The sequence below is a fragment of the Anaerobiospirillum sp. NML120449 genome, from assembly GCF_023051105.1.
In the GTDB taxonomy this organism is placed as follows: Bacteria; Pseudomonadota; Gammaproteobacteria; order Enterobacterales; family Succinivibrionaceae; genus Anaerobiospirillum.
Genome location: NZ_JALKIL010000010.1, coordinates 57,672 through 115,342, shown reverse-complemented (window position 1 = coordinate 115,342; position 57,671 = coordinate 57,672). Strand labels below are relative to the sequence as shown.

The following is a 57,671-nucleotide window of genomic DNA, read 5'->3' as shown; positions in this document are numbered from 1 at the left end:
AAAAACCCGCGTAAAGCGGGTTTTTCATTATGGCAAAGCAGATTTTTACATCCACAGCGGTCCGACACCAGTCCTTAAGCCAGAAAGCCCTGGACCTTGCCATCAGGGCCTGACAGGCATCAGCCCTTAAGCCAGAAGCCCATGGACTCTCTCATCACGGCCCGACAGGCATCAGTCCTTAAGCCAGAAAGCCCTGGACTTTTCCACAGTAACTTCCATGCCTGTCCTGAAGGCATTGTAGTCCTTGGCAATATGGCCAATATCAAGAGCTCTGTGACCGGCCTTGTGCAGGTCATAAGCCATGACGGTAGCTGTCTGTCCCATAATCAGATACTTGGTCTTTGCCTTGTCGGTTGCCAGAGCCTTGCTCATCAGCTCATCATATTGGTCGAAGGCGCTCTCAGGCGGACCGTAGATGTACTCGATTGATCGTGCCGTAGCGAAGATATTGTGCTCAATTTTGTCGAACACAGTTCGGCCGCAAATAATCACAATATCTTTGTCATTCCACAGCTGCTGGAACTTCTCATAATAAGGTGCACAGTCAAAGTTTCTGTAGTTGACATAAGGCGCAGTAAAACTGGTGTCACCATAAACACGCCCTGGCTTCATGTACTTGAGAAATTCCTTTCTGAACTTTTTTCCGTCGTGAAGGTAAAAGTAGAAGCTGTCGTCTCTCAGGCCCGATGGGAAGTTAAAGTAGTAATAAGAGCTCGCAATCAGAACACCGTCTTCTGTGGACGAAAGGATTTCGACCAGCCTTTTAGCCAGTTTGTCATCAAAACGCTGAAACCATGCCTGCCCCGAGGATGTCATTACGGCTATCTCACCATCCCCGAATCTGCACATACTGACATTGTTATTAAGCAGGTAGTCAAGAGTGCTGCTGGCATCCATAACCTCAGGAAAACCGTCTCGTCGACTGATCTCGTAAAGGTTTTCCAGTATGAGCGGATGGTTCTCTTCGGCTACTTTTTTCAGCCCGTTTACACTTGTGTTTATCTCTTTGAGGTTATAGCGAAACAGGTATCTGATGTTGCTGAAGAATTTAGTAAGGCTCATCAATCTGATCTCAAAATCTTCCCATATTCAATGGCATACGCACCTGCAGCGGCATAACAGAACCGAAGCATCAGGACACTGGCCATGGCAGCCTCAGGGCATATCATTGCAAATAAGCATGTAAGCCTATGCTACCACAATACCGGCCTGCCTCGGCCCAAGGGCTGCATGCTGCCACCTGATAACTTTGATTGTTATGGATGGAATGGGGTTTGGGGGCGAAATAAGTGATAATATTTATCACTTATTTTTGCCATTGAGAAAAGCAAGGCAGGCGTGCAGGAAGCCTTTTTTAACGGGCGCTATTCCATTTAAGTGCGGAAAGATATAGAATATCGCGCTTGTGCACCTGCCAACTTTTTATTGATTTTTTGATATCAATCACATAGAATGCGCAGATCACAGCCTCCCTTAAGTTTCATTAAGATTGCGCTTGCACAGCAAGTTCAGCCTTAATGGCAGCCTTCAAACCTCCCCTTTTTACTTATGTAAAGCAGGCAGGTTAAGCCTGATACTTTCGTTGTGCCTGAAGCACGGCTGATTATCAGATTAAGGAAGCTGAAGAATTTTTTGCCAAAGTGCACTATTAGAGGTTGTCGCGTATCCTGACGGGCTTTGCGACAGCTAATTATCAACCGACCTTTATCCAGGAGATCAATAGTGGCCCGTATCGCTGGCATCAATGTGCCTGATCACAAGATCGCCGTGATTGCACTGCAGTCCATCTACGGCATCGGCCCTACCCGCGCCCGTGACATCTGTCAGGCTGTGGGAGTTGCTGAGTTAACCAAGTTCAAGGAACTCGACGAAGCTACTTTAGACAAGATTCGTGCTGAGGTAGGCAAGTACACCGTTGAGGGTGACCTGCGCCGTGAAGTTTCCATGAACATCAAGCGCCTTATGGATCTTGGCGCTTACCGTGGTTTACGCCACCGTCGTGGCTTACCAGTTCGCGGTCAGCGTACCAAGACTAATGCACGTACCCGCAAGGGCCCACGTAAGAGCATTAAGAAGTAAGGAGGCACATGATGGCTGAAGAAATCCAACAGGCTGCAAACGCAGCAACCCCTGCAGCTGCTGCCGCAGCTCCAGCTACCAAGACTGCCTCTGCTCCACGTTCCCGTGGCGGCAAGCGCGGTAAGAAGCAGATTGCTGACGGTGTAGCTCACATCCACGCATCTTTCAACAATACCATCGTTACCATCTCTGACCGTCAGGGCAACACCCTTTCATGGGCTACTGCCGGTGGTTCAGGTTTCCGTGGTTCCCGTAAGTCCACTCCTTATGCAGCCCAGGTTGCTGCTGAGCGTGCTGGCGAGGCTGCCAAGGAATACGGTGTAAAGAACCTTGAAGTCTTAGTCAAGGGTCCAGGTCCAGGTCGCGAATCCTCAATTCGTGCCTTAAATGCGATCGGTTACAAGATCACCAACATCACTGATGTTACCCCGATCCCTCACAACGGTTGCCGCCCGCCAAAGAAGCGTCGCGTCTAATCTGGTATCTGTTTTTTTATTGGAGAAAGATAAATGGCAAAATATACAGGACCAGCTCTAAAATTAAGCCGTCGCGAGGGCGTGGATTTATTTTTAAAGTCTGGTGTACGTGCAATTGACACCAAGTGCAAGTTAGACACTGCTCCAGGTCAGCACGGTGCCAACAAGGCTCGCTTATCTGACTACGGCTCACAGTTACGTGAGAAGCAGAAGGTTCGTCGTATTTACGGCGTTCTCGAGCGTCAGTTCAACAACTACTACAAGAAGGCTTCCAACATGCCAGGTAACACCGGTGAGAACCTGTTACAGCTGTTAGAAGGCCGTCTGGACAACGTAGTTTACCGCATGGGCTTCGGCTCCACCCGTATGGAGTCCCGTCAGCTCGTAAGCCACAAGGCTATCACTGTTAATGGCCGTGTCATTAACATCCCATCCTATCAGGTTCAGCCATCTGATGAGATTGCTGTACGCGAGAAGGCCAAGAAGCAGTCCCGTATCAAGACCGCTATCGATCTGGCCGGCCAGCGTGCTGTCAAGCCAACTTGGATCGACGTAGACCACAGCGCCATGAAGGGTACTTACAAGAACAAGCCTGAGCGTTCTGAGCTTCCATCCGATATCAAGGAACAGCTCATCGTCGAGTTCTACTCTAAGTAATAGACAGGCAACCTGCCAGCTCTCCTTTTAAATTGTGGGGTAATAACAGTGTCAGTTTGTGATTTACTCAAGCCTAAGCCAGTCGGATTTACCGAGCTTGGTCCTAATCGAGTACGCATCGTAATTGAGCCATTGGAGCGCGGTTTTGGCAACACCATCGGTATTGCCTTAAACGACGTCCTGCTCAAGACTCTTCCTGGTTATGCCTTTGACGCTCTTCAGATTGAAGGTGTTAAGAGCCTGACCTCTGTAAAGGACGATGTGGCTGAGTCACTGATCGAATTAGTAATGAACCTCAAGAACGTTGCTATTTCATCAGCTCACCCGATTCAGGGTCCAGTCTGGTTCTCCCTGACCAGACAGGGCGAAGGTGAAGTTCGCGCCGGTGACATAACCTGCCCTGAGGGTATGAGCATTGAAAATCCTGATGCCCATATCTGTACTTTAACAGGAGCCAAGGCATCGTTGTCGATGAATCTCCGCGTCGTTCACGGTCGCGGCTATGTAACAGCATCTGATCCGAAGCACCTTCCTGCCAAGGAAGAGAATGAGATTCTCATCGATGCTGCTTTCTGCCCAGTTGCAAGATATGTCTACGAGGTTGAGTCTGCCCGTGTTGAGCAGCGTACCGACCTTGACAGACTGGTCATCGAGCTTGAGACCAATGGCACCATCTCCCCTGATGAGGCCTTAAAGCATGCCGCCGAACTGCTGTGCGGCCACATGACCAATCTTGTTGACAAGGAAGACATTCCTGAGCGCTCCAGCACTCCGGCTGCTCCTCCTTTACCGGATCCGGTTTTAATGCAGCCAGTTGAGGATCTGGAACTGACCGTACGCTCTGCCAACTGTCTCAAGGCAGAGGAGATTTTCTATATTGGCGATTTAGTCCAACGCACTGAGGTCGAGCTGCTCAAGACTCCAAATCTGGGTAAGAAGTCTCTTACCGAGATCAAGGACGTTCTGGCTACCCGCAACCTGTCTCTGGGCATGCGCATCCAGAACTGGCCGCCTCAGAACTTACAGCGTTCGAGTAAGTAAAATTACTGTCAATTTCAGGAAGAAATTACAATGCGTCATCGTTTAGCCGGTCGTCACCTCGGCCGTACTTCTGCACACCGTGCAGCGCTGTATCGCAATCTCGCTAATGCTCTCATCGAGCATGAGATGATTAAGACCACCTTACCAAAGGCCAAAGAGTTACGTCGCTTCGTAGAGCCATTAATCACTCTGGCCAAGGTTGACTCCGTAGCCAACCGTCGTCTGGCTTTCGCCCGTCTGCGCGACCAGGCCGTTGTTGCCAAGCTCTTCAACGAGGTTTCCAAGGCTGCTGCCAACCGTCCAGGTGGCTACACCCGTATCTTAAAGTGCGGCTTCCGTCCTGGCGACCAGGCTCCTATGGCTTACATCATGCTGGTTGATCGCACCGACGGTGAGTCCCAGGAGTAAGCCTCCTCACCTGATAACAGGTGATGAACCCTCAGGCTCAGACTCCGTGCTGAGCCGGGTAAGCTTTTCGAGCATCTGTACGGCAGTGCCATGTACAGATGCTTAAAGAACACTTGGACTGGACAACTTCGGCTGTCGTGTTTGAGTGTTCTTTCACATAAAGGCACAAAGAATTTTCCTTCCCAAAGCGCTGAGCTTTGCAAGTACAGAAACCTGCGCATCTTTCCCATACGTCAGATGGCTTTGTTTCTGTTCAGGTCTGGCGCACTCCCCTGACTTGAATCTACAACTATTTTGAGGGCTGGAACCTTGGATCAGATTGATTTTCAAAGACCAAATATTAAGGAAGTCGTAACAGTCGCACGTAACAAGACACGTGTAACTCTCGAGCCTTTTGAGCCAGACTACGCCCAGATCTATGGTACTGCCCTGCGCCGTATCATGCTCTCCTCAATCCCAGGCTATGCCATTACCGAGGTTGAGATTGCCGGCGCTGTTCATGAATACAGTGCAATTGAAGGTGTACAGGAAGACGTTCTGTTAATCCTGTTAAACCTCAAGGAAGTTGCTGTTCAGTGTGACAGTGCAACTACCATCAATCCTATTCTGCACATCAACAAGACCGGCGTAGGTCCTGTTACCGCTGCTGACATCCAGTGCCCGGCCAATGTAGAGATCAAGAATCCTGATCTGGTTCTGTGCCACATCACTGATCCTGAGAAGGAACTGAACATGACCCTGCACGTAAGCCGTGGTCGTGGTTATGTTCAGGCTCAGAGCCAGCCTTTTGTTGAAAATGGCGACAACCGTTTCATCGGCCGTCTGCTCATCGACGTTTCCTACTGCCCAGTGCTCAACGTTGCTGTTCACACCAATGAGCTGGCCAGCGGCATGGAATCACTGGATCTGACCATTGAGACCAATGGCACCATCCAGCCTGAGGCTGCCATCGCCATGGCTGCCACCATTTTTGCCGAGCAGCTTGGCACCTTCATCAACATCAAGGACTCTGTAGAGCCTGCTGATGACACCACCTTCCGTCCGCTGATCGATCCTAAGCTCATCTGCCCTGTTGAGGACCTCGAGCTGACTGTACGTTCTGCCAACTGCTTAAAGACCGAAGGCATCAAGTACATTGGTGACCTGGTACAGCGTACCGAAGTTGAACTGCTCAAGACCCCAAATCTGGGCAAGAAGTCCCTGACCGAGATCAAGGACGTTCTGGCCGAGCGTGGTCTGTCCCTGGGCATGCGCCTGGAGCACTGGCCACCATCAGATCTCGATGTAGGTCACTGATAAATTCAGCCGCCTGAAGCGGCGCCGGCCGGTAGCCATACCGGCCACACGATGGAAAAGGGCTGCCGCTGTCAGGGCAGCCCTTTTTCTTTTGTTCCGCACTCACCGCCTCCCGCCCCTCCGCTCAGTACTCGTAATGCCCAGCCTTACAGGTCCTGGCCGGGGGCTGGGCGCGGCTGCAGTGCAGTTCCACTTTTTCAGGAGCTGATATGAGCGACCAGAACCTCGCCCTCCAGCCTGATGTAGACAGCATCAGCGAAAGTGATTTTGACTTCCTGTGCGACAGTGCCTTGAATCTGGCTCTGGAGACCAGCGAGCTTACCAGTGCCGATGAGGTCACCTTAAATAAGATCCGTGACCACCTGCACTCAGACAAGTACAGCCTCTCCCTTGAGGTCAATGGTGTAACCACCTCATGGTGGGACGACGAAGAGCTGCCATCCCTGCTGGACGAAGACAGCGATGACGCCGTCGCTGCTGAGGCAGCCGCCGATGCCACCGCTGAGGCTGCCTCCAGTGCTGCTGACGCATCCTCAACAGATGCCTGTGCCCAGGACAGCTGTGGGTGCGGTGCCGATGACATTACCCTTGAGGTCAATATCATCTCTACTGTCGATGCCGGTTCGCACGCAGGAGAGCGTGTAGTCGTAGCCTCAGTACACTTTGATGTACCAGCATCCCTGACTGATATTCAGGACCGCCCGTTGAAAAATATCGCCATCAAGTGGCTCCCTGAGCTCGACAACTAAGCCGCTGTCCGGCAGCCCAGGACATGCGCCATGGCACATGGCCTTGCCAGGCCAGCATGGCTCTGCGGACCTGCCAGAACATGCAAGCCCATTAACAGACAGGCCCCACTGTCACAGAGGTGATGGCGGGGCCTGTTTGCTTTGGGCGGGGCTGGGCGCGGTTATCGCGATGCCAGCTGCTGGTCAATAAATGCGGCGGCCGGCTCTAGCAGGGCACGTTCAGGTAGAGTTCCCAGGGCCTGGTCGAACTTGATGCACTGGGCATTGTGACTGAGCGGCTGCCAGCGGCATGACTCAAGGCCGGCATTGTCATAAAAGCAGATTTGCGCAATGTTGCAGCTGCAGGCCAGATGTACTGTTGCGGTATCAACACTGATCATGCCATCGAGCAGAGCTGTAAGCGCAGCAAGGTCACTAACTGAGGTGTTCTCAGGCATGGTAAGCAGACGGGTGCCGTGCAGGGCTGCAGTAACAGGAGGCATCAGAGCCATGACAGCACGGATAAACTCACGGCTGGATGCCGGGCACATCAGCAGCACACGGGTGCTCTCAGAGCGGCCCAGAATGTCCTTGATGATGGAGGCACATACCTCAGGGCTCATGCGGCGTGACTTTGGGGCGGCCATGGGGTTGATACCAAAGAGCGGCGTTGAAGCAGCTGCTGCACGGGCCCTGGCAGCAAGCTCAGCAACTGGCATCTGATCGGACGGCTCGTTAAAGACTGCAGAGGGGTTGAGTATGCTCATGGCCCTGCTCAGGTGCTCAGCCTTAAACAGCGGGGTATAGCGCACACTGTCTGAGGTATCGACACCGCCACGGTTGAGCAGCTCGGTAAAGGCACGGCTTACCGGATGGTTATAGGTGGCCGGATGGAAGATGTGAAGATTGATGGAGGCTACAGTGTAGTCGCAGCCGGCAATGAAGTCCGGCCTCAGGGTCCAGTTGAAGATAAAGTCACGGGGACGGTAGGCAGGCTCAGTTGAAAGTACCAGATCTACCTTGCCCTGATGGCCGGCGCCCTGAGAGGCGGCCACGATCTGCTGACACAGAGAATTGATTTCGCCCGCGCCTGGCTTGCGAGATGAGACCAGCACCTGGTCAAAGCCAAGAATATCGTAGTAGACGGAGGCCAGGTTTTCAGGGCAGACAACGCTCAGAAGAGGTCGCTGAGGGAGTGCCTTGAGGCGGCGGTAAAAATCGCTCATTACCTGGGTATCGCCCAGTTTGCCATCAAGCTTGAGAATGACTATATGGTTCAGGTTCTCCCATTTAAAGTCCTGAACATTACCCGCAGGCATATAGCCGTATTTTTTCTGCGCCCAGATAAATCGCACGCGATCGCGAAGCGCAAAATAAGCCTGTTTAAGTCCCATCAACAACAAATCTCTATTTCACCTGAAATGAGGACGGTCATGTCCGCGTCTCACATCAATAAGGTCGCGGACCACAGCAGCACATTATGACCGTCCTGCCGGAATAACTCAGGGCCTGAGTCCAGGTTGCGGCACAGCAGGCCAGGCCTGCTTACCCGTTTCAGCCAGCTCAGTCTGTTTAGCATGCTCACACCAGTTTGGCCAGCTTACCCAGCTCAGCCTGCTCACCCAGCTCAGCAAGATCAGGCTAATCAGCCTGCCTCCAGACCGGCCTTGTGACCCAGCATGGACACTGACATCAGGGTCTACAGGAAGACTGCACAGCGTTCAATGCTGGAGGGCAACAGCCACTTAAAGTCACCCTGTACCCGGCATCCAAAATTTCTGTGGCTATTATAGCGGAAAGAATGACCTCAGCCCCGATCAGCTGCAGCTGCAGTGAAAGTAACATGCATAAATACCAGGCATACCTGCCCAGCATAAATACCCTGCATATCCACCCGGCATAACCACAGTCACAACGCAAGGATCAGCTACGCTGCCATGGCATACGCCATGACCTTCCTTTCTGCACAGCGCGCCAGCAGGCGGCGCTGTGCGCCGGCCTGCCCGGCTCTGGCGGTTAAGGGTTAATCTCTATAGGGGTGCCCGGGTCTACCAGGGAAATGAACTCGTCCATCTCAGGGTTGAGTACGGCAATGCAGCCATTGGTCCAGTTGGAGCGCTGTACAGTCTCATGGAACTCACCTCCTGACGGTGGCTGGCCGTGGACCATAATCATGCCGCCTGGACGCACGCCACGGCGACGGGCACTCTCAATGTCATGAACATTAGGATAGGAGATGTGGAAAGCGCGGTAGTAATAGGAGTTTTCCTTGACGTAATCAAGGATGTAGGTGCCCTCAGGAGTGCGGCGGTCCCCCTCCTGCATCTTGTGACCCTGCGGACGGTCTGAAAGAGCAATCCAGTAGCGTCTTACCACTCTGTCACCCTTGTACAGGATCATCTGGTAATGGCTCTTGTGTACCACTACCTTGTCTACCAGATTCCTGGGAGCACGGTACCCGCGTGGAAACATTGGCAGTCCGGAAATACGGCCCAGGCGGTTGTAGTCGTACTCGTAATCTTCAATGACGCTGTCAATGACAGCGCTGTTGTACAGTGTGGCCGGAAGATTGGCTGTATCAGCGCCTGTTATGGCTGTGTTATAGGAGTCGGCATAGGCCTGGCTGCTGCAGGCAAGGACAGCAAACAGGGAACACACGACAGCGTAAAAGGACTTTTTAAGGGAAAGTAAGCTCATAACAGACGGGCTCCTGGCCGCAGGTCCTGACAGCTTGTGCGCAGGCGGACCGGCCAGATTTACAAGTAATAAAACCATTGTGGACATAGTGCACTGCCAGCCGGCGGCCACGATGCCATGCAAGGCATCGCGTCGCTGCGCGGCGGCTGCAGGCTGTGCAAGGGGCAGCGCCACACACTGCAGCTGCCCAGGCTCCATGACGCACACTATGTGCCGCACAGACACTGATGCGCAGGCGGGCGGCGCTGCCGCAGGCGCTGCAGGCGGCGCAGGCGACGCTGCCTGCTGCATCTACCGGTCCCTGTAATGCTGCACAGCAAGGACCTTTGCACAGGAAGTCTATTATATATGGGCTGTGCCCCTGATAAAAAGACGACTCCAGATTTGAGACTGGCAGGTGCATGGCCGCTTGCTGCCCGGGCCGGGCATGGCCCGGTAAACCATACCTCAGCCACCGGCTGAGGGCATGACTCGTGGTGATTTTTTGGGGGCCGGGGTTGCAGATAAGGACAGCAATATTGTGCAAAAGATTGAAAATGCAGTTTTTTCCTCTATATTATGCTTGCTTTGCCCCCCAGATGCCCTGTGCTCTGTCCGGGCAATGAAAAGACAGCAACTGATGCAGGCCCCATGCTGCCGGCAGTACAGTTTTGTCATTGTTGTTGAGCCTTTTGTCAGCCAGGTATTTTTCAATGAGTACTAATAACAAAAGCGAAATGAGCTTGGAGGGCGTAGAGCGTCTTCCTTTGCAGAACTTTGCTCAGGACGCCTATCTGAACTACTCCATGAGCGTCATCAGAGACCGTGCTCTGCCATCAGTAAGCGATGGCATGAAGCCGGTTCAGCGCCGCATCATTTACGCCATGGCCAAACTGGGCATCAACTTCAAGGCCAAGCATGTCAAGTCAGCCCGCACCGTAGGTGAGGTGCTCGGTAAGTACCACCCTCATGGCGACTCTGCCTGCTATGAAGCCATGGTGCTCATGGCCCAGCCGTTCAGCTACCGCTACCCTCTCATTGACGGTCAGGGTAACTGGGGTGACGTTGAGGATCCCAAGTCCTTTGCGGCCATGCGTTATACCGAAGCCCGTCTGTCAGCTCAGGCTGAGCTGCTGCTTGAGGATCTCAATCAGGGCTGCGTCGAGTGGATGCCAAACTTCGACGGATCAGCTGAAGAGCCAAAGGCTCTGCCTGCCCGTGTGCCTAATATTCTGCTCAATGGCACCATGGGTATTGCTGTTGGTATGGCCACTGACATCCCTCCTCACAACCTCAATGAGCTGGTAAAAGCTGCAATTTACCTGCTTGACCACCCTGAGGCCAAAGTTAAGGATCTGCTCAAGTACGTAAAGGGTCCTGACTACCCTTGTGGTGCTGACATCATCACCCCTCCTGCCGAGCTGCAGAAGATTTATGAAACCGGCAAGGGCACCATACGCTCACGCGCTGTTTATGAAGAGACCCGCGAGGGAATTGTGATTACCGCTCTGCCATATCAGGTAGGTGTAGGTCAGGTAGAAAAAGAAATTGCCGATCTCATGGTCAAAAAGAAACTGCCATGGGTAGGCGATCTCATCAATGCCAGTGACCACGAGCATCCTTGCCGCCTCATCATTGTGCCGCGCTCCAACCGTGTGGATACAGAAAGCCTGATGAGCCATCTGTTTGCCACTACCGATCTTGAGTGCACCTACCGCGTCAATCTCAATATTCTGGGTCTGGACGGCCGTCCTCAGGTCAAGGATCTGGCCACCATTTTAAGTGAGTGGCTCACCTACCGTACCGAAACTGTTACCCGCCGTTTCAACCACCGTCTGAGCGCAGTCAACAAGCGCCTGCACCTGCTTGACGGTCTGATGGCCATTTTCCTCAACCTCGATGAGGTCATTGAGATCATCCGTCATGATGATGATCCCAAGGCTACTCTCATCAAGCGCTTCAAGCTCTCTGAGCAGCAGGTTGAGTACATTCTCGATACCAGACTGCGTCAGCTGGCCCGTCTTGAAGAAGAGAAGATTCGCGCCGAAATCGACAAGCTCAAGGAAGAAAAGGAAGATCTCGAAGATCACCTGGCCCATCCTGAAAAGCTGCGTTCTTTCATCAAGGGCGAGCTCACTGCTGATGCCAAAAAGTATGGTGACAAGCGCCGCTGCCAGGTAGTTGAGCGTGCCGAGGCCAAAGAAATGGATGCTGTTGCTGCTGCTCCGGCTCAGACCATGACTGTGGTTATCTCCCGCATGGGCTGGGTACGAGCAGCCCAGGGCGCCAACATCGATGCTGTTGCTCTTTCTTACAAGAGTGGTGACAGCTACCTTGCCAAGGCTGTAGGCAAGAGCAATCAGTATGCTGTCTTTATTTCCAATATGGGCCGTACCTTCTCTATCCTGATTAAGGATCTGCCATCAGCACGTGGTCAGGGTGAACCAATCTCCACCAAGGTATCGCTCCAGCCTAATGAGGTGATTACCACTGTCATTACCGGCGCCATTGAGGATCACTTCCTGATGGCCAGCGACCGTGGCTTTGGCTTTATCTGCCGTCTTGCAGATATGATTACCAGCAAGAAGGCCGGCAAGTCTCTAGTCACCCTTGATGAGGGTGCCATGCTGATGCGACCAATCAGGCTTGATGACATTGAAAATGACATCATTGCCGTAGTCAGCAAGCGCCGCCGCCTGCTCTTCTACCGCGCCTCTGAGCTGACAGTACTGCCACGTGGCAAGGGCCTCAAGCTTATCCGTATTGCTGCTGCCCACCTCAAGGATGGCAGTGACGGTGTAACAGATATCTGTGTGCTCAAGGACGGTGACGGCCTGCGCGTGAACTCAGGCAAGCGCCATATTGATCTTAAGAGCAAGATGGTAGCCGAGCGCATCTCCGTACGCGACCGCACCGGTGAAGCCCTGCCATCATCCTTTACCAAGGTTGACTACATTGAGGTTATCCCGGGCGCCAATGCCCTGCTCAACACCCCGGCCGGTGCCGATGGTATCACTCCATCAGGTCAGGAACTGCCAGGCTTTGAGCAGCCGTAAAGCACAGCTGACGACAGGCATTCCAGGCATGACAGGACGGCCCGCCTGACCGATCGGCCGCATGCCCGGCATGCCCGGGCGGCCGCATGCCCGGGCGGCCCGCCTGACCGTCCTTTGGCAGCCCTGACCTCCGCCTGACAGGTCCGGCAACGTGCCGTAGCAGCTAAAAGGCCAGCCTCATAAGGGGCTGGCCTTTTAGTTTGCAGGCAGAGGCTGCAGGCCACTGAGCGAAATAAAACTTTCTAATTCGGTCTAATTGTTCATATTGCTGCTACGATCCGCACTTATTGGGCTATTATGCTCATTTTCCGGTTGAAGCCAGCTCCGGTGATGCCATTTGACTATGACATCCGGGCCCGACTGCAGGTTAACTCATGCGCTATTTAATCATGACAGTGCGAATCGTTATTCTCCTTGCCATGGCCTTGTTCTGGCTGGCAGCAGGCACTCTTATCTGTGTGCTGCGCCCCATGCACAGAAACAATGTCCATGCACTGACCAGCATGCTGGTCTGGGCCCAGAGAGTGATAGGCGTAAAGGTCATCTGTCACTTTGAGCCCGCCCGGATAAGGGAGAACATGCCCGCTGTTATGGTAGGCCTGCATCAGGGCGACTGGGATGTTATTACCATGGCAGGTCTTCCCCAGCCTGGTATGGTGTGCGTAGGCAAGAAAAGCCTGATCTTCACCCCCATATTTGGCCTGCTCTTTGTCCTGTCAGGCAATATCCTTATCGACAGGGACAACAGAAACAGAGCTGCTGAGACCATGCTCAAGGTCGTAGAGCGCATCAAAAAACGCAGACTGTCTGTATGGATGTTCCCCGAGGGCACACGCTCAGGCTACGGCCCGGTAGGCCGCTTTAAAAGCGGCGCCCTGCACATGGCCATGCTTGCACAGGTACCGGTCATACCCTTTGTCACCTCCACCTACTCCCGCCAGATAGACCTTGGACGCCTTGATAATGGCGAGGTCCATATCAAAATGCTGTCCGTCATTGAGCCCTCTTCATTAAGCCGCCATGACATTGCCCGCACAACAGCAGAGCTGCGCGACCAGATGATTACCGCCATGCGTGAGCTTGATATTGAGGTACGCCGCCCGCCAGGCTACCGCCTGCCGGCACTGCGCTGACCATGCCAGGCCAGGCCATGCCCTTAAGCCGGGGCCAATGCCCAGGCTCTGGCCATACTACCGCCTGCCGGCACAGGAGCCGCTTTGTCCCTGCAAAGCGGCTCTTTTACTTTGCACGGGTGGGCACGCCTGTGAACTGGCAGGCGGGAAGGGCCTGCACTGCAGTCCATGCGGGTCTGATGGGCGCGGCTGTCAGAGTACTTTTTGCTTTGCAAAAGGCCGGGCAGAGAAATATAAAAATATTCCTTTGTCCCGTGCGGATAAAGGTATAATTCAGGATCAGGCTTTAATAAATCCCGGGGCTGGATAAGACCTCCCTGCATGCAGCTGCTGCAGGATGGTGCCCCAGTTGCTTACCGAAAATACCTGGCAGGTATATGCTGGTAATGCCTTAATTGAGTCGGATTTTCAGCCGTATGCATCAACAGGGCTTCGGGCTTTCAGGCACGGACGCCTGATTCCTGAAAGGATCTGTGAGCACTGCGGCATCAAAGCGGCCTGACGGCCTGCTCATGGTCAGCCGGGACTTACTGAACCGGCCCGTATCGTCTGCAGGGCGATACCACAGCAAGTCCTGAGTCTGCCCATATTCCTTCATGGCGGCGTCAGATCACTTCCACTTGTGAACAGACAAGAGTTTTCGCATGTACATGACAACCGACGAGATACGTTCCACGTTTCTCAATTACTTCAAGGATCATAATCACGAGATTGTTCGTTCCAGTTCTCTCGTTCCTTACAACGATCCTACCCTTCTGTTTACCAATGCCGGTATGAACCAGTTCAAGGATATTTACCTTGGCAAGGACAGAAGACCATACATCAACGCTACCACTGCACAGAAGTGTGTACGTGCCGGCGGCAAGCAGAATGATCTGGACAATGTAGGCTACACAGCCCGTCACCACACCTTCTTTGAGATGATGGGTAACTTCAGCTTCGGCGGCTACTTCAAGAAAGAAGCCATTACCTACGCCTGGGAGCTGTTAACCGAGGGTTACAAGTTACCAAAAGAGTCCTTAATGGTAACCGTATATGCCGAGGACGACGAAGCCTACAACATCTGGCACGACATTGTCGGTCTGCCAGCTGAGAAGATCGTACGTATCGGTGACAACAAGGGCGGCCGCTATAACTCTGACAACTTCTGGCAGATGGGCGATACCGGTCCTTGCGGCCCATGCTCCGAGGTTTTCTACGACCACGGTGAAGGCATCTGGGGCGGCCCTCCAGGCTCACCTGAGGAAGACGGTGACCGCTTCATCGAAATCTGGAACATCGTGTTCATGCAGTACAACCGTCAGGCCGACGGTACCTTTGAGCCACTGGGCAAGCCAATGATCGACAACGGTCTGGGCCTTGAGCGTATTGCTGCCGTGCTCCAGGGCGTACACTCCAATTACGACATTGACCTGTTCCGTGGCCTGATTGATTCAGCTGCCGAGATCCTTGGTGTTTCTGACAAGTCCTCCAAGTCCCTGCGCGTAATCTCCGACCACATCCGCTCCTGCTCCTTCCTGATTGCCGATGGCGTACTGCCATCCAATGAGGGCCGTGGCTATGTACTGCGCCGCATTATCCGCCGTGCCGTACGTCATGGCCGTCTGCTGGGCGCCAGGGACATATTCTTCTACAAGGTAGTAGCAAAGCTCGTAGAGCTCATGGGCAAGGCCTATCCTGAGCTGGTTGAGCAGCAGGCTCTTATCGAGCGCACCCTCAAGAAGGAAGAAGAGCAGTTCCTCAACACCCTGGACCGTGGTCTGGCACTGCTTGACTCCGAGCTTGAGAAGCTCGGCGCCGAGCGCACCATCCCAGGTGAGGTTGTCTTCAAGCTCTATGACACCTACGGCTTCCCAGCTGACCTGACCCAGGACGTAGTACGTGACCGTGGCTACATCGTGGACATGGACGGCTTTGAGACCGAGATGAACAAGCAGCGTGAGCGCGCCAAGTCTGCCTCCGCCTTCGGCATCGACTACAACAAGGAGCTCAAGCTCAACGCTGAGACCACATTCTCAGGCTATGGCCGTACCGAGGATGAGGGCAAAATCATCGCCATGTTCAAGGGCGTTGAAGAGTGCAGCGAAGTTCTCACTGACGAGCAGGCTGTTATCGTTCTGGACAACACTCCTTTCTATGCTGAAAAGGGTGGTCAGATTGGCGATACCGGCGAAATCCGCTGTGGCAACAATCTCTTTATCGTTGAGAACACAAAGTTTGTAGGCAAGGCCACCATTCACGTAGGCCGTGTTGAGCTGGGCGAGTTCAAGACCGGCGACCAGTGCCGTGCCATTGTCAACTCAAAGCGCCGCAAGGACATTGCAGCTCACCACACTGCAACCCACCTGCTGCACTCTGCTCTGCGCCAGGTACTGGGCGATCACGTCCACCAGAAGGGTTCTTCTGTTGGTCCTGACCGTCTGCGTTTTGACTACTCTCACCCACAGCCTCTTACCACTCAGGAGCGTCAGCAGGTAAGTGCTCTGGTCAACTCCTTTATCCGTAACAACAGCCCTGTTGTCACCGACATCATGAACCTCGATGAGGCCAAGCAGTCCGGTGCCATGGCTCTGTTCGATGAGAAGTATGAGGGTGAAGTACGCGTAGTTACCATGGGCTGCGACTCCAAGGAACTGTGCGGCGGTACCCATGCTGAGCGCACCGGTGATCTGGGCTACTTCATGATTGTCTCCGATGAGTCCATCGCCTCAGGCGTACGCCGTATTGAGGCTCTGACCAGTGAGGCTGCCATTGAGTACCAGCAGGCCGTTTCCCGCATCGTGTCTCAGGCATGCAATATCATGAAGACTGACAACTTCAGCTTCGTGGAGCGTGCCCGCTACATGATTGAGCACACCAGCTCCATCGAGCATGAGAACATGCTCTTAAAGGAGAAGCTCGTACACTTTGAGTGCGTAAACTTTGCCCATGAGGCCACTGAGGTCAAGGGCGTCAAGGTTGTTGCCCGCAAGGTTGACGGCTACTCCATGCGCGAACTGCGTCTTGCTGTAGACGAGCTCAAGAACACCCTCAAGACCTGTGTAGTAGTCCTGGGCTGTGTTGATGAGAAGACCGACAAGGTCAACCTCATTGCTGCCGTATCCAAGGATCTGACCTCAAAGCTCAAGGCCGGTGATCTGGTCAACGCTGTTGCCGCTCACGTAGATGGCAAGGGCGGTGGCCGTCCTGACATGGCTCAGGCCGGTGGCACCAACAAGGACGGTCTGGATGCAGCCATTGCAGCTGTAGACCCATTCTTACAGGAGCACCTGTAAATGCTCGTAATATCCCAGAAGAAAGGTGAGAAAATTCATATCGGAAGGGATATTACCATTACCGTTGTTGAGCTTAAGTCAGGCAAGGTGAGACTGGGTATTGAAGCCCCGTCAAGCTGCAGAATCATACGCGACTCACTGCTGCGCAGTGATCGCCTGAGTGCATGCTCACTTAATGCCGATACTGACAGCCAGGAAGAGGATGATGACTGCCAGAGCCAGACAGGTGATGGTACCGCTCTGAGCGACGCTCTGAGCGATGCACAAGACGGCGAGCTCCACGACGGCCGCTCCTGATGCACTGATCTCACCCTCTTCAGGAAAACCGGGCACCCCATGCGGGGCTGCCCGTTTTTTTTGCCCGGCAGCCAGCCACCGGCATCCCTGGCACCCTCCATCATGCCCGCCACCACCCTCCTGTCAGCCCGCCGCCTCACCTGGCACCTCAAAGCAACCGCCTGACTACTGATCACTGCCCATTGACGCAGCCAATGAATGCCTGCTTACCGGTGACTGCGTGTCGGGAGTGCACGCCCAAAAAACAGGCACCATTCAGCAAATAACCAGGCTCTTTTTAACCAGACGAAAAAACATGAAGAAAGGCATATATATGGCCGCCATGCACGCAGCTACGCACTCCGTCGTTAAATTCATGTAAAAATATTAAGGAAATTGCTTGACATCATGTGCTAAAACCCTGATAATGCGCGCACACAGTCGCGGAGAGATGACCGAGAGGCTGAAGGTACTCCCCTGCTAAGGGAGCATACGACCAAAAAGTTGTATCGAGGGTTCGAATCCCTTTCTCTCCGCCACCGATGTGAAATAAAAGACAGCTTCATGCTGTTTTTTTATTATCCGATGTCTGTATCTATGACACTCATCTAAGCCCAGTCCCTGCGGGCAACTCACAACCAGCCTGCCACAAGAATCTCCCTCTCTCACTGCCCACAAATAACCAGCTCTCCAGATTACCAGAGACAGGTCCCGGCAAACTCCAGAATCTCAGCAGCCCATCCCATACCCCGACCGCCAGATCTGCGCTCACAGCACACCCCATCACCCCGGCTGCACGCCCAGCCATAGTGCTGCGTCATACACAGCTTTTAGCAAGGCAAGTCACCGCATGCCCTCATGAACCGTCTGCCTGCTCATCCGCTCTGCCCGCTCTTCCTGTCCGCTTTCTCTGCCTGCTGCGTTGCCTGCGGCATGATTCCCTCTGCCGTAAAGTTAAATGCACCCCATGGTTACATTACCTTAACTTTTATAAATTATCTTTGCTGCATTACAATCATAAGGTCACGTCCTGCCACCTGCACTGCCCCAGCCCTGCCATTGACCAGTGAGCTTTCGCTGCACTGACCAATTACTTGCCATGCGCAGACCTCGCCAGGCCACCTGGTGGAGCGTACTGACAGCCTGTGCTGCCACTTTACCTTCAACTGCGCCAGAGGGTGCTGTAGCAGTTTATCTGCTCTTTGCTGCCGGACACAGTACTGTGAGCTGCGGGCACTCAGGGACATTGCTCATGCTGACTGCCCATAAAGCATCCTGCTGCAGGCCAAGGACATTGCTCATGCTGACTGCCCATAAAGCATCCTGCTGCAGGCCAAGGACATTGCTTATGCTGACTGCCCATAAAGCATCCTGCTGCAGGCAACTGGCACTGACAGCGCAGCTCTAAGGCACTGCAGGTGCACCGGTGAGGGTGATATGCTGGCTGCGAGAGCTGTTTTCGGGAGCGTGAACCGGGTTGTTGAAGACCAAAGTGCTCATGCAGCCGTCATGGAGCTGTTTTTTCTTTAGAAAAAAACGGGTGCGTATGGCATTACGGATCAGATATACATGGCCTTTTGCAAGCATACATATCTGCTTTTGCAAAATCGGCGTAAAATTTTTTTTAAAAATGCTTGCCACGTCAAAACTTTTTGCTATAATGGGCGCCACTTGATAAGCGGAAGCATATCAAAGTAACGATGCACCCGTAGCTCAGCTGGATAGAGTAATCGGCTACGAACCGATCGGTCAGGAGTTCGAATCTCTTCGGGTGCGCCACTAAATCGCTGCTTTATGTTTTTGTTTGTCAACACAGCGCACCCGTAGCTCAGCTGGATAGAGTAATCGGCTACGAACCGATCGGTCAGGAGTTCGAATCTCTTCGGGTGCGCCACCTCTTTTAGAGCATGTCTCTCCCTCCTTTATAAATTCTTTTATAAATCACCTCCAAACAATTGAACATCGGTTCTTGAACAAAGAAGCCGGGTTTTGTCGTTTCTGTATTCTGCACATCCCGTTCTGTTAATTGCTCCCCTCCGACATCCGCATAAGCCCACAGTGGCCCACCGCCATCTGCTTCCGAGCGCCTGATGATGTGTGGCCGGAGGCTTCATGGCATGCAGGCAGCGTCTGCGGCAGCAGGAGCCGTCACCTCCAGGAGATGTCCGTCAGGAGGGCGGCTGCATGTGTGTGATGTAAAGCCAGCACAGATGGCCTTTCAGGCGGAGATGGCCGGTCTTACGGTACTGCGATTTGACCGGCTGTTATTGGGTCTGGCTGTATATTTTTTTGGGGCTGTGATTTGAGGCTTGCGGGCCGTTATTTCATGCGTAATTGAATTTATAGCCGGGTGGCCCTGCAGGGCCTGACTGCGGCACTGAGAAAAAAAAATTATCCCGGACAGGCATTGGGTCCAAAGCTGCAATTGAGGCCAAAACATGTCCCCAACCTGGACATAACACATATCAGGATTTGTCATTTTGAGGGCGGCCGCTGGCATGAATACAGGGAAAGATACCAGGGGCGCACCGTGGGTCCATGGGCCTGGCACCGACCTGAAGTTGTGGCTATACTGTCCTGGTTTTTTCACCTGTTAATGGAGAATGGCAATGAGTGATCTCGACCTGAATCAGCCTGCTTTTAAAGATCCTCCAGTTGATCTTGATGCCGAGCGCAATCTGCTTGGCGCAATTATCCAGGAAGGAACTCTGCTTACTGCCATCTCTGATGCTATAGGAACTCTCGAGGTTGAGGAATTTGCCTCGGAGAAAAACCGTATTATCTACGCTGCCATTCTGACCCGCTCAGCAAGCTCAGATGACTTCAATCCTACTGTGCTCTCCGATCAGCTTGAAACTGATGGCACTCTGGACAAGGCAGGTGGCCGCTCCTATATAGCCAGTCTCATCATCAACAGTGGTGTACCAAGCTCAGCTGTTATCGAGTACGCCCAGATTATCCGCAACAAGGCCAAGCGCCGCGCCATGATTGAGATTAACGAGCGCATCATCGACATGTGCTACCAGCCTGAGGGCCGTACTGCACGTGAGATCTACGATGAGGCCTCGGGTCTGATTTTCAAACTGGTAGAGTCGGCCAATCAGAACGATACCGGTCCTCAGCCAGCCGTGCCTAAGGCTGTTGAGCTGCTCATGAAGATTCAGGATGAAATCAAAAATGAGCAGAAGATGTCAGGCGTACCTACAGGCTATACCGACCTTGACAATATCACTCAGGGTCTGCAGCCGGGATCTCTCAACATCATCGCGGCCCGTCCGTCAGTAGGCAAAACCTCCTTTGCCATGAATATCGTGGCTAACGTGGCCATGAACCCGAACATCACCAAACCAGCTCTGGTGTTCTCCCTTGAAATGCCTACCGAGCAGATTCTGATGCGTCTGCTCTCCACCTTTGGCCGTGTCAGCATGAACAAGCTCAAGGCAGGTGAGGTATCAAGCGACCAGTGGATGGATATTGTCCGCAAGATCAAGCTGCTGACCTGCGTTACTGACAATGTAACCCGCGACAAGCTCTATATCGATGACAGCGGCGACATTACCCCTCTGGAGCTGCGCGCCCGCGCCCGCAAGCTGCACATGGAACACGGCGGCCTGTCCGTTATCATGATTGACTACGTGCAGCTGATGCGCAGCCAGACCAAGGCAGCCAACCGTACTCTGGAAATTGGTGAAATCTCCCGCTCCCTCAAGATGCTGGCCAAGGAGCTTGAGGTGCCTATCATTGCTCTGGCGCAGCTCAACCGTGAAGTTGATAACCGTAAGGACCACCGTCCATTAAACTCCGACCTGCGTGAATCCGGCTCTCTGGAGCAGGACGCTGACATGATTATGTTCCTGCACCGTGAATCTGTTTACACCAAGGGCGAGGGCGGCGAGGACAACTCCAATCAGGCCACCCTGATCATAGGTAAGAACCGTAACGGTGCTACTTCCGATATCGAGCTCTTCTTCGTAGGCGAGTACACAGCCTTCTATGACAAGGGTTATGCCGAGGCCAACTACGACTCCCTGGCTACTGGCTCAGCCCCGGGAATTGGCGCCCCTCCAGGCATAGGAGCACCTCCGGGCATTGGCGGCGTTCCAGGCGGCGCTGCCGCCAACGTTATCAACTACTGATAACCGCCCCTGCCGCCCGCCTGGGCGTGCCGTTCCGGTGCACCGAGGTGCCCTGTGCGCCCTTCTGGACCCTGCGCGGGCTTACGCCCGGCCCCACAGGCCCTGCTGCAGCTGTGCACTGCACCAGGGCCTGTGCTCATCTGGGGGCTGCCCCGGTCAGACGGGTCGGCAGCGGCTGTGCACTGCACCAGGGCCTGTGCGCATCTGGGGCTGCCCCGGTCAGACGGGCCGGCAGCGGCTGTACGCTGCAAGTAAGCCGGGGGATTTTGAGCCATGTTACTGTACACAGTGTCAATTAAGATCAGATCACTACGCCCGGATCCTGTACAATAGCTCATTTGTGTATTGCCCTGCCCCGGTCCCACCTAAGACCGGCCAAAAGCCGTGAGACCAGAGCCCGCTCTACCAGGAAACAGCCTCAGTGCTCATGCTGCTGTGCCTTGCGCGGTCCAGGCCTGCAGCCTGGCTCAGCACAGTAAATGGCTGACTCTCTCTTCAATTCCATCAACACCTGCCCTGCCAGTTAAATACTGCAGCAGGCCATGGCCCGTGCCCTCAGTGCCCCATCAGCGGCCTTGCACTGTCCTGTGTCCATTGCGCTGCCCTGTGGCCAATATGAGGTCCTGCGCTGGCAGTGCCGCTATGGGCTGCTTTGCGCTGTACTGTGGCCAGCTGGCGGCTTTGCGCTGGCAGTGCCTCCATGGGTTGCTTTGCGCTGTACTGTGGCCAGTGGGCTGCTTTGCGCTGTCGCCCTGATTTGAGTGTTGCTGGAAAGCTTTTGGCTCAATTGTTTGTTTACGATGAAATCAGTAACTGCCGTCATCAATCATCAGGCCCTGCTGTCCAATCTGGACAAGATCAAATCCCTGGTCCCTCAATCCAAAATCGTTGCCGTAGTCAAAGCCAATGCCTACGGTCATGGCCTTATCAATGTGTCACAGACCATTGAGCCCAAGGTTGATGCCTATGCCGTAGCCCGTCTGCCTGAGGCCATGGAGCTGCGCCAGGCCGGTATTACCAAGCCGGTAATCCTGCTTGAAGGCTTTTTAAATGCCGAAGATGTGGTGACCATTTCCGAACAGGGTTTCTATACCGCTGTTCACGATCAGGAGCAGATTGACGCCATCGAAAGTGCCCCTGTACCACGCCCTGTTCATGCCTGGCTGAAGATAGACATAGGCATGCACCGTCTGGGCGCCTCACGCGATGAAGTGGCTCAGATGAAGCAGCGCCTTGAGAGCTCACCTCATGTGGTACAGCCTGTTGGTCTTATCTCCCATTTAAGCGTTGCAGACACTCCTGAAATGAGTGCCTACAATCAGGAGCAGATAGAGTATTTCTTTGAAGTAGCCAGAGATTTCAAAGGTGATCTGTGCCTTGCCAACAGCGCCGGTATCATTTCCTGGCCTAAAGCCCGCACCGATTTTGTCCGCCCGGGCATCATCATGTACGGCATTTCTCCATATGCTGACAAAACAGGTGAGGACCTGGGCCTTACCCCTGTCATGACCCTCAAGAGCTCCCTTATTGCTACCCGCCGCATCAAAAAGGGCGCCATGGTGGGCTATGGCGCAGCCTGGACAGCCCCTCATGACACTGTTCTTGGTGTAGTGGCCGCAGGTTACGGTGACGGCTATCCGCGCACCATGCCTAATGGCTCTCCTGTGCTCATCAACGGACGCATGGTTCCTACTGCAGGCCATGTGTGTATGGACATGCTCTTTGTTGATCTGGGCCCTGATGCTAAGGACAAGGTGGGCGATGAGGTAATTCTCTGGGGTGAGGGCCTGCCTGTTGAGCGTGTAGCCAACCTGTGCGGCACCATTCCATATGAGCTGGTCTGCCACATCATGCCACGTGTAAACATGGAGAGCATCTGACAGCATCCGCAGCTGCGGCCGACGCAGCGGCTGCGGCAGCAAGGCATGGCCATGGTGGGCCATGCCTTGCTGCAAATCAGGCAAAAAAGGGAGTGATACCAGTGAGGTATCACTCCCTTTTTTATGGGCCGGCGGCCCGGGTGGTCTCAGCAGCCCTGCGGGGCCCGTGCCGGGACCGGCGCAGCCTGCAGCGCAGGTGACTGCGCTGCACAGTGCTGCCTGATTAGTCCTTGTGGAAGCGCATGGACAGGTCGAGGGCCTGAATATTCTTGGTCAGGGCACCTACGGAGATAAAGTCCACACCGGTGGAGGCATAGCGGCCAATGGTCTCGAGGTTTACATTGCCGGAAATCTCAAGCCTGGCGCGGCCATTGGTAACCTTAACGGCCTCAATCATGTCGTCAAACTGGAAGTTGTCGAGCATGATGATGTCGGCACCGGCATCCAGAGCCTCCTGCAGCTCAGCTAAGGACTCAACCTCAACTTCAACCTTTGTGCCTGGCTTGAGCTCATGGGCACGGGCTACGGCAGCGCTGATGCCGCCACAGGCCATGATGTGGTTTTCCTTGATGAGGTACATATCAAAAAGGCCAATACGGTGATTCTGACCACCACCTACGGTTACTGCATACTTAAGGGCAGTACGCAGACCAGGAACGGTCTTGCGGGTATCGAGCAGACGGGTTTTGGTCTCACCCATGGCCTTTACATAGCGGTTAACCAGGGTGGCAACGCCAGAGAGGGTCTGTACGAAATTTAAGGTGGTGCGCTCAGCGGTGAGCATGATGCGGGCATTACCCTTGACGTGGAAGAGCTTCTGGTTTTCTACCAGCTGGTCGCCATCTTTGACGAACCACTCAATCTCAACGCCGCCGCCTAACTGAGCATAGACTTCTTCAACCCACTGTTTGCCACAGAATACGCCTGGCTCACGGGTAATAACAGTGGCTTCATTAATGTGATCGGCCGGAATCAGCTGAGCAGTAACATCAAGGCTCTCATCAACCTTGCCGCCTAAATCTTCCTTAAGAGCCAGCTCTACTGAAACTTTGATATCTTCAGCCAACATTGCAATTCTCCTCAGCTGGGCAGCCTGCCGGTCGCAGTGTCAGAGCACTGCTTTGAGGGCTGATGCAGGCAGCCAGACCTCATTGTCATGCCCCCTTGGGCAAAGCCCGGGCAAAGTAACTTAAATGAGGCTCATGATGTTATGGTTTTCTGCCTGCACGGGGCTGTGCTCCGCTGTCAGGCAACACTTCGGATTTTAGCATTTTTTCCGGGCTCTGCCCGTGTATATCAGGCGCAGTCAATGGCAATTTGTTATAATAACAGGCTGTTTGATTATCGTATTTTTCGCATTTTTAAGGGATTATGGTGTTAGATAACGTATCTTTAACCACACGCCTTGCCGACATAGGCGAGCGTGCTCAGACCCTCAGGGGGTATCTTTGATCTGGATGCCAGAAAAGAGCGTCTGGAAGAAGTAAACGGACTGCTTGAGGATCCTGATGTATGGAACAATCCTGAACAGGCCCAGAGCCTTGGCAAGGAACGCCAGACTCTTGAGCATATTGTTAACATGTTCAGGGAAATTGATCAGGGCCTTGAAGACGTGGCCATGCTCCACGAACTGGGCCGTGAGGAGAACGACGAGAGCACTCTTGAGGAAGCTGCCCGCGAGCTTGAAGAGCTCGACAAAAAGGTAGCCGGGCTCGAATTCGAGCGCATGTTCTCCCAGGATCATGACAATTCCGACTGCTATCTTGATATTCAGTCAGGTTCAGGTGGTACAGAGGCCCAGGACTGGGCTGAAATGGTCATGCGCATGTATATCAAATTCGGCGAAAAGCATGGCTTTAAATGTACTGTAACCGACCTGTCAGAAGGCGAAGTTGCCGGCATCAAGGGCGCTACCATCAAATTTGAAGGTCCATATGCCTACGGCTGGCTGCGTACCGAAACCGGTATTCACCGTCTGGTCCGCAAGTCACCTTTTGACTCCAACAACCGCCGCCACACTTCATTTTGTTCAGCCTTTGCCTATCCTGAAGTCGATAACGAAATCAAGATTGAGATCAATCCGGCTGATCTTGATGTGGATGTGTTCCGCTCCTCAGGTGCCGGTGGTCAGCACGTAAACAAGACTGAATCTGCCGTGCGTATTACCCACAAGCCAACAGGCATTGTGGTCAGCTGTCAGAACGAGCGTTCACAGTTCCAGAACCGTGATCAGGCCATGAAACAGCTGCGTGCACGCCTTTATGAGCTGGAGCTGCGCAAACAGCGCTCCGAGCAGCAGGCCCTTGAGGACAGCAAGGACGATATCGGCTGGGGCAGCCAGATCCGTTCTTATGTGCTCGATGATGCCCGCGTTAAAGATCTGCGTACCGGCGTCGAGTGCCGTGATACCCAGAGCGTGCTCAATGGCTCTTTAGACCAGTTTATTGAGGCCAGCCTCAAGCAGGGCCTGTAGTCCCTGACCCGGGCAGGCTGGGCAAGGCCTTGCCTTATCTGCCCGGGCAGGCAGGCCGGGACGGGCCCATGGCCCGTACCGGGGCAGCCCATGGGCAGGTACGGGCCTGATGGCCCTCCCTGCCAGCCTCAACACAGAATTTTTTGTCCTTTTTCTCTTCAGGATGTATTAACAATCATGACTCAGGATACCAATCCAACCACTGAGAACACCAACTCTCAAATCCAGGAACGCCGCGAGAAGCTCAATGCCTTACGCGAGCAGGGTCAGGCCTATCCAAATGACTTCCACCGTGATGCCATTTCCTCTGACATTGTCAAAGCCTGCGAGGGTAAGGATAACGAAGTACTGGAGCAGGAAAAGAATACCTACACCATTGCCGGCCGTATCATGACCCGCCGCATCATGGGCAAGGCTTCTTTTGCTACCTTACAGGACATGGGCGGCAAGATTCAGATCTATGTTACCCGTGATGCCCTGCCTGAGGGTCAGTACCAGGACATGTTCAAGAAGCTGGACCTTGGTGACATCATTGGTGTTACCGGCTACGCTTTCAAGACCAAAACCGGTGAGCTTTCCCTGCATGTAACCTCCTTACGTCTGCTGGTTAAGGCCTTACGTCCTCTGCCAGAGAAGTACAAGGGTCTTGTTGATCAGGAAGCACGCTGCCGTCAGCGTTACCTCGACCTCATTGCCAATGAAGAGTCCCGCCGCGCCTTCCAGATCCGCACCAAAATTATTTCCTTTATCCGTCGCTACATGGATGCTGCCAACTTCATGGAAGTTGAGACTCCAATGATGCACGTCATTCCAGGTGGTGCCAATGCAAGGCCATTTATCACCCACCACAATGCCCTGGACATGGACATGTACCTGCGTATCGCTCCTGAGCTTTACTTAAAGCGTCTGGTAGTGGGCGGTTTTGAGCGCGTTTACGAAATTAACCGTAACTTCCGTAACGAGGGTATCGACGTACGCCACAACCCTGAATTCACCATGATTGAGTTCTATATGGCCTACCACGACTACCACGACCTCATCGACCTGACTGAGGATCTGTTCCGCAAGATGGCCCTTGAGGTTCTGGGCGATACCAGAGTTCACTATGGCAAGGAAGGCGAACCAGGCCTCGATCTGGACTTTGCAAAGCCATTTGAGCGCCTGACCATGAAGGAAGCTGTGGTCAAGTACGGCAACGGCATCACCATGGAAGACCTCGAGGACGAGGAAAAGGCACGTGAGTGGTGTAAGAAGCTGCACATTGAGATGCAGAAGGGCTGGGTACTGGGTCACTACATTGCTGCCCTCTTTGAAGAAGTTGCTGAACACCACTTACAGCAGCCTACCTTCATCACCTCCTACCCAGCCGAGATCTCTCCTCTGGCTCGCCGCAGTGACAAGGATCCTGCTTTCACTGATCGCTTTGAGTTCTTCATTGGCGGCCGTGAGATGGGTAACGGCTTCTCCGAGCTCAACGATCCTGATGATCAGGCCGGCCGCTTCCACCAGCAGGCTGAGCAGAAGAATCATGGTGATGACGAAGCCATGTACTACGATGAGGACTACATCGTGGCTCTGGAACACGGTCTGCCTCCAACTGCCGGTGAGGGCATTGGTATCGACCGTACCGTCATGCTCTTTGCCAACTGCCACACTATCCGTGATGTAATTCTGTTCCCAACCTTACGTCTGCAGAATTCCAACAAGTAAACCTGCCCCGTTTGCAGGCGCAGGCTCCGGCCCGCACCTGCACCAGGTATGTTTACACCACAGAGCCCCGCCACCTGCACCACGCAGGTGCGCGGGGCTTTGTTTTAATACGCCCAGGAGATTAGCAATTATGGATAATAACGGTGATATTTATCTGGTTTTTCGACATTTTTACTGCCACAGTCCTCAGGACTGACCATGCCATGAAACTCATAGATCAGGGCAAATTTGCCCTGTTTTGATACAATTTCACCTGTTCAGGCCTGCATTCAGGTATACAGCGGCTACAATAGACGCACAGCCTGTCACAGCCTGACAGCATGGCTTATATTTCACATACGATTTTGCGCATCGTTCTCATGATGCCCGCCAGCGGGCAAAGATAGGAATTTCCAGGTAACGTAAGCCAAGGTTGCAAAATGCAGCCAGGGCAGTATGTCTGCGTGCATGCATGCATGTATGCATGCCCGAGGCAGCCAGCCTGTGGCTGCAGCTGCCCGGCAGCTGCGCAGCACCTGCCCTGTGACATCATACCAGGGCCACATCAGGCCATTGTGCTTTACAAAACATTATGCACTGCCAGTCCGCACGACTGCCCTGCAGCCATGCGGCAGCCGCCACAGCGCAGCTGCGCAGCCGCTGCTGACACGGCAGCCATGAGCATAAGGATCCCCAAGCCCTGACCGGGATGATTTTCATTACACTGATCATGCCCGGCTGTACGTTTACCCCCAGTTAACCCTGCGCTTCCAATTAAGGAGAACCACTTCCATGAATACCTTCCACGGTTCGTTAGTCGCTCTGATCACCCCATTCAAAGATGGCAAACTTGATGAGAAGGCTCTGGAGCGCCTGGTTGAGTGGCACATTGAAAACGGTACTGATGCCATTGTTCCTGCCGGTACCACCGGCGAGTGTCCAACCCTGAGCTCAGAAGAGCACGCCCGTGTCATCGCAATCGTAGCTCAAGTAGCCAACAAACGTGTTCCTGTCATGGCCGGTGCCGGCTCAAACAACCCTGTGGAAGCCATTCACTACTCAGTAGAGGCTCAGAAGGCCGGTGCTGACGGTCTGCTGCATGTAGCCGGTTACTACAACCGTCCAAATCAGGATGGTCTGTATGCCCACTTCAAGATGGTTCATGACGCTACCGACCTGCCAATTTTCATTTACAACATTCCAGGACGTGCTGTTGTAAATATCACCCCTGATACTGTTGCCCGTATGGCCCAGCTGCCACGCATTGCCGGCATCAAGGACGCCACCGGCGATCTGGCCCGTCCATGGCTGGAGCGCAATCTGATTTCCCGCCCTGACTTTACCTGGCTCAGCGGTGAAGATGCCACCCAGGTAAGCTATAATGTTGCCGGCGGTACCGGCTGTATTTCCGTTACTGCCAACGTAGCCCCTCAGCTTGTCCACAAGGTTCAGGAACTGACCCTGACCGGCAAGTGGGATGAAGCCCGCGCCCTCCAGGACAGACTGATGAAGCTTCACGGCTTAATGTTCAAGGAGCCATCCCCTGCAGGTGCCAAGTACGGTGCCTCCTTACTGGGACTGTGCTCAGAAGAAGTTCGCCTGCCAGTTATGCCTCTGTCTGCACAGACCAGAGAGGAGATTAAAAAGGCCATGCAGGAACTCGAACTTATCTAAGTTTTTATCCCGCCGTTCACTGAGATTTTCCGGGGAGGTCATTACCTCCCCCTGTGCCCGCCACCATACTATTCAGAGCGGGCACTGATGCCTGAGGAGAACCAAAGTGCAACGGCTTTTTCATGCCCGAAAACAGCTGATGACCAATAACAATCCAGACTTTGCCCACCTCAGTGAAAACCGCCCTTGTGATGAGGCCCGCCCAGAGTGCTGCGCCGCCGGAGCTGCCGGCGAGGGTGCAGCAACCGATGCAGCCTGCCCTGCTGCCGCCGCTACTGACGCCTGCGCTACAAGCAGCGCAGGCGCTGATGGCGATGGTGCTGCTGACAGCCGCCGCAACCAGCGTGTCAAATCATTCGTAATCCGCGCCGGCCGCATGACTGCTGCCCAGACCAAGGCTCTTGAGGAGCTGGCACCAAAATACATGGTTGATGTCAGTGCACTTGAAAAGCTCGACACAGCGAAAATTTTTCAGCGTGAGGCTCCCCTGGTAGTGGAGATCGGTTTTGGCATGGGCAAGTCCTTTGTGGAAATGGCCGCCAAAGACCCGCTGCGCAACTATCTGGGCATTGAGGTGCACCCTCCTGGTGTGGGCGCTGCCATGTTGCTCATTGAGGAGCAGCAGCTATCTAATGTCAGAGTAATCAAGTATGATGCCTTTGAGGTTCTTACCAAATGTCTGGGACCTGAAAGCATCGATATTCTGCAGATTTTCTTCCCTGATCCATGGCCTAAGGCACGTCACCACAAACGTCGTCTCATCAATGATGACTTCCTCAAGCTGGTAACTCCACTGCTTAAGCATGGCGGCCATATCCGTATGGCTACAGACTGGCAGGAATATGCCGAGCAGATGCTCGCCTGCCTCGATGCAGCATCAGGTCTTGTAAACACCAATCCTGAAGGAGGCTATATTCCGCGTCCTGACTGGCGTCCTCTGACCAAGTTTGAGCAAAGAGGTGAGCGTCTGGGTCACGGCGTATGGGATTTAGTATTTGAACGTGTCTAGTCGCTATCAAGATCTTCTGGCTTTTTTAAAAAACAACAATATTGCATGCTCCGACTGCGATCCATGTGATTGCGGCTGCGACTGCGCCGGCTCCCTGAGCCTGTTAAATGGCGATGCCAGCTTCAGAAAGTACTATCGTCTCAAAATGAGTGAACAGGCCTTTACCAGCCTGTGCGCCGCTCATGGTGTAAGTCCGCGCATTGGCTATGTGGGCTCGGTCATTGTCATGGACGCCCCTCCAGAGACTCAGAAAAACCGTGAGTTTGCTGACATCAACCGTCTGCTTGACCATGCAAAAGTGCTGGTTCCGGCCATTATCGTCTCCGACATTGAAAAGGGCTTTATGGTCCTTGAGGACATGGGTGATTTTGTCTACATCAACTCCATTCCTGATGGCAAGGAGCCGGCCTACTACTTAAAGACCCTTCGCGAGCTTACCAAAATAGGCGCCATGCCTTTCTCACCTGAGCAGGCTCAGGCCCTTGAGCAGCGCCGTCAGGCAGCCCTGAAGGATCCTTCAGCAGAGGCTGATGTCATTCCTCATTATGACCTTGATGAGACTGACTATAAGACCCTGAGTGAGCTGCCGCTTTTTGATGATGACTTCATCAAAATGGAGCTCAACATCTGCCGTGAGTGGCTTTTTGACAAGGCTCTGAATCTGCAGCTGAGTACTGAAGATGAAAAGATGATTGCTCAGACCTGGGACTTTATCAGCGAGCAGTGCCGTGCCCAGCCTCAGACAGCCATGCACCGTGACTATCACTCCCGCAATATCATGGTCGTCCCTGCAGGCAAGGAAATCTCCATCCTGTCGCGTTTTGCCATTCTGGACTATCAGGATATGGTCAAGGGCCCTGCCTGCTATGATCTTGCTTCCATTGGCTATGACTGCTATGTAGACATGGAAGATGAGTTTGTAGAGAGGATCTGCAAGTTTGCCTATGAGGTATACACTGTCTGCGGCATCTTTGACCGCGAGCAGGTATCTCTTGAGCAGTTCAACCTCATGATCCGTCTGTGCGCCATTCAGAGACATATCAAGGTTCTGGGCCTGTTCTACCGCCTGAAGCTTCGTGATGGCAAGGACGGCTATCTGCAGTACCTGCCACGCGTTCTGGGCTATCTGACCAGAAACTGCCAGTACTTTGAGCAGCTGCGTCCATTTGCTGCCTTCCTTGAAAAGAATGTAGCCGGCCGCATCTGACCGCACACAGGGCTTTAAGCCCGGCCACCATGCTGCCAGGCGGCGTCAGCCTTACAGCTGCCTGCAGCCACCGGCGTCTGCATGCCCAGGGCATGATCAAAAAAAGCCACATCTGTGGCTTTTTTTGCATCTGGCATCCGACTGCCCTAATTATGTAATGTGCATTATTTGCTAAACTTGATATCTATCTGATTTGACTTAAGGTTGTTTGTAATGAAAGCCATGATTTTAGCCGCAGGTCAGGGCAAGAGACTCAGACCTTTAACTGAGCGTATTCCCAAGCCTATGGTGGAGGCCGGTGGTCAGAGCCTGATAGCCTGGCATATTGAGAAACTCAAGGCCATTGGCATTACCTCTCTGGTAGTAAATGGCGCATGGCTTAAAGACGTGCTCTTTGAATACCTTGGTGATGGCAGCCGCTTTGGCGTCAGCATTGAGCTCAGCCCTGAGGACAGCGAAGGTCTTGAGACTGCAGGCGGTATTATCAAGGCTCTGCCTCTACTGGGCAGCGAACCTTTTATCGTGGTCAATGGTGATATTTTTCTGGACAGCAGCTACGACTTCCTGCTGCCATGCCCAAAGCAGCTGACTGACAGAGATGAACACGGCAGACTGCAGGCTCTGGCTCACCTCTATCTGACCTCCAACCCGGCCCATAATACGGGCGGTGATTTTGCCGTAAGCGCCGACGGCCACATGATTTACGGCAGCGACTATACCTTCTCGGGCTTTGCCTGGTACCACCCTGAGGCCTTTGCAGGCCGCAGCGTATCCCGTCAGGCACTGCGCCCTTACTTTGATGACTGGGCCGGCCGTAGCCTCATCACTGCCTCGGTTATCACATCCCCATGGTTTGATGTGGGCACAGTAGAGCGACTGCAGCAGCTCAACGCCCACCTGAGCGGCCGCTAATCACGGCCCCGGCGCCGCCCTGCTGACAACGCAGGCCGGCCTGTGCAGCAAGGCTGGCATCGCCGGGCCTGCATCGTCTGGCCCGCATCGTCTGGCCTGTATCGTCTGGCCCGCATCGTCTTGCCTGCATCGCCTGGCCCGCATCGTCTGGCCTGCATCGCCTGTCTGGTGCAGCTGACGGCGGCCTGCCCGGCACTTTCAGATCCGGTTTTGATCCTAACTATTTCAGGTTTTTGCAATATGTCTTGGAAAGGAAGAATTATTGGTGCCCTGATCGGCCTTTTATTTGGCGGTATCGGTGCTTTAATCGGCTTTCTTATTGGCTACTACTTCTATGACAAGCCACGCAATCAGCTCATAGCCCAGAGCGCTGAGGCCCGCAATGCCTTTGCCGGGCGTGGTCCACGCTCAGCCATGCACAAAACTCTTATCCAGTCCACTTTCAGACTGATGGGCTTCGTCTCACGCGGTGCCGGACGCATCAATGAGTCCCACATCCGTCAGGCCGAGTACTTCATGGATGTCATGAATCTCGATGCTGAAATGCGTGCACTGGCCATTGAGGGCTTTAATCAGGGCAAGAGCGATGACTTTGACCTCCATGCCGAGGCCATGTCGCTCAGATCTGCTATCGGCTCCAACATTGCCATGCTCTCCTTCCTGCTGGAAATTCAGGTAGGAATTGCCCTTGCCGACCAGGTGCTTTCAGAGGGTGAACATGAGCGCCTCCTGCAGATAGCCATTGCCATGGACGTACCTGTCGACAAGATGGAGCGACTCATCCGCATCCGTTTTGCCGAAGTTCAGTTTGCCCAGTTTGCCCGCAAGTATGCCCAGCAACAGCAACAGCAACAGCAGCAGAACTCCCAGCGTCACAGAAGCTCCCGCCGCTCAGGCACTCAGGGCAGCTCCGGTCAGTACCAGGGCGGAGGTTATCAGCACGATCAGGGCAGCTCCTCATCTGGAGGCTCATTTGTTCCAAAGAGCGAACTTGCCAATGCCTATGAGATTCTGGGCGTAGACGAGAACACCTCATGGGAGGACATCCGCCGCGCCCACAAGAAGCTCATGCTCAAGTACCATCCTGACCGTCTGGCCTCCCAGGGTCTGCCTCCTGAAATGATCAAGCTTTATACCCAGAAAGCCACTGACATTCAGACTGCTTTCAACATCATCAAGGAAGCCCGAGGCGAATAACCAGGCCCGGCCCCGGCCGGCCCTGACCCTCTGGACGGTCCGTCCAGTGCGTCAGGATCGCAGTGCCGGAGCCTGGCACCGCTGGCCTGGGCCTTGCCCCCGGCATCAGCGCAAAGCCCCCGCAGACTCACATCTGCGGGGGCTTTGTGTTTTCAGGCGTCAGCAAGTCAGGCTTTCGTGCCTTACTATGATGCCGGATCGGTGATGTACCTGCTGTTGAGTGCATCACTGTTAGTTGGCTTGAGCATGGTGCTGGTGGTGTGCTCTACCTTTCCTGACAGATCCTCATCGAGCCAGGAGAGCTCAGGCGTGCATGAAGCCGGAACCTCAAAAGGTGCCGGGGCGCAGTAGCGCAGCGGCTGACCTGTTGACGGGTGAGTAAAGCTCAGCAGTGCGGCATGCAGGTTCAGATGAGGGACGCATTCATAAATTCTGTCGCAGGCATACAGATGGTCTCCCAGTATGGAGTGACCTGTCTGCTGCATGTGTACGCGCAGCTGATGGGAGCGGCCGGTCTGAGGATACAGACGGACAAAGGTGGCATCGCGATCAGCATCATAGTGCAGAGCCTGCCAGTAGGTCAGCGCAGGCTTGCCCACCTCGAAGTCCACGGTCTGATAAGGCCTGTTGTTGATATCCAGAATCAGGGGCAGGTCCACAGCACCGGTACCCTCCATTTTTCCATCTACCCAGGCTACATAGACCTTGTGGACGTCGCGGGAAATAAACTGCTTGCCCAGACTGGATATGGCCGGTTTGTTCAGGCCCACTACCATGACACCTGAGGTGCCATAGTCAAGGCGATGCACGGCAAAGGCATTTTCATGAATGCTTTTGACACGCGAGAGAATGCTGTCACGGTGAATGGCCAGCTTGCCCGGTACTGACAAAATGGCAGAGGGCTTGTTCACCACCATAATGTCATCATCCTCATAGAGGATATCCAGAAAAGGACTTAACGGAGGATCGTAGTTGAAATCACGATGGGCCATCTTGCTTACCTTGCACCTGGGCATTAAAAAGCCCGTATAAAACGGGCTGTTGAAAAGGCGGTCAGTACCGCCATGGTCGGCATCTGCTTGCACTTCTGCCTCCGGGCGCGCTGCGCCCGGAGGCGGGACCGTATGACTCGAGGCAGCGCCCGGGCGGGAAACTTCGTCTCCATCACCAGGACAGGAAATGAGTTTTCCTGCCCGGCTGTGACGGAACAGCACTTCCCGTCTGGTGGCGCGGCAGATGCGGCCGTTAAACTGTATTTTTGGAATTAGATGCCTTCCTGAGCAGGAACGCCGGAATTCTTGTCATCACGCCAGAAGAGCATGAAATCATACCAGCTGGACTCCTCTTCAGGCTCGGCAGCGGCTGCAGTAGTGCCAGGCTTTGCCTTTTCCTTCTCGCCAAAGAGCACAATGGTGTTCTTCTGGTGACGGGCATAGGCTGGAGCCAGGTAATCAGGCTCATGACCGAAAGTTGACTTGTAGATAGCAGTCAGCTCTTTCTTTGGATGCTCGAGGTTGAGACGATCATAGCTTCTGATCATCAGCTCCATGGCAGGCTGGAAAGCCTCGGTGGAGCGGTAGCTGTAGAGAATATTCTTGGTGTGGTTAATGGTGGAAACGTAAGCACCACGGGCAGAATAGTACTCGGCAATGGCCAGCTCGCGACGGGCCAGCTGCTCCTTGATGAAAATCATACGCTGCAGAGCATCAGCGGCGTACAGACTGTCAGGATAGGTCTTTAACAGATCTCTGAAGGTGTTAAAGGCATTGTAGTAATTGGTTGGATCCTTTTCGGAACGATCGAGACCAAAGTAGTCCTGAATCATATCAGAGCGCTTCTGAATCTCAGTCAGACCCTTCATGTAGTAAACATAGTCAATGTTTGGATGAGTAGGGTTCAGACGGATAAAACGGGCAATCTGAGCAGCAGCAAGATCGCTCTCGCGCTCCTTGTAGTAGACATAGATTAAGTCCAGCTGAACCTGGGAGGAGATGTCACCAAAAGGATAACGGGAATCAATGGCCTCAAGATAGCGGCGGGCAGTAGTAAGACTGCCGGTAGCCATATTGGCTTTGGCGATTTTGTAGAGATTCTCCGGAGATACATCAGGCACTTCGTCACTGTTGTAGTTGGTACTGCAGGCAGTGAGGGCAAAAGTGAAGCTGAACATCACTGCGGCCAGGATCTTGTACATTAAAAAGCTCCGCTGGAATGAAAAAACCTAAGTGTTGAAGCCAGGCCGGTTACGGCTGTGAAGCCCTGAGGCTTTCAGACCCGTCCTGGGATAAAGGCACTGCTGTCCCTTATTTGCTCCCGGGCTACAGACACCAGCGCATATTTTAGCAAACTTTGGCCATTGCTTAAGATGCCGCCCGGCTAAAAGCGCTTATTTTATTGTCCGCACCAGCCAGTCGCAGCCAGCCTGCCTGAGCAGTGCACCCTGGCGGCCGGCAATTGCGCCTGACAGGCGGTCCTGCCGCTACGGCCGACTGCGCCACCCGGGCAGGCCTCATGATCTGCACCGTGTCTGCAATGACACTGCAGCAGTGACGGCGCTGCAGCGGTGCAGGCTGCATATACAGCTGAGGCCCGCAGATGCGGGCCTCGTATGCCAGCAGGCAGGCTGTGCCTGCCTGCTGTAGTACTGTGTCAGAACAGCTTCCTGATTAAAGAATGTTCCACAGGAAGAGCATTTCAAGACTGATGCTGCCCAGAACCTTGTACATGAGGGCATTTAAGGCGTACAGAGCCAGCAGAATTACCATCAGGGAGATATCAATCATGCCGATTGGCGGGATGATTCTCTGTACAGGGGCGGTAATTGGTGAGGTGATCTGCCCCATCAGATAGCTGAAATCACGGGTAGCTGGCAGCCAGGAGCACAGAGCCTGAATGAGCAGCAGGGCAATTATCAGGTAGCCAAAGCACTTTATGAACAGAACTATGGAACCCAGGATAGCCATATAGAAAGGTGCTCTGATAATTAAGAACACGGCAATAATCCAGGCAACAAGGCCAATGATAAAGCCTACTACCATACCGGCTGCCGAGAAGGAGCCAATGCGGATATTGCGCCACAGACCGATGTTTACCAGCGGATTGGTAATTTTGGTAACAGCCTGGGTAACAGGATGATAATAATCAGCAGATGAGCTCTGCATCATGGCTCTTAACTGGAAGAGCATCACCAGCGCAGTAGCAAGGTACATTAAAATCCAGAATGAACCTGGTAACATAAGAAATTAACTCCTTAAAAAGGAAAGTGCCCAGAGCATCTTTCCAGACAAATCTTAACAGACAGCACAGTCCGCATTACAAGCCAGCGCGGCCTCCCGGCCGGAGGGCAGCCAGGCCCTCGTGCCGGCGGCACAGCCGTGCCGTCTGGCAAACGGCGGCGGCACCGGAGCGGTGGCTATTTGTACATATCCTCAAATTCACGGGTACGACGCAGGCAGGCCTCTACAACCTCATGCATCATTTCTTCAAAACGGTACTCAGTCATTACCCCAAGTCCCTGGAAGGTGGTTCCACCCCTGGAGGTAACGGCCTCACGCAGCTGACCAATCTGGCGATCAGGATTAGCCTCAACCATGGAGGCTGTGCCCCTCATAACCTCAGTGGCGATGGTGCGGGAAAGGTCGGCATCAAAGCCGCGCTTTACCATCTGATCAACCATTGCCTCCATGAAGCGGTAGATAAAGGCTGGAGCAGAACCGGCAAGCACGCTTAAGGTATTTATGCCTTCTTCATCGGTTTGCACGGTGCGGCCCATACCCTCAAGCAGGGCAAGGCAGAGCTCTTTGTCGGCAGCGGTAACGCTCTCACCTGTGCACATGGCTGTAACGCCCATACCAAGCTGAGATGGAGTATTCGGCATGATGCGAATGAGACGGCACTGACCAAGACGGCTGTAAAAAGCCTGCAGACGCCAGCCTGCTGCCATGGAGATGAAAAGCTTTGAGCTCAGATCCTGACCTGATTTGGCTATCTGCTCGAGCACTTCTGGCAGTATCTGAGGCTTTACGCCCAGGAAAACCACCTCAGCCCTGCCAAGAGCCTCAAGATTGTCAGAGGTAACATGAGCGCCTGCGGCTTTGAAGTGTTCCAGCTTTTCTACATGCGGGCCGGAAACGGTAATTTCATCGTTCTGGCCTCTTTTCTTTACTATGCCGTCGAAAATGCAGCGGGACATGTTGCCGCCGCCGATAAAGGCGATTTTAATCATGTTCATTGCTCTTGCTGTGCTCCCTGGTGTTTTATGACTGAGCTCTGTTTTTGTACTCACGCTCACCGAAAATGGCGCTGCCAATTCTGACCTCAGTTGAGCCGTTGGCAACAGCACTGGCCATATCAGCAGTCATTCCCATGGAAAGCTCTTTGAGCTCAGGATAAAGCTGCTGATACTGATCACGCAGCTCTCTTAAACGGGCAAAAGAGGCATTGAGCTCTTCTTCCGGAGCGTCAATACGGGCAACTCCCATCAAGCCTATCACCTCAACATTAGGCATTAATGAGGCGGATTTGAGCAGCTCAGGCAGCTCCTGCTCCTCACAGCCCTGCTTTTGCTCTTCATGAGAAATATTCACCTGAATCATGATCTTGAGCGGGGCCATGCCCTCAGGTCGCTGGTCATTAAGTCTCTCCAGAACCTTCATGCGATCGACGCTCTCGACCACATCAAAATGTGCAGCCACAGGACGGGTTTTATTGGACTGCAGAGGGCCTATAAAGTGCCATACAATGTCGCTTACGCCCTGTTCTTTCAGAGTTTTTATCTTATCTACAGCCTCGTTGACATAGGACTCGCCAAAATGCCTTTCGCCCTGCTCCCAGGCCTCTTTAATCTGCTCAAGGGGCTTGGTTTTGGATACACAAAGCAGTATGACCTCTGATCTGTCACGGCCACATGAAGCAGCTGCCTTATCAATAAGGGCATGAACAGAAGCCAGATTTTCAAGAATATTTTGCATGACTTTCTTTCTTTGTTTAGGAGAAAACTAAAATAGGTCTGAGGCTGACAGGATGATGCGCCCTCTGTGCGACTGTCCTGAAAAACAGCATGGACAGGCCGCATTGCCAACCTGACAGCAGGTATTGAGCATGTAAGTTATTGTAAAGGACCTGGCCGCTAATATAATTGTTCCATGTCCTGAAAATTCACCTGCAACGTATCGACCGGCCTTATTGCCCGGCTCATGGACACTGCACAGGACAGCATAATACTGAAAGTTGCAGCCCGGACCTTTGTCCCTGTCACCATGACTGTGACAGACGCTGCCCTTACTGCCCAGGCCGTTCCTTCAGGGACTGACTGCATGCCATGCAAATCATGGCGCTGTAGCACACTGGCAGTAATTACGAAGATCCGATCTGGACCGGATCTGCTTTTTCACCGAGGAAATTATGTTTTATATTGATAGAGATACCTGCACAGACTGTGGCTCCTGCGTTGATGCCTGCCCTTGCGATGCCATTATCGTAGACGCCAACGGCAGCCATACCATTGACCCTGAGTTATGCGTTGAGTGCGGTGCCTGCTACGATGTCTGTGAGTATGCCAGCATTTTCGAGGCTGAGCCTGCTGACATGATTCCTCACAAGAACGTCTGATTTATAAAAGGCGACAGCAAGACAATGAGTCGGGCTGTCGCTTTTTTCATTGTGCCGCCTGCACGACCAGGTAAGGACTGGCCAGGCAAGGCCATGCCAGGCCGTAATCCTGGCTGACTCTCTGGCGGCTCATACCATCCCTGCCTCTTCATCTGCCCTCCGACAGCACTGGCTGTCATCGGTACCACAGCCTCCTCTTGCCCCACGCTCATTCCCCCGGTCTCTGCCCTGCAGACAGGCCGCGCCGCTACATGCCCAAGATCAGTAATGCTGCGGGGCTGAGCTGTCGCAGCATGCTGTTCCGCAGCATGCTGCCATGCGCGCTGGCGGTGGGCCTGAGCTTACTTGCCTGAGCCTACTGGCCAGAGCTTACTAATAGTAGCTGCCCTGGAAGCGGCGCAGGTTGAACGGACGCTCATCATTTTCCACGCCGTCGTAGCAGTTGCGCACATCGCGCAGGAAGCGGCTCATGCCTGCCTTTTCCATACTGGTTCCATAACGCAGACGCTCATTGCTGTAGCACACGTAAAGATGCTTGCGGGCACGGGTAAAGGCCACGTAGGCAAGGCGGCGCTCCTCGTCCAGGTCCTCAGCCATATAAGATGGCATTACGCCCTCCTCACAGCCCACAATCAGCACTACCGGGAACTCAAGGCCTTTGGAGGCGTGAATGGTCATAAGGTTTACACCCCTGTCATCATCTGTTCCATCAGCTCCCAGCTCGGTGCTCGCTGCCAGAGCAGTATTGGTCATAAAGGACTCAAAGAGCTCTGCTGTTGACATGTTGTGGGCAGGATCGACAGGTGCAAACATCTCACGATCATCCTCAACATCATCATAGTCATTGTTGCGGCTCAGGGCCATGACATTACCGGTAAAGCCCTTGGCATTGGCAATGAGCTGATCGAGATTGCCGGTGCGTGACAGACCAACGCGTGCTGAACGGCTCTTCTGATCTTCCTTGCTGTAGAACTCATACAGACCGCTTTCATGGATAACAGCACTGATGAAGTTCTCAAGACTGAGAGTCTGGAGACTGGCGCGCATCTTTTCGATGAATTCAAAGAAAGGAATGAACTTGCTGATGATTTTGATGGATCGGCTGTCACCGCTTTTGAGCGTGTGCTCAATGGCATGATAACGGGACATGCCACAGGCACGGGCGTACTCGGTTACCTTGGCAAGAGCACTGTTGCCAATGCCACGGCGCGGGGTATTTACAATGCGCTCAAAGGACACATCGTCATTAGTATTGTAGATAAGCTTGAGGTAAGACATGGCATCGGCCACCTCCTGGCGGTCATAGAACTTGAAGCCGCCAAAGACACGGTAAGGTATGCCCTCAATCATCATGGCCTGCTCCACACTGCCTGACAGATGGTTCATGCGGTAGAGTACGGCTATGTCCTCATAACGAAAGCCCTTTTTAATCATGGAGTTGATAAGACGGGCAACGCATGCGCCGTCATTACGGCCATCAGGCTCAATGCGGACAAAAGATACCTGAGGGTTGGTCAGGGCATTCATGTCATGACGATGCCACTTGTAAGCATTGCGCTCCTGAAGCCTGTCATAAGGGATCATGCGGTCACGGGAGAGAATGTCGATCATCTGGTCACGCTGACGGGCGGTCACAGCATCGAGCATCTCATCAAAGCTGTTAAAGTCCAGATAATCAAACTCACGGCTCTTAATCAGGCAGTCAATGACCTGCTGTCTGTTAAGGCTGTTGATAAGCTCCAGATCGTTTTTCTTTTCCAGCTCATAGCACTCAGGATTGACCAGAAACTTGCTGGTAATACGCTGCTCTGAGTAGTCGATAACTGCATTGGCCACATTGAGAATGTTCTGAGTTGAGCGGTAGTTAATATTGAGCTCGTACATCTCCATGTCAGGCAGATCGGTAAGAATCCTGGTCAGATTGCGGCTGTTGGCGCCACGCCAGCCGTAAATGGACTGATCGTCATCACCTACCACCATGATGTTGTTATCAGGACCTTTGAGCAGCATCAGCATTTCATACTGAGTGGTGTTGGTATCCTGAAACTCATCAATGCAGATGTACCTGTAGCGCTTGCGCAATCTGTTCCTGATTTCAGGCTTGTCGCGCAGCAGGTTTATGGACTTGTTGATAAGGTCGCTGAAGTCTACAAGGCCCATGCGGCTGCAGGTAATCTCATACCAGGCATAGAAAGCGCCCTTAATCTCATCGGGCGACATGCTTTTCCATCTGACTGGCAGGGTGGTGCTGAAGTCTGCAATATCTTCAGGGGAGAAAATGGTCTGCTCTCCTTTCTCCTTAAGACGTGAGATTTCACTGACCACATTAGGCGGAGTCAGACCGAGCTCGGAAAACTTGCCATACTCCTCATCACGGCTATCAATGCCGAACTCGGCATAGAAGTTTTTGACCATTTGCTCCTGGTCAGAGGTGGAAATGATGGAAAAGTCCTTTGGCAGCCCGGCTTCCAGGAAATAGCGGCGCAGCAGGCCATAGCAGAAGCTGTGGAAGGTGGACATCCTGATGCCAGGATTGCTGTCCCATCCCATGGCAGCCATCATGCGCTCTTCCATCTCGCGGGCAGCCTTGTTGGTAAAGGTCACCGCAAGGATATTCCACGGCCTGATACCCTCTTCTTCAATGAGATAGACAAGGCGTGATATCAGCACACGGGTTTTACCTGTTCCGGCACCGGCAACCACAAAAATATCCTGCAGCGGCGCAAAGACAATATCACGCTGCTGCTCGTTCAAATCGTCTATCAGTGCTCTGGTCATATGGAATGCTCCAAAAAGAAGGTAAACAGGTGGAATAAACAGCCAGGTGAGCGCAAGTCCCGCTCCGGCCTGCCAGGGGCCATGAAATCATGTGCAGGCCCAGGCCAGGCCAGGGTCTGGCACCAGTCCGGCCAGGGGGCCTGGCCATGGGCCCGGCCAGGGCGCACGTCCTGAACGCGGGCCTGTGCGCCGATGGCGCAGGCTGCGTGCGCCTGAGGGGATGTGCCTACTATATCTGGTCTTTGTCGCCAGTCATCTCGTTTAGTGAGCTCAGGCTCTGACTGAGATGCTCGCGCAGCTTTTGCTGATTGAACTCACTGTCAGGTGGTACGGCACGAGGATGAGCCCGGGAGTAGACATCCTTGAGTCTGGCCACATCAACGTGGGTATAAATCTGGGTGGTACCCAGTGCCGCGTGGCCCAGCATTTCCTGAACCATACGCAGGTCAGCGCCATTGCCCATCATCTGGGTGGCAAAGGAGTGACGCAGCTTGTGCGGAGTGACCTTGCCATCAAGGCCGCATTTCTGAGCCGCTTTTCTGATTTTGGCTGACACGCTGCGGGTGCTCAGGCGGGTACCGTCACGGTTGACAAAGAAGGCATTGTTAACCGGTTTGAAAGTATCACGAACCTTAAGATACTCCTTAAGGGCTCTGAGCGCCTCACGTCCTACCGGAACCACGCGCTGTTTGTTACCCTTACCCGTTACCCTGACCTCACGCATATCAAAATCGATATCACCAATATTGAGACTGACCAGTTCACCTACACGCAGTCCTGAGGCAAAGAGCAGCTGCTGCATGGCGTAATTACGCAGATCATAAGGGCTGTCGCCCTTGAGTGACTCTGAGAGCATGTCCACTTCATTAAGAGACAGTACCCTTGGCAGAGGCTTGCTGGCGCGGGGCATGGTTATAAACTCCATAGGATTGGAGTTCAGAATGCGTCTGCGAATCAGATAGCTGAAAAAGGACGAGATCACGTGCAGCGAGTGCACCACTGACGAGCTGGCGTAGCGCTCCTGATCTGCAGTGAAATTGAAGTTACGGGCCAGAGTTCGTACCTGATTGCGACCGATATTCTGCCACTCATCAAGCAGCGCAGGACCATCCTCAGGACAGAGAATATCAATTGAGCGTCCCAGCACCTCTTTGTAACTTCTGACTGTGAGTACTGAATAGCCCTTTTCATTACCCAGATAGCGTAAAAAGCGGTTAACCAGCTCATAAAGGCCGTCATTGCGCTCAAACAGAGCTACGGCGCCCGCACCGTCACGTCTTCTGCCGGTATAGCTGTCCCGGCGCTCATCACCGGCAGGCAGCACCCCTACATACTCAACCCGCCCCGTCCGGCCGTCCCTGACATCAGCCCCTGCATCAGCCTTGCCGACGGCCGCAGCATCAGCCGATGTGCCTGCATCAGCTTCAGCAGCACCATGGCCTGTATCAGCATCAGATGCGCCCGCACCTGCCTCAGTTCCACCAGACTCACCAGGCAATTGCTGTTGCAAATATGAAACATTTTGTAAAGCACTTTCGACCGGCACTGCCGACTGCTCAGGAACTACAGACTGAGGCGGTACCTGCGGCTGCAGCTGTGGTAGCTGCTGTTCCTGTGGCTGTGACTGTGGCGCTGGCTGAGCAAGAGGTACAGCGGGCATACCAGGCATGACCGGCTGCATTGGAGGCATAAGGGCTATCTGTGGAGCCGCCTGCATTGCCTGAACTGGCTGCTGCGATGCTATCTGCGAAACTTGCTGCAGTGGCAGCTGTCCTGGAGGCTGCGGCATCACTCCGGCTTGAGCCTGTAGCTGCTGCATCTGCATTTGCTGCATCTGCATGAAGCTCTGATACTGCAGGAACTGCTGGTACTGAGCCATCATGTCAGCCTGTGCTGGCTGCCCCTGTGTCGGCTGCCACTGCCCCATCTGAGGCACAGCTCTGACACCCGGCACTGCCTGACCGGGAGCTGGTGCGCCCTGTGCGGCATTCATCTGAGCCTGAAAGGCCTGAAACTGCAGGAATTGCTGATACTGCTGGAACTGGGCAGCCTGAGCTGCTGCGGCGGCTGCTGCGGCTGCTGCAGCCTCATCGTTACCTGCCTGTGGCTGGGTACCAGGGGCGGGCATTGCTGCCTGCATGCCTGGAGCCATGGATGCTGCGGGCATGGCGGTGACGGGAACTGGAGCCGCTGCGGGCATGGTCATGCCCGGCGGCAGTGCGCCTTGATGATGGGCTCCGGGCATCATGGCAGCAGCAAAATGGGCAGCGGCGCCGGAAGCGGCGCTGTTGCCCTGATCATTATTGTTGCTGCCCTGCTCAGTCATATTCTGGTCCTGCAGATGCAGCAGAGGCCGTCACTTTCACAGTGACGGCCTCTGCTGTCAGTTAATAGTAAGTGCTGGTCCCAGATTCTATCAAAACACTGGAACGCTTACCTGGCTTTGCTGTTTATCAGATGGTATGAACCTTTATGGTCAGCAGCAGCCAGGATGGCAGTTGCACTTCCCTGGCATACTGTTGATACGTGTGGTTATGCCATCAAGCAGGCTGTGGGCATGCTTAACGCCCTCCTCATTGATGGTGTAATAAACCCACTTGCTGTCTTTGCGGGCATTGACTATGCCTGCATCACACAGGATTTTCATGTGGCAGGACAGAGTAGACTGAACAATGTTCAGGTCCTCGAGCAGCTCACAGGCACATCTTTCTCCTTCCTTGAGCAGCATCAGGATTCTGACTCTGCTGGCATCACCAAAGGCCTTAAATATGCGGGCTGTCTTTTCTGCATCAGTCATGTCAGGTCCTCAAAACTATAGCCTTTACCATTTGAGCATGCGGACACTTCGATTAAATCAAATGGCATATCAATAACTTTCACTGTGCTGAAAACCTGAAGACAAGGCCATAGTATGGCTTCACATAGCATATTCAGCATGTATGATTAAATGGCCAGAACTGCCTTACAGAGAACCGGCCCAGACATAATACCAGTACTGCAAGATGATCTGCATGCCTGAGGTCTCATAACTTACATAACTTATGTCAGTATTTTTGTCTGATCTGACACTATTGCACCCTGTAAAAACACCAGGACCACGGCCCCATCCGTCTGTCGGATGATACTGTGGCCTGAAATGCTGGCTACAGACGTCCCCGAGCTGGCTCAGTGTATGGCGGCGGCCAGGCAGCGTCCGGTCACTGTGCATGGCAACCTCCAGTCACTTTGCATGGCAGCGGCTGGGCACTGATTATGACAGCAGGCGGGCCTGTGTCCGGTGGTATGCAGGGCGCTGTTTATGGCGTGCCTGATGGTGCCCGGTGGAGCTACTGAATATCCATGGTGCCCTCAAAGACTGTGGTGGCCGGGCCTTTCATCATTACCGGGTGACCCGGGCCCTCCCAGGTGATGGAGAGGGTTCCACCTGGCAGATGTACCTTGACCTTATTGTTCAGAAGACCACGGACCATACCGGATACGGCTGCAGCACAGGCACCGCTGCCGCAGGCCATGGTCTCACCGCAGCCGCGCTCATAAACGCGCAGATTGACCTCACTGCGTGATATCACCTGCATGAAGCCTACATTGACGCGCTCAGGGAAGGTCGGATGAGATTCAAGCACAGGACCAAGAGTATCAATGGCACAGGTGGCTGTATCCTCAACAACTGTGACCATATGGGGATTGCCCATGGATACGGCACCGGCAGTAATGGAGCTTACTCCGCATACGGCCTCATCAAGAGGGATCTGGTAAGCTGGCTGCTCAGTGGTGAAGGTACATGGAACCTTTTCCGGCTCCAGAACAGGACAGCCCATGTTCACTACCACCTCACCGTCATCCTCAAGAATCAGAGTAAGCTCACCTGAGATGGTGGAGACACGGATTTCCTTTTTGTTACACAGATTGTGTTCAACCACAAAACGGGCAAAACAGCGGGCACCGTTGCCACACATCTGCACCTCGGAACCGTCCTGATTGAAGATACGGTAATGGAAGTCCATGTCAGGGCTGTAAGGAGCCTCAACTACCAGCAGCTGATCAAAGCCCACTCCAAAGTGGCGGTCAGCAAGACGCTTTATAAGCTCCTGGTTGAAAAACACCTTCTGGGTAACACAGTCCACGACCATGAAATCATTACCCAGGCCATGCATCTTGGTAAAACGAATCTGCATTAAATTCTGTCCTGATCGGGCAGCAGCACCGTATCAATTGCTTAAGGGAGTTACGGCTCCCCATCATGGGTGCTGTGCATAAAAATAAGGCAAGCCTGCCTGCGCAGCTTGCCATAATCAAACGAAATCTCATCAAGATCTCTGCAGTTACGGCAAATATGCACTGCCGTACTGCGTGACGTGACGCTTTATAAAATATTATATGCGCACCGCTGTTGGCGCCCATGGGCGTTGTCATGGGCTTGCCCATGGTCATTGTAATGAGCATGACCATGGGCGTTGTCCTGGTCATGCCCACGGGCCATGGCTTGACCAGGAAATTGCCCCTGGCATGGTCATGTCCTGCCTGGCAGAACGGACCATGCCCTTGGTCGCCATGCCGTGGCTTATCAGGCCTGACCGATAATGATTTCGTTGTTCCACATCTCTTCTTCTTTCTGGCGTTCACGGATGACATAAGCCTTGTCACCGTCTACCAGAATCTCAGCACACAGAGGGCGGCTGTTGTAATTGGAGGACATGGAACTGCCGTAGGCACCGGCACCACGTACTGCAAGGATATCGCCCTCACGTACGTTCAGATGACGGTCCTTGCCCAGGAAGTCATCAGACTCACAGATAGGGCCTACGACATCGTACAGCAGTGTGCCATTGGAGCCGCTGCCTGGCAGCGCATCAGAGGCATCACGCTTTACGGCTGGAATGATATTCATCCAGGAGTTGTACAGGGCCGGACGGATAAGATCACCCATGGCGGCATCAACAATACAGAAATTGCGCTCGGTATTGGACTTGAGGTAGAGCACGCTGGTCAGCAGAATGCCGGCATTGGCAACCATGGCACGGCCCGGCTCGCAGTAAATGGAGACATCGATGTCCTTAAGACGCTGAATAACTGCAGCCAGATACTCATAAGGAGATGGAGGAGTCTCGTCGTTGTAGGTAACACCAAGACCGCCGCCAATATCAATGTGGTCAACCTTAATGCCGATTTCAGCAAGCTGATGGTACAGGGTAATGAGCTTGTCGGTAGCCTCGATGATAGGGGCACCGGAGGTCATCTGAGAGCCGATATGGCAGTCAATACCGGTGGCTTCCATATGCTCGGACCTGCCAATGTAGGTATACAGACGCAGAGCATCTTCAAAGGCAATACCGAACTTGTTCTTCTTGAGACCTGTGGAAATGGAAGGATGGGTCATGGCGTCAACATCAGGATTGACGCGCAGCGCAACCGGAGCCTTGATACCAAGACGGGAGGCTACCTGCTCTACCTTGTAAAGCTCGCTTTCAGACTCGACATTCAGGCACTTGATACCCTTTTGCAGAGCAAATTCGATTTCGTCCTCACGCTTGCCCACACCAGAGTAAATAACCTTGCCAGGGTCGCCACCGGCTCTGATTACTCTCATGAGCTCGCCCTTGGAGACCACGTCAAAGCCACAGCCTGACTGGGAAATGATATTGAGAATAGCCAGAGAGCAGTTGGCCTTGACGGCATAGCATACCAGGTGGTCCTTGGCAGCAAGAGCCTCCTCAAAGGCACGTAAGTGACGTACCAGAGTGGCCTTTGAATAGACATACAGAGGTGAACCAAAGCGCTCAGCCAGCTCAGTTACCCTGATGTCCTCAGCGTAAAGCTCGTTTTCTTTATAGTTGAAATAATCCATCGTTACACCTGGAAAATGGTCCCGGACGGGCCGGGCTGAACACAGAGGCGCGCCGGCAACAGCCTGACCACTTGTTTATCTGCACTTATGCAGATCTCTGCCTCATGTATGTCCTGCTGCAGGCAGTACTCACAGTGCTGCCCCGTTTACAGCAGATTAGACTTGCCCTGACTGATGACAGCCGGCCTGACTCCACTGCCTGCGGCAGTTGAGCCCGTGGCTGTCAGATACTGCCTGCGGATGCATGCAGCTGCAGTTGCGGCTGAAGTTGCAGGCATCAGACTGCAGGCATCAGGCTGCTGCACACGGTTGCAGCACACGGCTGCCCTGTCAGTCCTTACTGGCCTCATCCGGTTCGGCGGCGTCAGCTGCGGCAGGAGCTGCAGCTGGTGCCTGGGCTGGAGCTGGAGCGGCGGCCGAGTCAGGCATGTAAAGGTCGCCCTTGAGGCCGCAGCCAGCCATAAAAATGGCGGCGCACAGAGCACCAGCAATTAAGGAAAGTCTGTTCACAGATACCCCCGGAAGAGATAAATCAAAAAAAGAATATCACGATTTGCACCACATCAGAGCCAGACATGGTTAGCTAAGACTTATTTGCACTAATGACAGGCATTTTGCCCCATACAGGTTCAAATTTCCCCCTTTGCCCGGACTTACAGTCACTTAACCAGGACAAATTGCAGTGCAGGCGACTGCTGCGGGATCCAGTGGGCAGGTCAGCTGGAGCTGCCCCGGATGGTGAATGGGTGAATGGAGTTGAGGTCCTTGTTGAGCACAAAGTACTGAGGAAGATTAAAGCGTACGGCGTTGTTGCTGCCGCCCTCGCTCTGACTGGTATAGAAACGGTTAATGGCGTTTACCAGGGTGGCACGCGAGCCAAAGTAGTTCCTGTAGGTAGTTACCTCGTTGCGCTCATTAACAATGTAGATATCCCAGTGTCCCTTGGTCTGTGGACAGAAGAAGTACTGAACAATACCTGAGGTGGCATAACGGTCCACAATAGGAGGAACCTGAAGAGCATACTCAGGACGCATTCCATAACGGGAAAGAACGCTTATGTCATACTCGCTGGAACCAAAGACGCTCTTTTTGTTAATCATGACACCACGCTCACCCTGAGCACGGGCAATGTAGGTATTACGGCCCACATCAAAGACGTATTCAGAGCTGCTGTCAGTAGTCATACAGCTGAATACCTGTCTTACTGTGCCCTCAAGATCGTACTTGATGAGATCCTGATAAGAGGCAGCATAAGAGCAGATCTCAATAAGCTCCAGCATGTCCTTGACACTGTTAACAGCCGTAGTGTTACTCATAATGCGCAGCAGGGTAGCCAGTAGTTCAACCACGCCCTCCTCACCATTAGGCAGGGCAATGGTACGCAGCTCACCCCAGCTGTTAACCGTAATCAGATCAATGGAGCCGATAAGACAGCTGCGCTGACGGCCACAGCACAGAGTAGAGCTGTAGTCGATATCGACAATCTTGTTCTGCAACAGCTCGGTATCGTCCTTTTCCAGATTGAGCACTACCAGACAGCCATTCAGCTTAACTGAGCGTTGCAGATTCTGCTCGGAAACAGCACCACGGCGTGGCTGCAGATAGCGCTTAATGTCGTGACTGAGCTTGTTGATCTTAAGCGGGGTAACAGCCGATGGTGCGCCCTTTACCCAGGTAGAGGTTCGGGTGGTAAGCAGACCGTTAAATACAGCCCAGGTAACCACCTCACTAAGACGTGCGCCAATGTAGCTGACCTTGAGATTGAGCAGGGCAACGTCGTCTCCTGCGGTACTGTAAAGATGCCAGCCACGGCGGCACAGGCTGTTAGGAGAAGGACAGATAAAGGTCAGGTCACGCTCCTCAAGGTTATGAGAGAAGGAGCTGTTAATCACCATTACCTTGCCCGGGAAACGGTCAAAAGCGGCGTAGAGCTTGCGCGAGAGAATACCGGCGTCATCGGAGGTAATGGCGTATTCAATACCATGGCGCACCGAGAAGCGCAGCAGCGACTGATAGCTCTCCAGCAGGGTACGGTAGACCTCCTTGTCAAAGGAGCGCACTGCCTCCATCTTCCAGGTGGCCACCTGTTCAAGCTCACTTACGAACTCAGGAGACCAGCCCCAGCGTACGCTGAACTTGTTGAGCAGCTCGCGCTTGAGTCTGAAGTCATCACGATGATAGGAAGCCTTGTTGTTCAGGCCCATGAAGATCTTCAGATAGAAGCACTTGCGCATCAGCATCAGACGGCTTTCATGGCCTATGCTCTGCAGGTAATTGGATACCTTCAGATACATCAGATAGTACGAGTCCAGATCAAGGCTGTAGCCGTCGTGCGACAGCATGTAGTCCTTGAGCTCTGAAGAGAGCAGATGGGTATCAGGATAGTCATTGGAGTAGGCCTCCATGAGCAGAATCTTGAGTACCACCTTGAATGGTGAATCAATGGCCTTATACAGCAGCCACAGACCTGATCCGAAATATTCGGTAGGTGAGCTTTTTACCACCGAGCCAAAATCAAACCACTCGCTGGCATCAAGAGGCGCCTCAAACTCGTGGAAATTGTCTGTGCGGGCCTCTTCTTCACACTCCTGACGGCTAAGAATGCTGCCATAAGCCCACTCAGGGTAGTTGCCTGAGCTGCTGGCCAGTTTCTTCTTGCCATCAACGTAATGATCGAGATCCTCAATGGACTGACTTTCAGTAAGCAAATGCTCGACCGGCAGAGTATTGTTTAAAAACGGTACCGGAGCAATACCCATCGCAGCGGCAAGACGCTCAATACCGGCGGCCTTTTCATGGCGGCCATCGGCATTGGACCTGCTTTCACGGGCAGCACGGCTGGCATCAAGAGTCAGGCTCACATTGCCTGAAAAGCCCACCACAGAACCTGTCATAAGATCCTGGGCATAAGGAGAGCTCAGGGTAGAGCTGACGCGCTGGGCGCCCCTTTCACCCTGTGTCGGGAAAAACTTTTGCAGCTTGAGAGTAAAACTGGTATTACGGGCCAGAGAGCGTGCTACGCGCACCATCTTCACCGAGGCACGCCGGGCCGTACGACTGCGACGTCGGCCCCTGCTCTTGCCCGCAGCATGCACCTCACCTGCGGCCGCAGCACCGGCACCGGCATCAGCACCGACACCAGCCGCAGCTGCGCTCAATGCGCCGGCGGCTGCAGCAACGGCCGCATCATGGCTCTGCTCATCATGGTACCAGGCACGCTGACTACCGGCAGTGATTAAGGTGCTGTCATAAAGGCCGTCAGCGGCGTCAGCGGCAGAGCCGGCCGCTACTGCCGTTTCCTTGCGCTCAATGGTCAGATCAGGGCTGTGGGCACCAGTGCCCAGGGTAATTTCAGCGCTGATCTCAAAAGATGGCTGACCCTGACTCTGCGCATGATCCGTATGGTCAGCTATAGCAGACTTGCTGCCTGCTTTTCGGTACTTGCCTGAAGCCCAGGCAAAAAGGGCTGCATGACGCAGTCTGCCTCCAAGGGCAGAGGCGGTGGCGCCACCATGAGCCTCACCACTGTTACTTTCATTTACAGCACCTGAATTTGCCTGCACTGCTGACAGCGTCGAGACCTGCTCAGCGGCAGTGACTGGGGCATGGCATGGGGCATGGTCTGAGGCAGCTGCATGAGCTGATGCGGCGGCCGCGCTGCGCATCTGACGGAGCTTTTCGAGGCGGGCAGCAGCTCGGTCGTGAGCACGGGCGCGACGAATAATAGAGCTGGAGCTGTCTGCAGCTTCAGTGCTTGCCAGAAGCTCATCGCGTGACAGCTCATGCTCGGCCTGCATCAGAGCGGCCAGCAGGGAAGGATCATCATCATGAACACTGCCAGCGCCCGCCCCTGCGCCCACTCCTGCTCCGGCGCCTGCTCCCACACCTGCGCCACCGGGGGCAGCAAGGACGGCGTTACCGGAAGGGCCCTGAGCACCTGAGTCAGGTGCCGGCCGGGACCAGGACTGGGACTTGAACAGAGAGTATTGCAGTGGCTTAGGCTGCGGCTGACCGCCAAAGGCGAGCTCCTGCCTGTTCCTGTCGGCATCTGCAGCCATGGAGGCCCCGGGCAGAACATTCATGTCGGCCTGAGTGCCTGAATACATGCCAGAGCGCATGCCTGATGACATTACGCTGCTCAGCCCCGGCTGTCCCTGACTGTTATTTACAGTTACTATGTAGCGCTCATCAGTGATGCCATGGGCAAGTTCAGCTGAACCTGCGGTAAGCAACTCACTGCGAGAGCCGGACACCATATGGAGGGCAGGGCTGTTAAATACTGAGGAGGAGGCTGATGGAGCTGACATGCCTTCAGATACGGCTGACATGCCTGCAGCCATGCTGCGCTGCAGGGGGTCTGAAGTAATTGCATCAGATACGGCCCTGACTGACAGAGATGACTGTACTGCTGTCTTACTGTCCTTGTCAGCGCCCTCTCCCATGGACTCAAAGGTAATCATATTGTCCATGGAGGCCAGCAGAGCACGGGCTGCCGGATTGAGCTCAAGATATTCAGAGCTGGCTGCACCTGCGGCGTCATCGTATAAGGCCGAAGCTGACAGCGAGGCTGCAGGCACGTAAGAACGGCCTGCCCCGTGTGCTGCGCCATGCATAGTGCTCATGGCAGCAGCGCTCTTATCAGACAGCAGTGCACCTGCGGCAGCAGCTGCATCCATGGCAGCTGCAGCCTGCAGAGTCAGGCTGTTGCCAGTGTCAGCTGCTGCGGCCGTGGCTGCAGCGGCGCCAGGGGCCGCTGGCCCGATGGCTGCCTTGCGGCCTCTTATGGCACGGCGGATAAAACTGCCCCTGCCAGCGCCGTCGGATATAGAGGCGCCGGCCACGAACTGGCCTGATGCCGCATCAGCTCCCAATGAGGCTAAGCCCTCAGCGCTGTGCCCGGATGCAGAGGTGACCGCCTCTTTGTGAGCATGGCCAAAACGGAACAGGGTGCTGACAATGCGGTTTTTAATAATCTGGTTGGAGCGGCTGGACAGCTCACGAAGATTGGTCAGCTGACGCAGAGCCTCATCAGTAATGCCCCTGACAAAACTGTTGTCACCTGACTGTGCAGCAGCGACACGACGTGCCTGGGCATCGGCCTGAGCATCGCTCTGCTGATCGGTATAGATGACAGGAGCATAGACGCTCGAGCGGGACATCAGGGCGTCCGAGCTGATAAAGGACGGGAGCATGGAACCGTCACGCAGCTGGGCAATCCAGTCCTCAAGACTTAAAAAGCCGGCATAGTGAGGAATGCCATTTTGCCTGAAGTACTCATCATCAATGAGATCATCATTATCAAGGTCAATGGCTACCTGGGTGTCAGGCAGCTCTACCTTGTTAAGCTCATAAACCTGCTCAAGGCTTGGTGCCCAGTCATCATCAAGGCCGTCGTCAGCGGGGCCGCTGGCGCAGGCGCCGCTTATGGCTGCTGCGCCAGCTGCGCCGGCAGATGCCGCGCCGGCATCGCCTGGTGCTGCGACACCTGAGTCAGTCCGGACGGAAATGCTTACGGCCTGAGCAGCATAGCTGCAGCGGTGGAGCACACCTGGTACTGAGCCCAGAGCTGAGCTGACATGGCAGTCTGTTACTACAGGGGAGGCATAAACAAGCTGACTGGTAAGCGGGTAGGCAAGCTCCATGGAGCCGCAGAAATTGACCAGCTGGCTTTGCGTATCGATGCTGCGTCCACTGTGAAGATTGAGTATGGTGCCGCTTTCAAGCGATGAGAGCAGACTTGAGCGCACTACTGTGCCCTCATGCTCATTCATGGCACTGACGTACAGGGAGCTGTTGGCCAGCAGAGGGCAGACTGACAGTAAGGGGGCCGAGGCAGCGGAGAAATGTCTGGTGTTTTCGCTCAGGTCACGACAGGTAATAACACGCGTATGACCGGCTCTGTTATTGACCAGAATGTGTGAGCTTGCAGGAGCCTTAGCAATGAACTGCTCCATGCCGGAAACACCCTGAGTAAGGAAAGTTACATATTCGTCATAGGCCTGCTGCTCTTCCTTGGTGGAGATGAGATACCAGACAATGTAGCGTCCGCACAGACGTATGGAAGAACGGTAAAACTCATCGAGCAGGAAGAGATTCTGAGCACTGCCGCAGTTTTCCTCATCAAGGCAGTCAGGCTGGAAATTGGTAAAGCGATCCTCAGGGGTAACGAAGAGATTGAGCTCTACGCCCTGGGATTTGATGTATTTGGTGATAAAGCGGCACTTGTCCTGCAGCGCAGCGGTCTGTTCGCGGCTGAGCGAGGCTTTGACACATACCCAGATATCCACATCCGAGCTGTCAGACTGGCCAATTGAGGAGGTTGAGCCCATGGCGTACAGGCCCAGAATGGCATGCTCACGCGGCTCTTTTAAAGGCGGGGCCCCTGTAACCAGAGTGTCCTGTAAAAAGCGTCTCTGTCTTTCATCAGGGGTAAACATGTCTATACCATGAGGTACACCGCCTGAGCGGTAGCCAGGCAGGTTGACATGATTGTAATGCAGCAGCACCGGAACAATGGACAGGCAGAAACGGGCATCATGGCTCATCAGTGACAGGGCGTGCGCAAGGCGGGTCTCATTGAGCTCCCTGTAGCGCTTGAAGCGTGTCATGATCTGTTTTTTGGGAATATAAACCATGATCGTTCCTGACAGTGAAACATCCAGGATACAGGCTGAGCCCGCACCTTTCCAGACTGAACTTTCCCCGCCCACAAAACATTTGCATGAGTACCGGCGCCCACTGCGGCCGGACTGCCGGAGCTCAGGGGCGGGCGCTGTGGCATTGACGTTACTGAAGTCAGCCTCCTGAGGAGGCTGTTACCATGACATGGGTCAGCCATGCGCCACAGCCAGGGAAAATATCTGAAACTCATGATTATATCGCACCTGCACGGGCAATCATAAGAACGCCACTTTATGCCCCGATACAGTGGCCATGGCGCGCCCATACCGGGAACAGGGCAGTTGCCCGTGAACCCTGCCCGCTCCCGTGCATGCACAGGGACGCCCGCAGCTGCTGCGCCTGTGCATGTTCAGGGTCGGCCGGAACTGCTGCGCCTCTGCATGTCCCGGGGCCGTCGGAGCTGCTGCGCCTGTGCATGTTCAGGGTCGGCCGGAACTGCTGCGCCTGTGCATGTCCAGGGGCGGGCGCGGCTGGCCGTTCCTGTACGCAGAGGGCCTGTCTTACCACCTAATGGCCGTGATAAATATGCCGTGCAGTCGGACCATGGACCGATGCGGCTGTGATTTTTGGTGCGTGTCCTGTCACAAAATCAGATTTTGCCTGGAGCGCCTGAGTGCCTGGTAATATGAAGGGCAAAATACCGGGCCTGCTTATATAAATCATAGTTATACGCCTGCAGTTGCGTTCTCAGATTTACATTATTCTATTACCATGAGTCTCACTTATCGGTCAGGCCGGGATAATATGAGCGTATTTAGTGATAAAATCACTATTTAACTCGGATATCTCATGAGTTAACTACTACGACCGGGCATCAGGCCATAAGGAGCACCCGCCCCTGATTCTGCACTGATTCTTCCCCGGCACAAAGTCCGCTGACAGGTGATGAAAGCACCTGGGTTTAATGACAGCGGCTGGGAATTTCCATGGCAAAAGCTCTGCCCCGGTGCAGACTTTTTCCGTAACTCTTGGGCAGGGCTCTGCTCATCAGCAGTGACTGTCTGGTCGACATCATCTGGAAGGTCACCGCAGTCACTCTGGATGCCTGACATAGTATGCAGGTGTTGTTTAACAAAGGCCCATGCAGGGATCAAAATGGTAAAAGAAACGTCCACCACCGAAAGCACTTCTCAAAAGGTTGAGACCTTATCAGGCTCAGCTGCAGCTGTTGAGAAACAGTCCAAACTCCCGACTCAGGCAGGCTCTTCCGGTGCTCCAGTCTATGTAGATCAGGCTCAGCTCAAGGAGCTTGAATATCGCCTGTCTACCAGGATGGCTCAGGGTTCTTCCGGTGCAAAGACCGGTCTTTTATGGCTGGTTACTCTGATTTCACTGGGCGCTGCCGGTTTTGCCGGTTTCACCGCCTTTCAGAATCAGCAGAAGCTCATGTCCATGAGCTCCACCTACGACACCATCAAGCAGCAGATTGCCGATGCCACCTTCAAGGTTGAGCAGAAGGCCACCCTCCTTGAGAACGCCCATACTCAGAATGCCGCTCTGCAGCAGACCACCTCAGGTCTGGCTCAGAACTTCCAGACTCTTGGTACTACTGTCAATGAGCTCATCGCCGCTCAGCAGCAGCAGGGCAAGACTGTAAGCGACCTTACCGCCAGGGTAGGCGCCTTTGAGTCCCGCAATCCATATGACTGGCAGCTGGCCGAGTCCTACTTCCTGGTCAACAATGCCCAGGTAAAGGCCGTCTTTGAAAAGGACATCAAGGCTGCTGTATGGATGCTCACCCAGGCTGACGAACTTCTCATCGACATCGAAGATGAGCAGGTAGTCGCCCTGCGCGAGGCAATTTCCCGCGATATTGCCAACCTCAACAACATCAGTATCGTCGACATACGCGGCATGGGTATGACCCTTGATCGTGCCTATGACAATGTAGACACCCTGGTGCTTGAGGGCTTTACCGATCCTAAGACCCGTGCTGCTGCCTTTGAAAAGAGCAACGAGGTCAGTGCTGATGTAGCCGACTGGAAGACCAATCTGCTCAACTCAGCCAATCAGTTTGCCTCACGCTTTGTTGAAGTACGCCGCCGTGATGCCGAAGCTGCTACCGAGTTCCTGACTCCGGAGCAGGACGTATATCTGCGTGAGAACATCAAGACCAGAATTCTGCTGGCCAAGTCCGATCTGTCCCACGGTGACAAGGAAGCCATGCAGGCCAACCTTGCTGACGCTGTCCGACTGATCAAGGCTTACTACGATCCAAAGAGCACCATTACCACCAGTACTCTGGACATGCTCACCGGTATCGAAAAGAGCGAAATCACCATTCAGACCCCTGAGGTTCTTCAGAGCTCTGCCGCTTTCTCCCAGTTTGCCCGTGAGCACTTATTAGGTAGGGGTAAATAGTCCATGATTAAGATACTCCTGGCAATTGCTCTGTTATGCGGTGCGGTCTTTGTTGGTCCTCGCCTTGCTGACAGCCAGGGCTTCGTACATATCGCCACTGAAGGCTTTATCATCGAAACCTCGCTGACCACAGCCATTATCATTACTTTTGTTACCTTCCTCGTACTGCATGTGCTGGTTAATATCATTAACAGCTCCATCAAGCTGCCTGGCTCTGCCTCCCGCTGGTTTGGCAACCGCAGGTCCAAAAAGCAGATGACCCTGCAGAATGAGGCTTTCATGGCCTATGAAGAGGGTGCCTACAACCGTGCCCTGGCTTTAATCAACAAGTCAGGTGACCGTGACTCTCTGCCAGCCAACTGCCTGCTGCTGGGCGCCAAGTGCGCTTTCAAGGCCGGTGATCTCAACAGCTGCCGCAGCTTCATCGAGCAGGCCGAAAAGGCCCCTGACAGCTCTGAAATTGCCTGCAGACTGTTAAGAGCCCGTCTGAACATGCAGATTGGCAATATCAATGCTGCCATCGAGAATATCGAAAGCGTCAAGCAGGACAGCTACTCCCGCGCCATTACCACCCGTCTGCTCTACGAGTGCTATAAGTCCAGTGGCAATTACGACAAGCTCCAGGAGCTGCTGCCAACCTTAAAGAAGCTCGATATTGTTGACGATCAGGAGGCCAGCCTCATCAACATGCAGGCTGCCCGTGCCCGCCTGAGCGGCTCTGCTACTGTTGAAGAGCTCGACTCCCTGGTATCAGGCATGGCACGCGCTGAGCGTCATGACCCTGTAGTCATGGCTCCAGTCCTGACCCGCATGGTCAAGCTCGGTGACACTGAAAAGTCAGGCAAGTATGCCCTTGATATCCTGCGTCACAACCCTGCCCCTGAATTCCTCGACTCCATCTCCCGCTGGAGCGCAGCCGTACCGGCCGTTCTTAATGAGCTGTCAGCTCAGACAAAGGGCAATGCCATCGGCAGCCAGACCAATGTGCCTTTATTAAAGGCCCTTGCCAACATGGAAATGAAGTCTGACCGTCTTGCCGAGGCCAAGGAGCACCTCAAGCAGGCTCTGGATGTCACCAAGGATCGTGACCTCTATCTGCTGGCAGCTGAGCTCAATGA

The 57,671-nt window shown here is 53.9% G+C and carries 40 protein-coding genes, 3 tRNA genes and 1 pseudogene (1 of these 44 only partly in view); 27 read left to right on the top strand and 17 right to left on the bottom strand.

Annotated elements, in window-relative coordinates; all coding sequences use genetic code 11:
• Window positions 1-171: 171 nt before the first annotated feature.
• Window positions 172-1,062, bottom strand: a complete 891-nt coding sequence (locus tag MXE41_RS04795; RefSeq protein WP_247099550.1) for a GT-D fold domain-containing glycosyltransferase — start codon at window positions 1,060-1,062, stop codon at window positions 172-174.
• 660 nt (window positions 1,063-1,722) lie between these two features.
• On the opposite strand from MXE41_RS04795, the gene rpsM reads away from it, so the two are divergent.
• The 7 genes from rpsM to MXE41_RS04760 all read left to right on the top strand — a co-directional run bounded on the left by rpsM (window position 1,723) and on the right by MXE41_RS04760 (window position 6,706).
• Entirely contained in the window at window positions 1,723-2,079 is a 357-nt protein-coding gene (gene rpsM, locus MXE41_RS04790) for a 30S ribosomal protein S13 (RefSeq protein ID WP_246975929.1), read from the top strand.
• Between the two features lie 11 nt (window positions 2,080-2,090).
• On the top strand, window positions 2,091-2,555 hold the full coding sequence (rpsK, locus tag MXE41_RS04785; protein WP_246976307.1) for a 30S ribosomal protein S11: 465 nt from the start codon (window positions 2,091-2,093) through the stop codon (window positions 2,553-2,555).
• Between the two features lie 33 nt (window positions 2,556-2,588).
• Window positions 2,589-3,212 (top strand): 30S ribosomal protein S4, encoded by a 624-nt coding sequence (gene rpsD, locus MXE41_RS04780; protein WP_246975933.1) that lies wholly within the window; start codon window positions 2,589-2,591, stop codon window positions 3,210-3,212.
• A 42-nt stretch (window positions 3,213-3,254) separates the two neighbouring features.
• Window positions 3,255-4,253: a DNA-directed RNA polymerase subunit alpha gene (rpoA, locus tag MXE41_RS04775; protein ID WP_246976310.1), complete on the top strand. Its 999-nt coding sequence runs from the start codon at window positions 3,255-3,257 to the stop codon at window positions 4,251-4,253.
• Window positions 4,254-4,283: 30 nt separating this feature from the next.
• Complete coding sequence (gene rplQ / locus MXE41_RS04770) at window positions 4,284-4,661, top strand: 50S ribosomal protein L17 (RefSeq protein ID WP_246975936.1); 378 nt, start codon at window positions 4,284-4,286, stop codon at window positions 4,659-4,661.
• Window positions 4,662-4,955: 294 nt separating this feature from the next.
• On the top strand, window positions 4,956-5,957 hold the full coding sequence (gene rpoA, locus MXE41_RS04765) for a DNA-directed RNA polymerase subunit alpha (RefSeq protein ID WP_246975939.1): 1,002 nt from the start codon (window positions 4,956-4,958) through the stop codon (window positions 5,955-5,957).
• A 209-nt stretch (window positions 5,958-6,166) separates the two neighbouring features.
• Window positions 6,167-6,706 carry a hypothetical protein gene (locus tag MXE41_RS04760; protein WP_247099549.1) on the top strand — a complete coding sequence of 180 codons (540 nt, stop codon included), beginning with the start codon at window positions 6,167-6,169 and terminating at the stop codon, window positions 6,704-6,706.
• A 161-nt stretch (window positions 6,707-6,867) separates the two neighbouring features.
• Here the strand turns inward: MXE41_RS04760 and MXE41_RS04755 are convergent, their stop codons facing one another.
• Window positions 6,868-8,004 carry a glycosyltransferase family 9 protein gene (locus tag MXE41_RS04755; RefSeq protein WP_247099548.1) on the bottom strand — a complete coding sequence of 379 codons (1,137 nt, stop codon included), beginning with the start codon at window positions 8,002-8,004 and terminating at the stop codon, window positions 6,868-6,870.
• Between the two features lie 697 nt (window positions 8,005-8,701).
• Window positions 8,702-9,157, bottom strand: coding sequence for a L,D-transpeptidase family protein (locus MXE41_RS04750; protein WP_246976314.1), 456 nt, complete (start codon window positions 9,155-9,157; stop codon window positions 8,702-8,704).
• A 691-nt stretch (window positions 9,158-9,848) separates the two neighbouring features.
• Between MXE41_RS04750 and MXE41_RS04745 the strand changes: the two genes are divergently transcribed.
• From MXE41_RS04745 to MXE41_RS04720, 6 genes are all read left to right on the top strand, one after another.
• Window positions 9,849-10,085: a hypothetical protein gene (locus MXE41_RS04745; protein ID WP_247099547.1), complete on the top strand. Its 237-nt coding sequence runs from the start codon at window positions 9,849-9,851 to the stop codon at window positions 10,083-10,085.
• Window positions 10,075-12,417, top strand: a complete 2,343-nt coding sequence (gene parC, locus MXE41_RS04740; RefSeq protein WP_247099546.1) for a DNA topoisomerase IV subunit A — start codon at window positions 10,075-10,077, stop codon at window positions 12,415-12,417. Before MXE41_RS04745 ends, parC begins: the two co-directional genes overlap by 11 nt.
• A gap of 374 nt (window positions 12,418-12,791) precedes the next feature.
• The gene (locus MXE41_RS04735; RefSeq protein WP_247099545.1) at window positions 12,792-13,550 is read left to right on the top strand and encodes a 1-acylglycerol-3-phosphate O-acyltransferase; all 759 of its coding nucleotides are present in this window, start codon (window positions 12,792-12,794) and stop codon (window positions 13,548-13,550) included.
• Window positions 13,551-14,194: 644 nt separating this feature from the next.
• Window positions 14,195-16,825 carry an alanine--tRNA ligase gene (alaS, locus tag MXE41_RS04730; RefSeq protein WP_246975956.1) on the top strand — a complete coding sequence of 877 codons (2,631 nt, stop codon included), beginning with the start codon at window positions 14,195-14,197 and terminating at the stop codon, window positions 16,823-16,825.
• On the top strand, window positions 16,826-17,122 hold the full coding sequence (locus tag MXE41_RS04725) for a carbon storage regulator (protein WP_247099544.1): 297 nt from the start codon (window positions 16,826-16,828) through the stop codon (window positions 17,120-17,122). It begins immediately after the preceding gene.
• Window positions 17,123-17,546: 424 nt separating this feature from the next.
• A tRNA-Ser gene (locus MXE41_RS04720) sits at window positions 17,547-17,640 on the top strand.
• Between the two features lie 865 nt (window positions 17,641-18,505).
• Here the strand turns inward: MXE41_RS04720 and MXE41_RS04715 are convergent.
• Entirely contained in the window at window positions 18,506-18,742 is a 237-nt protein-coding gene (locus MXE41_RS04715; protein WP_247099543.1) for a hypothetical protein, read from the bottom strand.
• A 61-nt stretch (window positions 18,743-18,803) separates the two neighbouring features.
• Here MXE41_RS04715 and MXE41_RS04710 point away from each other — a divergent pair.
• From MXE41_RS04710 to alr, 4 genes are all read left to right on the top strand, one after another.
• Window positions 18,804-18,880: transfer RNA gene (locus tag MXE41_RS04710), tRNA-Arg, on the top strand.
• A gap of 38 nt (window positions 18,881-18,918) precedes the next feature.
• Window positions 18,919-18,995: transfer RNA gene (locus MXE41_RS04705), tRNA-Arg, on the top strand.
• A 715-nt stretch (window positions 18,996-19,710) separates the two neighbouring features.
• Window positions 19,711-21,237, top strand: a complete 1,527-nt coding sequence (dnaB, locus tag MXE41_RS04700) for a replicative DNA helicase (RefSeq protein WP_247099542.1) — start codon at window positions 19,711-19,713, stop codon at window positions 21,235-21,237.
• Window positions 21,238-22,037: 800 nt separating this feature from the next.
• Window positions 22,038-23,117: an alanine racemase gene (gene alr / locus MXE41_RS04695; RefSeq protein WP_247099541.1), complete on the top strand. Its 1,080-nt coding sequence runs from the start codon at window positions 22,038-22,040 to the stop codon at window positions 23,115-23,117.
• A 223-nt stretch (window positions 23,118-23,340) separates the two neighbouring features.
• Here alr and nadC read toward each other — a convergent pair whose 3' ends face one another.
• On the bottom strand, window positions 23,341-24,186 hold the full coding sequence (gene nadC, locus MXE41_RS04690; RefSeq protein WP_246975968.1) for a carboxylating nicotinate-nucleotide diphosphorylase: 846 nt from the start codon (window positions 24,184-24,186) through the stop codon (window positions 23,341-23,343).
• Window positions 24,187-24,488: 302 nt separating this feature from the next.
• Here nadC and prfB point away from each other — a divergent pair.
• The 7 genes from prfB to djlA all read left to right on the top strand — a co-directional run bounded on the left by prfB (window position 24,489) and on the right by djlA (window position 33,278).
• A protein-coding gene (prfB, locus tag MXE41_RS04685; RefSeq protein WP_247099540.1) for a peptide chain release factor 2 occupies window positions 24,489-25,590 on the top strand; the annotation gives its coding sequence in 2 pieces (ribosomal slippage) (window positions 24,489-24,566 and window positions 24,568-25,590; 1,101 coding nt in all).
• Window positions 25,591-25,767: 177 nt separating this feature from the next.
• The gene (gene lysS, locus MXE41_RS04680; protein WP_247099539.1) at window positions 25,768-27,300 is read left to right on the top strand and encodes a lysine--tRNA ligase; all 1,533 of its coding nucleotides are present in this window, start codon (window positions 25,768-25,770) and stop codon (window positions 27,298-27,300) included.
• Window positions 27,301-28,071: 771 nt separating this feature from the next.
• Window positions 28,072-28,953 (top strand): 4-hydroxy-tetrahydrodipicolinate synthase, encoded by an 882-nt coding sequence (dapA, locus tag MXE41_RS04675; protein WP_247099538.1) that lies wholly within the window; start codon window positions 28,072-28,074, stop codon window positions 28,951-28,953.
• Window positions 28,954-29,314: 361 nt separating this feature from the next.
• Window positions 29,315-29,962: a tRNA (guanosine(46)-N7)-methyltransferase TrmB gene (trmB, locus tag MXE41_RS04670; RefSeq protein WP_246976317.1), complete on the top strand. Its 648-nt coding sequence runs from the start codon at window positions 29,315-29,317 to the stop codon at window positions 29,960-29,962.
• Window positions 29,955-31,169: a phosphotransferase gene (locus tag MXE41_RS04665; RefSeq protein WP_246976320.1), complete on the top strand. Its 1,215-nt coding sequence runs from the start codon at window positions 29,955-29,957 to the stop codon at window positions 31,167-31,169. Before trmB ends, MXE41_RS04665 begins: the two co-directional genes overlap by 8 nt.
• Before the next feature lie 213 nt (window positions 31,170-31,382).
• Window positions 31,383-32,081, top strand: a complete 699-nt coding sequence (locus MXE41_RS04660; RefSeq protein ID WP_247099537.1) for a nucleotidyltransferase family protein — start codon at window positions 31,383-31,385, stop codon at window positions 32,079-32,081.
• Window positions 32,082-32,321: 240 nt separating this feature from the next.
• Window positions 32,322-33,278: a co-chaperone DjlA gene (gene djlA / locus MXE41_RS04655; protein ID WP_247099536.1), complete on the top strand. Its 957-nt coding sequence runs from the start codon at window positions 32,322-32,324 to the stop codon at window positions 33,276-33,278.
• 323 nt (window positions 33,279-33,601) lie between these two features.
• Here the strand turns inward: djlA and MXE41_RS04650 are convergent.
• The 5 genes and pseudogenes from MXE41_RS04650 to MXE41_RS04630 form a co-directional block, all read right to left on the bottom strand.
• Window positions 33,602-34,270, bottom strand: a pseudogene (locus MXE41_RS04650) (pseudouridine synthase); the annotation flags it as partial.
• Window positions 34,271-34,542: 272 nt separating this feature from the next.
• Window positions 34,543-35,472 carry an outer membrane protein assembly factor BamD gene (bamD, locus tag MXE41_RS04645; protein ID WP_247099535.1) on the bottom strand — a complete coding sequence of 310 codons (930 nt, stop codon included), beginning with the start codon at window positions 35,470-35,472 and terminating at the stop codon, window positions 34,543-34,545.
• A gap of 472 nt (window positions 35,473-35,944) precedes the next feature.
• Window positions 35,945-36,514, bottom strand: coding sequence for a YggT family protein (locus MXE41_RS04640; RefSeq protein WP_246975989.1), 570 nt, complete (start codon window positions 36,512-36,514; stop codon window positions 35,945-35,947).
• A gap of 176 nt (window positions 36,515-36,690) precedes the next feature.
• The gene (gene proC, locus MXE41_RS04635) at window positions 36,691-37,509 is read right to left on the bottom strand and encodes a pyrroline-5-carboxylate reductase (RefSeq protein ID WP_246975991.1); all 819 of its coding nucleotides are present in this window, start codon (window positions 37,507-37,509) and stop codon (window positions 36,691-36,693) included.
• A 25-nt stretch (window positions 37,510-37,534) separates the two neighbouring features.
• On the bottom strand, window positions 37,535-38,248 hold the full coding sequence (locus tag MXE41_RS04630) for a YggS family pyridoxal phosphate-dependent enzyme (protein WP_247099534.1): 714 nt from the start codon (window positions 38,246-38,248) through the stop codon (window positions 37,535-37,537).
• Between the two features lie 433 nt (window positions 38,249-38,681).
• On the opposite strand from MXE41_RS04630, the gene MXE41_RS04625 reads away from it, so the two are divergent.
• Window positions 38,682-38,888, top strand: coding sequence for a 4Fe-4S binding protein (locus tag MXE41_RS04625; protein ID WP_246975996.1), 207 nt, complete (start codon window positions 38,682-38,684; stop codon window positions 38,886-38,888).
• Window positions 38,889-39,260: 372 nt separating this feature from the next.
• Here MXE41_RS04625 and MXE41_RS04620 read toward each other — a convergent pair whose 3' ends face one another.
• The 7 genes from MXE41_RS04620 to MXE41_RS04590 all read right to left on the bottom strand — a co-directional run bounded on the left by MXE41_RS04620 (window position 39,261) and on the right by MXE41_RS04590 (window position 54,119).
• Window positions 39,261-41,666 carry a UvrD-helicase domain-containing protein gene (locus tag MXE41_RS04620; protein WP_247099533.1) on the bottom strand — a complete coding sequence of 802 codons (2,406 nt, stop codon included), beginning with the start codon at window positions 41,664-41,666 and terminating at the stop codon, window positions 39,261-39,263.
• Between the two features lie 229 nt (window positions 41,667-41,895).
• The gene (locus tag MXE41_RS04615; protein WP_247099532.1) at window positions 41,896-43,992 is read right to left on the bottom strand and encodes a tyrosine-type recombinase/integrase; all 2,097 of its coding nucleotides are present in this window, start codon (window positions 43,990-43,992) and stop codon (window positions 41,896-41,898) included.
• A 150-nt stretch (window positions 43,993-44,142) separates the two neighbouring features.
• The gene (locus tag MXE41_RS04610; protein ID WP_246976005.1) at window positions 44,143-44,463 is read right to left on the bottom strand and encodes a metalloregulator ArsR/SmtB family transcription factor; all 321 of its coding nucleotides are present in this window, start codon (window positions 44,461-44,463) and stop codon (window positions 44,143-44,145) included.
• 529 nt (window positions 44,464-44,992) lie between these two features.
• A complete protein-coding gene (gene dapF / locus MXE41_RS04605; protein ID WP_281503542.1) occupies window positions 44,993-45,841 on the bottom strand; it encodes a diaminopimelate epimerase in 849 nt (282 codons plus the stop codon).
• Window positions 45,842-46,230: 389 nt separating this feature from the next.
• A complete protein-coding gene (gene lysA / locus MXE41_RS04600) occupies window positions 46,231-47,511 on the bottom strand; it encodes a diaminopimelate decarboxylase (RefSeq protein WP_247099531.1) in 1,281 nt (426 codons plus the stop codon).
• A gap of 330 nt (window positions 47,512-47,841) precedes the next feature.
• Window positions 47,842-48,021 (bottom strand): lipoprotein, encoded by a 180-nt coding sequence (locus tag MXE41_RS04595; protein ID WP_247099530.1) that lies wholly within the window; start codon window positions 48,019-48,021, stop codon window positions 47,842-47,844.
• A 206-nt stretch (window positions 48,022-48,227) separates the two neighbouring features.
• Window positions 48,228-54,119, bottom strand: a complete 5,892-nt coding sequence (locus tag MXE41_RS04590) for a class I adenylate cyclase (RefSeq protein ID WP_247099529.1) — start codon at window positions 54,117-54,119, stop codon at window positions 48,228-48,230.
• Between the two features lie 1,168 nt (window positions 54,120-55,287).
• Between MXE41_RS04590 and MXE41_RS04585 the strand changes: the two genes are divergently transcribed.
• On the top strand, window positions 55,288-56,553 hold the full coding sequence (locus MXE41_RS04585; RefSeq protein ID WP_247099528.1) for a uroporphyrinogen-III C-methyltransferase: 1,266 nt from the start codon (window positions 55,288-55,290) through the stop codon (window positions 56,551-56,553).
• A gap of 3 nt (window positions 56,554-56,556) precedes the next feature.
• Window positions 56,557-57,671, top strand: the 5' portion of a protein-coding gene (locus MXE41_RS04580; RefSeq protein ID WP_247099527.1) for a heme biosynthesis HemY N-terminal domain-containing protein. It continues 58 nt past the right edge of the window; the window shows 1,115 of its 1,173 coding nt (coding positions 1-1,115); the start codon lies at window positions 56,557-56,559; its stop codon lies off the right edge, out of view.

Excerpts from the sequence above, each read along its gene's own strand:
- MXE41_RS04795 (WP_247099550.1), bottom strand. The coding sequence starts at position 1,062 with ATGAGCCTTACTAAATTCTTCAGCAACATCAGATACCTGTTTCGCTAT.
- rpsK (WP_246976307.1), top strand. The coding sequence starts at position 2,091 with ATGGCTGAAGAAATCCAACAGGCTGCAAACGCAGCAACCCCTGCAGCT.
- rpsD (WP_246975933.1), top strand. The coding sequence starts at position 2,589 with ATGGCAAAATATACAGGACCAGCTCTAAAATTAAGCCGTCGCGAGGGC.
- rplQ (WP_246975936.1), top strand. The coding sequence starts at position 4,284 with ATGCGTCATCGTTTAGCCGGTCGTCACCTCGGCCGTACTTCTGCACAC.
- MXE41_RS04760 (WP_247099549.1), top strand. The coding sequence starts at position 6,167 with ATGAGCGACCAGAACCTCGCCCTCCAGCCTGATGTAGACAGCATCAGC.
- MXE41_RS04755 (WP_247099548.1), bottom strand. The coding sequence starts at position 8,004 with ATGCCTGCGGGTAATGTTCAGGACTTTAAATGGGAGAACCTGAACCAT.
- MXE41_RS04750 (WP_246976314.1), bottom strand. The coding sequence starts at position 9,157 with ATGTTTCCACGCGGGTACCGTGCTCCCAGGAATCTGGTAGACAAGGTA.
- MXE41_RS04745 (WP_247099547.1), top strand. The coding sequence starts at position 9,849 with ATGACTCGTGGTGATTTTTTGGGGGCCGGGGTTGCAGATAAGGACAGC.
- parC (WP_247099546.1), top strand. The coding sequence starts at position 10,075 with ATGAGTACTAATAACAAAAGCGAAATGAGCTTGGAGGGCGTAGAGCGT.
- MXE41_RS04735 (WP_247099545.1), top strand. The coding sequence starts at position 12,792 with ATGCGCTATTTAATCATGACAGTGCGAATCGTTATTCTCCTTGCCATG.
- alaS (WP_246975956.1), top strand. The coding sequence starts at position 14,195 with ATGTACATGACAACCGACGAGATACGTTCCACGTTTCTCAATTACTTC.
- MXE41_RS04725 (WP_247099544.1), top strand. The coding sequence starts at position 16,826 with ATGCTCGTAATATCCCAGAAGAAAGGTGAGAAAATTCATATCGGAAGG.
- dnaB (WP_247099542.1), top strand. The coding sequence starts at position 19,711 with ATGAGTGATCTCGACCTGAATCAGCCTGCTTTTAAAGATCCTCCAGTT.
- alr (WP_247099541.1), top strand. The coding sequence starts at position 22,038 with ATGAAATCAGTAACTGCCGTCATCAATCATCAGGCCCTGCTGTCCAAT.
- nadC (WP_246975968.1), bottom strand. The coding sequence starts at position 24,186 with ATGTTGGCTGAAGATATCAAAGTTTCAGTAGAGCTGGCTCTTAAGGAA.
- lysS (WP_247099539.1), top strand. The coding sequence starts at position 25,768 with ATGACTCAGGATACCAATCCAACCACTGAGAACACCAACTCTCAAATC.
- dapA (WP_247099538.1), top strand. The coding sequence starts at position 28,072 with ATGAATACCTTCCACGGTTCGTTAGTCGCTCTGATCACCCCATTCAAA.
- MXE41_RS04660 (WP_247099537.1), top strand. The coding sequence starts at position 31,383 with ATGAAAGCCATGATTTTAGCCGCAGGTCAGGGCAAGAGACTCAGACCT.
- djlA (WP_247099536.1), top strand. The coding sequence starts at position 32,322 with ATGTCTTGGAAAGGAAGAATTATTGGTGCCCTGATCGGCCTTTTATTT.
- bamD (WP_247099535.1), bottom strand. The coding sequence starts at position 35,472 with ATGTACAAGATCCTGGCCGCAGTGATGTTCAGCTTCACTTTTGCCCTC.
- MXE41_RS04640 (WP_246975989.1), bottom strand. The coding sequence starts at position 36,514 with ATGTTACCAGGTTCATTCTGGATTTTAATGTACCTTGCTACTGCGCTG.
- proC (WP_246975991.1), bottom strand. The coding sequence starts at position 37,509 with ATGAACATGATTAAAATCGCCTTTATCGGCGGCGGCAACATGTCCCGC.
- MXE41_RS04630 (WP_247099534.1), bottom strand. The coding sequence starts at position 38,248 with ATGCAAAATATTCTTGAAAATCTGGCTTCTGTTCATGCCCTTATTGAT.
- MXE41_RS04625 (WP_246975996.1), top strand. The coding sequence starts at position 38,682 with ATGTTTTATATTGATAGAGATACCTGCACAGACTGTGGCTCCTGCGTT.
- MXE41_RS04620 (WP_247099533.1), bottom strand. The coding sequence starts at position 41,666 with ATGACCAGAGCACTGATAGACGATTTGAACGAGCAGCAGCGTGATATT.
- MXE41_RS04615 (WP_247099532.1), bottom strand. The coding sequence starts at position 43,992 with ATGACTGAGCAGGGCAGCAACAATAATGATCAGGGCAACAGCGCCGCT.
- MXE41_RS04610 (WP_246976005.1), bottom strand. The coding sequence starts at position 44,463 with ATGACTGATGCAGAAAAGACAGCCCGCATATTTAAGGCCTTTGGTGAT.
- dapF (WP_281503542.1), bottom strand. The coding sequence starts at position 45,841 with ATGCAGATTCGTTTTACCAAGATGCATGGCCTGGGTAATGATTTCATG.
- lysA (WP_247099531.1), bottom strand. The coding sequence starts at position 47,511 with ATGGATTATTTCAACTATAAAGAAAACGAGCTTTACGCTGAGGACATC.
- MXE41_RS04590 (WP_247099529.1), bottom strand. The coding sequence starts at position 54,119 with ATGACACGCTTCAAGCGCTACAGGGAGCTCAATGAGACCCGCCTTGCG.
- MXE41_RS04585 (WP_247099528.1), top strand. The coding sequence starts at position 55,288 with ATGGTAAAAGAAACGTCCACCACCGAAAGCACTTCTCAAAAGGTTGAG.